Genomic DNA, 57,671 nt, shown 5'->3' with positions numbered 1-57,671 from the left:
TAGGCCCAAACGGGGGTGCTATTAACCAGTGTGCCGTCGCAATCGAAAATAAAAGCAACCTTGGGAGCGGCGGTATGGGACATAAACGAACCTTTCGATGTCAAATGGTAAACAACCTGCTAAAAACGTTTTACCAAACGTCAGGCTAACAATTTTGAAACCCTAATTGGTAAAACTGTCAAGAGTTTTACCACGGCAATTCTGCCAGTGGTATAAACATGTCGCTTACCGATTAAACGCCCCCGCAAATCCGCTTTCGTCCATAAAACTAACGCACAGGTGTTATCGTAGTTTCTGCCGAAAGTTCCACCGAGCACGCGAGGTGGAACGAATCACAGAAACTTCGCCGTCCCTTCGATTCGTGCAGCCTTGGACCTTTCGCATCTAGTCACCAAGGCAACACGCTGCCGCGTCATGATGGGATCAAACGTGAGCGATACAAAGCTAAAGCCAACGGCTAAAAAGCCCGCTACCCGTAAAGCCGCCCCGCACGCACCGGAGCTCTCCAAGGACGATGTCTACCTGTTTGGCATTGGAATGTGGGAGCGCAGCTGGGAAAAGATGGGCGCGCATCCCGACACGCAGCAGCGCACGCGCGGCTGGCGCTTTTGCGTTTGGGCGCCCGACGTAAAGAGTGTCCATGTCATTGGCGAATTTAACGACTGGGATGAGGAAGCCAACCCGCTGGTACCCGTGCATACGAGCGCTATTTGGGAAGGCTTTATTCCTGGTGCCGAGCAGGGCCAGCTCTATAAATATCTCATCGAGACCAACGAGGGCGAGAAGCTCTACAAGGCCGATCCTTATGCCTTTAAGGCCGAGTGCCCTCCGGGTACCGCGAGCGTGCTGTGGACCCTGGATGGCTACAAGTGGAACGATGCCGCGTGGCTCAAGCGCCGCGCCGGCCACAACCATATGTCGCAGCCGCTCAACATCTACGAGGTGCATATTGGCTCGTGGAAGCGCCACGGCGACGCGCCGCAGGGCGAGCCGGACGAGTACGGCAACTACCCTGGTCCCATGGATCCCTTCCCCGCGCAGCGCGGCGAGTTCTACACCTACGACGACTTGTCGGTGGAGCTCGTGGACTACGTGCGCGACATGGGCTACACGCATATCGAGGTCATGCCGCTTATGGAGCATCCCTTCGATGGCTCTTGGGGATACCAGACGACCGGCTACTATGCCGCCACGTCGCGCTATGGCGACCCGCAGCAGCTCATGCACTTTATCGATGCGTGCCACGAGGCGGGCATCGGCGTGATCATGGACTGGGTGCCCGGCGGTTTTTGCGCCGACTCCCACGGTCTTGCCACCTTTAACGGCCACATGCTGTTTGAGCACGAGATTCACCCCAACTGGGGCACGCACAAGTTTGACTTCGCCCGCGGCGAGGTCCGCTCCTTCCTGGTCTCCAACGTGCTGTATTGGCTCGAGAACTTCCACGTTGACGGCATTCGCATGGACGGCGTTTCCAGCATGCTGTACCTCAACTTTGGCATCGACGATCCCGGGCAAAAGAAGTTCAACAAGTACGGTACCGAGGAGGACCTGGACGCCAGCGCGTTTATCCGCCAGGTCAACTGCGCCGTGGAAGCCCACTTTCCTGACGTGATGATGATGGCCGAGGAATCCACCGCGTGGCCGCTCGTGACCTATCCGCCGCAGGACGGCGGCCTGGGCTTCCACTACAAGTGGGACATGGGCTGGATGAACGACACCCTGCACTACATGCAGACCGATTTTCCGTGGCGCCCCGGCAACCACGGCCTGCTCACGTTCTCCATCATGTACGCCTTTACCGAGAACTTCATCTGCCCGCTGAGCCACGACGAGGTCGTGCACGGCAAGTGCTCGCTCATCGGTCGCATGCCGGGCGACTGGTGGCGCCAGTTTGCCGGCCTGCGCACGCTGGCCTTCTACCAGATGACGCACCCCGGTGCCAAGCTCAACTTTATGGGCAACGAGATCGGCCAGTTTATTGAATGGCGCTACTACGAGTCCATTCAGTGGTTCTTGACCGAGGAGTACGAGACTCACCGTCATCATCAGGCGTTTATCAAGGCGCTCAACCACCTGTACACCGCCGAGCCGGCCCTGTACGAACGTGGCTACACCGACGACGGCTTTACCTGGATCGACGCGGACAACTCCAAGCAGTCCATCGTGAGCTTTGTGCGTCAGGGCGAGGACGTCGATGACGACCTGGTGATCCTAATCAACTTTGACCCGGCGAGCTACGAGAGCTTCCGCGTGGGCGTGCCGCGCGAAGGTGACTGGGAGGTCATCTTCGATTCCGACCGTCCCGAGTTTGGTGGCAGTGGCTATGCCGGCGAGGAGCCCTACACCTGCTCGAGCGAGCCCTATCCCTGGAACGGGCAGATGGACTCCATTGAGATTAAGGTGCCCGGCCTGGCAGGCGTGGTGCTTAAGCGCCGCGGTTCCAGCAGCTATAAGCCGCCGGTGGTTGAGGCCCCCAAGAAGGCGACGCGAAAGCGTGCGTCCTCGGTGAAGCCCAAGGCCGCGGCTGCTAAGAAGGCTCCGGCTAAGGTGAAGGCTGCCAAGGCTTCGGCCAAGTCCACCACGGCCAAAAAGGCAGCCACCAAAAAGGCTGCTCCCAAGGCCAAGGCAGCTGCTGTTAAGGCTCCTGCCAAGAAAGCGTAACAAAGGCGTTACCACTGTAATTACCCGCCCCGCGGGGGCGTAGGATACATGTCATAACCGTTCCGGGAGAAACATCCCCGGGGGAAAGGAACGTATGAATAAGATCTTCGACAACAAGCAGGAGTTTACCGAGCTCTATCGCGATGCCGTCATGAGCATCAGCGGCAAGAGTGTCGAGGCCGCTAGCGACCTGGACCGCTTTAACGCCCTGGCCAAGCTCGTGGCCGAGAAGGCCCGCACCGTTGCCACCAAGAGCGACGCCCGCGCCACCGCCGAGGGCAAGAAGCGCGTGTACTACTTCTCGATCGAGTTTTTGATCGGCCGCCTGCTCGACAACTACCTGCTCAACTTTGGCGTACGTGACATGGTCGCCGAGGCGCTCGACGACATGGGCTTTGACCTGTCCGTCATCGAGAACCAGGAGCCCGATCCGGCGCTGGGCAACGGTGGCCTGGGCCGTCTGGCCGCGTGCTTCCTAGATTCCATGGCAGCCGAGGGCATTGCCGGCTACGGCAACGGCATGCGCTACCGCTACGGCCTGTTTAAGCAGGAGATCGTCAACGGCAGCCAGGTCGAGGCCACCGACGAGTGGCTCACCCACGGCTATCCCTGGGAGGTCCGCCGTCAGGATAAGGCCGTGACCATCAAGTTTGGTGGCCACGTTGAGGGCTTTGAGGAGAATGGCCGCACGTTCTACCGCACGGTGGACACGCAGGACATTCTGGCCGTCCCTTATGACATCCCCGTCGTGGGCTATGCCGGCGAGACCGTCAACAAGCTGCGCGTCTGGGCCGCCGAGCCGGTCGAGGAGCACTTCGATCTGGAGGCCTTCAACCGCGGCGACTACGCCCTGGCCGATGCCGAGCGCGCCGAGGCCGAGGCCATCAGCGCCATCCTCTACCCCAACGACGCCGGCGAGCACGGTCGTCTGCTGCGCCTGAAGCAGGAGTACCTGTTTGTTTCGGCCGGCATCTACAGCCTGCTCGACACCTTTGAGAAGGAGCACGGCGCGAACTGGGAGCTGCTGCCGCAGTTTGTGGCCATCCATACCAACGACACGCACCCCGCCATGTGCGGCCCCGAGCTCATGCGCATCCTCATCGACGAGAAGAAGCTCGAGTGGGACGACGCCTGGAACATCGTGACGCAGGTCGTAAGCTACACCAACCACACCATCCTGCCCGAGGCTCTGGAGAAGTGGCCCATCGGCACGTTCTCCAAGCTCCTCCCCCGCGTGTACCAGATCATCGACGAGATCAGCCGTCGTTGGCACGAGTCTTTCGACACCACGCAGGAGGGCTGGCAGGAGCGTCTGCGCCAGACCGCCATCCTGTGGGACGGCGAGATTCGCATGGCCAACCTGTCTGTGATTTGCAGCCATAGCGTCAACGGCGTAGCCAAGATCCACTCCGACATCATCAAGAACATCGTGCTCAAGGACTTCTATGCCCTGACGCCCGAGAAGTTCAACAACAAGACCAACGGTATCTCGCACCGTCGCTTCTTTGCCGAGGCCAACCCCACCTATGCCAAGCTCGTGACCGAGGCCATTGGCGATGGCTGGCTGAAGGACGCCTTTGAGCTGGAAAAGCTCAAAGAGTTCCAAAACGACACCGAGTTCCTCAAGGCCGTGGGTGCCTCCAAGCGCGCCAACAAGGAGCGCCTGGCCGCCTACGTCAAGGCCGAGACCGGTCTGGTCATTGACCCCAACACCGTCTTCGATGTTCAGGTTAAGCGCTTCCACGCCTACAAGCGCCAGCTCATGAACATCATGAAGGTGATGGACATCTACAACCGTCGCATCGCCGATCCCAATTTCCACGTGACGCCGACGACCTTCATCTTTAGCGGCAAGGCGGCATCAAGCTACACCTTCGCTAAGGAGACCATCCGTCTGATCAACTCGGTGGCCGAGGTCATCAACAACGATGCCCGCGTGAACGAGGTCATGAAGGTCTGCTTTATCCCCAACTTCCGTGTGAGCAACGCCCAGCTCATCTACCCCGCCGCCGAGATCTCGGAGCAGATCTCCACGGCCGGCAAGGAGGCCTCGGGCACGTCCAACATGAAGCTCATGATGAACGGCGCCATTACGCTGGGCACCCTCGACGGCGCTAACATTGAGATTGCCGACCTGGCTGGCCGCGAGAACGAGGCCATCTTTGGCCTGACCGCCCCCGAGGTCGAGCAGCTCTGGGCATCCAACAGTTACTTTGCGTGGGATACCCTCAACGGCGACCGCGAGCGTCTGGGCCGTGTGATGGACGAGCTCAAGGACAACACCTTTGCGGGTCTTTCGGGCAACTTCGAGAGCATCTATAACGAGCTCATGAACAACAACGACCCCGACCTGGTCATGGCCGACTTCCGTAGCTACGTGGATGCATGGGAAAAGCTTACCGGCAGCTACGGCGACCAGGAGACCTGGAACCGCAAGGCGCTGCTCAATACCGCCTCGAGCGGCTGGTTCTCGAGCGACCGCACCATTCGCGAGTATCGCGACGAGATCTGGCACGCGTAAAGGCGCGCGAGCTCCCTTATGCCAGCACGGCATTATTCGGTGGGCGCGACCAGGCGCCGTGCCCACCGCTAATGGGTTAGAAACATCGATGACAGAAGGAGAAATCGATGAGTAAGAAAGAATGCATCGCGATGCTCCTCGCAGGAGGACAGGGCAGCCGATTGGGGGCACTCACCCAAAAGATCGCTAAGCCGGCGGTTAGCTTTGGTGGCAAGTTCCGCATTATCGACTTTTCGCTCTCCAACTGCTCCAACTCGGGCATCGACACGGTGGGCGTTCTGACGCAGTATCGCCCCTACCTGCTGCATGCCTACGTGGGCTCCGGCGAGGCGTGGGATCTGGACAGCCGCGACGGCGGCGTGTCGATCCTGCCGCCGTACGAGACGCAGACCGGTGGTGCCTGGTATGCGGGCACGGCCGACGCCATTACGCAGAACCTCGACTACATCAAGGCCAACGACCCCAAGTACGTCCTGATTCTTTCGGGCGATCACCTGTATCGCATGGACTACCGCAAGATGCTCAAGACGCACATTGAGAACAACGCCGACCTCACGGTGAGCGTTATGCCCGTGCCGTGGGAGGAGGCCAGCCGCTTTGGCATCCTGACCACCGACCCCGAGGACGGCCGCATCACCAAGTTCACCGAGAAGCCCGATAAGCCCGATTCGAACCTCGCGTCCATGGGCATCTACATCTTCTCGGCCGACGTGCTGATCGAGGCACTCGAGGAGGACGCTCTGGACCAGCGCTCGAGCCACGACTTTGGCAAGGACATCATCCCCAAGCTGCTCGGCGAGGGCAAGCGCCTGTACAGCTACGAGTTCCACGGCTTTTGGAAGGACGTCGGCACCATCGCCAGCTTCCACGAGACCTCGATGGACCTGCTGGGCAACAACCCCGAGTTCGATCTGTTTGACAAGCACTTCCCCATCATGTCCAACATCACCACGCGTCCGCCGCACTACATTGGCCCGGACGGCCGCCTGGACGACTGCCTGGTCTCCAACGGCTGCAAGATCTACGGCACCGCTCGCCACTCGATTCTTTCGACCGATGTCATCATCGAGGAGCGCGCCGTGGTCGAGGACTCCGTGCTGCTGCCGGGTGCGCACGTTAAGAGCGGCGCGCACATCTGCCGCGCTATTTTGGGCGAGAACTCCACGGTCGAAGAGGGCGTGAAGCTCGGCTCTGTCGATACCACCAAGGATACGGCCGTCGTTGGAAATGACGTCGTTATCGGGAAGGGGGAATGATCCGATGATCAATCGCAAGGCCATCGGTTACATCACCGCTAACTACTCTTCGACCTACGGCAGCGTGCTGCTTAAGGACCGCCCCATCGCGTCCGTCCCGTTTTTGGGCCGCTACCGCCTGATCGACTTTCCGCTGTCCAACATGATGAATGCCGGCATTAAGACCGTCGGCGTCGTCATGCCGGGTAACTACCGTTCGCTGATCGACCACGTGGGCTCGGGCAAGGACTGGGGTCTGGACCGCAAGAAGGGCGGCCTGTTCATGGTGCCCGGCAACGCCTATGGCACCACCAAGGGCGGCATGCGCTTCCTGCTGCGCGACATCATCTCCAACAAGACGCTGTTCCAGCGCTCGGACAAGCCCTATGTTGTGATGATGGGCACCAACATCATCTTTAACATGGACCTCAACACCATCATCGAGGCGCACGAGAACTCCGGCGCCCAGATGACCGTGGTGTATTGCAAGGCCACCCGCAACGTCGACGACGAGACCAAGCTCGAGATTAACGAGAACGGCCGCCTGACGGGCGTAAGCGCCGGCGTCGTGTACGGCGACAACGCCTCCATGGACTGCTGCATCATCAACCGCGAGACGCTGCTCGAGATCATCGATCACTACCAGGCCGCCGACTACCTGGACATGCTCGAGGCACTCCAGGGCGACTTTGGCAACATCGACGTGTGCAGCTACGAGTACAAGGGCGAGGTCGTGGGCGTGTTTAGCGAGAAGTCGCTGTATCGCCGCAGCATGGACCTGCTCGACCAGACCGTGGCCGACCAGCTCTTCGATCCCGAGCGCCCGATCCTGACCAAGGCCCACGACGTGCCGCCTTCGCGCTACGCGACTGGCAGCCACGCCTGCAACTCGATCATCTCGGCCGGCTGCATCATCAAGGGCACGGTGCGCAACTCGATCCTGTCGCGCGGCGTTGTGGTTGAGGAAGGCGCCTCGGTGACCAACTCGATCATCAACCAGAGCTGCGTCATCAAGAGCGGCGCCCGCGTCGAGAACGCCATCCTGGACAAGAACAACGTGGTTCCCACCAACACCGAGCTTCGCGGCACGCCCGAGAACATCCTGGTGCTGGGCAAGGCTCCGTTAACTTCCGACACCACCATCGTACGTTAACGTTGGCACCGCAACATCGCTCGTAACATGTAGAATAGCCGCCCGGTTAGCGCCAGGCGGCTATTCTCGAATTGCAACATGGGAGACAATATGGCTGATTCCAGCAAAAAGATGCAGATCGTGTTTGCCTCGGCCGAGTGCGCGCCGTTTGTGAAGACCGGTGGCCTGGGCGACGTGGCGGGCTCGCTGCCTGCGGCGCTTGTGCGCGCCGGCGCCGAAGTTATCGTGATGGTGCCCAAGTACGCCACCATCAAGGACGAGTACAAGGCGCAGATGGAGCACTTCTCCGACTTTTACGTGAGCCTGGGTTGGCGCAATGAGTACTGCGGACTCGAGAAGCTCGAGCACGACGGCGTCACCTATATGTTCATCGACAACGAGCGCTACTTTGCGCGCGACTATCCGTACGGCTTCTTTGACGACGGCGAGCGTTTTGCGTTCTTCTCTAAGGCCATCACCGAGAGCCTGCAGCACCTGCCGGCCGGCTTTGAGTGCGACATCCTGCACTGCAACGATTGGCAGACGGCGCTGGCGCCCGTGTTTTTGCGCGAGTTCTACCAGGGCCTGCCGCTGTACGACCGAGTCAAGACCGTGTTCTCGATCCACAACGTGGCGTTCCAGGGCCAGTTTAGCGACACCGTGATGGAGGACATCCTGGGTGTGGCGCATATTCCGGCGGCCGCCTCGCAGCTGCGTTGCGACGCCTGCAGCATCAACTACATGCTGGGCGCCCTGCGCTATGCCGATGCCATCACCACGGTAAGCCCCACCTATGCCAACGAGATCCAGACGCCCGAATTTGGCGAGGGCCTGGACGGCGTTCTGCGCGAGCGTTCGTACGCGCTGCAGGGCATTTTGAATGGCATCGACGTTGCGGGCTTTGACCCAGCAACCGACAAGCGCATTGCCGCCAACTACACCGTGGAGGACCGCTCCGGCAAGGCCGTGTGCAAGGCCAAGCTGCAGGAAGAGCTGGGGCTCGAGGTTCGCGACGACCGTCCGCTTATGGTCATGGTCACGCGTCTGACGCGCCAGAAGGGCATGGACCTGGTCATGTACGCGCTCGACCGCATCCTGTCCGGCGGCGTTCAGGTGGCGGTGCTGGGCACCGGCGACCGCGACTACGAGGACGGCCTGCGCTACTTCCAGGACAAGTACCCCGGCACCATGGCCGCGCGCATCGAGTTCGATCCGGCGCTGTCGCAGCGCATGTACGCCGCCGCCGATATGTTCCTGATGCCTTCGAAGTTTGAGCCCTGCGGTCTGTCGCAGATCATCGCCATGCGCTACGGCACCCTGCCCATCGTGCGCGAGACCGGCGGTCTGAAGGACACTGTAATCCCGTATAACGAGTTTACCGGCGAGGGCACGGGATTTTCGTTTAGCAACTTTAACGGCGACGAGATGGGCGACGCCGTGTTCCGCGCGGCGCGTCTGTTCTGGGATAACCGCGAGGCCTGGAACCAGCTGGTCACGCAGGCCATGAGCCAGGACTTTAGCTGGACGCGCTCGGCCGACAAGTATCTGGACCTGTACTTCTTTATGCATCCGGAGATTGAGAGGCCGGCGGCGGTTGTCGACGAGCCTGTGGTTGTGGCTGAGCCCGAGCCCAAGGCCGAGCCGGTTGTTGAGGCGCCCGCTGCTGTTGAGGAGCCCAAGGCTGAGGAGAAGCCGGTTGAGGCAGCTCCCGAGGCTGAGGCTAAGCCGGCTGCGAAGCCTGCCGCCAAGAAGACTACGACGCGCAAGACAACGGCCAAGAAGGCTACGACCACGAAGGCCGCTGCCACCAAAACCGCCGCAGCAAAGACGACTGCTGTCAAGGCAACGACCACGCGTAAGCGCACGACCGCCGCAGCCAAGAAGGCCACCGAGGTCGAGGCTACTCCCGAGGTAAAGGCTGAAGCCGCCGTCGAGGCCAAGCCGGCGGCTAAGGCTCCGGCAAAGACTGCAGCCAAGAAGACGACCGCGACCAAGAGCACGACCACCAAAAGGGCAACGGCAGCCAAGGCCACTGCAAAGAAGGCTGCCCCCAAGGCGGCCGCCAAGGTCGAGGAGACGCCTGCCGAGTCCAAGGCGGAGGCAACCGTCGAGGCCAAGCCCGCCGCTAAGACCACCACGCGAAAGCGCACAACGGCAGCCAAGAAGACCACGGCAAAGGCCGCAACTCCCAAGGCAGAGACTAAGCCCGCTGCTGCCAAAGAGGAGCCCAAGGCCGAGGTAAAGGCCAAGCCGACGCCGAAGGCCGCTGAGGTCAAGGCCGCCCCTAAGGCAGAGGCCAAGCCCGAACCCGCCAAGGAGGCCCCGGTCTCCCCTGCCGCTCCGGCCGAGGAAAAGGCCCCGACCAAGAAGACCTCCGTCCGCAAGGCAACGGCCACCCGCAAGCGCCGCTAGCCCGCAGACGATCTAAAACCTAATCAAAACCCTAAACAAGGGGCGCTCCAACCGGGCGCCCCTTCTCTGTAGATAGTTGGTAAAACGATTTTCTAGGACAACCGTTCGCCGATGGTAAACGGATGTTGTTTATACACCCTGTGTACAACAGATATACTTATATTTTGTGCGTAAAGCCCATGGCCCGCAGGCCGTGATTCTATTGAACTGGACCGTACTATGAGATTGATACACAACAGCCGCCTACCGCAGTTTCGCACTCCGTTTGGCGCTGTGACCACAGGAACTACCGTTGCACTCTCGGTGATTTTGGAGGACGCCGATCCCAACCAGGCAACACTCACCCTACGTACCTGGGTCGATGAAGTCGGCGAGACCCTGATTCCGATGGAACACGAAGGCGATGGCATTTTTACCGGCGAGCTCAAATGCACTGAACCGTGTCTTGTGTGGTACAGCTTTATCTGCAATATCGAGGGCCAGCCCGAGGTTCGCCTGGGCGCACCGCAGGGCCGCACCGGCGGCGAAGGCGTAACCTACGACTACGCCGAGGTGCCGTCCTTCCAGATTACCGTCTATAAGCACCGTGAGAACCGCCCCACCTGGTACGAGCGTGGCATGGTCTACCAGATCTTCCCCGACCGCTACGCCCGTGACGAGCATTGGCGCGAGCGCACAATGGCCCAACTCGAAAAACCGCGCAAGGGCATTCAGCGCCGGATGGTCGAGGACTGGAACGAGCCGCCCGTGTACGAGCGCGCCGAGGACGGCTCCATCAAGACATGGGACTTTTACGGCGGCTCGCTCAAGGGCATCCAGGAAGACCTGCCCCGCATCGCCGAGCTGGGCTTTACGGCCATCTACCTCAACCCCATCTTTGAAGCCGCGAGCAACCACCGCTACGACACGGCCGACTACACCAAGATCGACCCGATCCTGGGCACCGAGCAGGACTTTACCGAGCTGTGCCAGGCAGCCGAGAAGCTGGGCATCTCCATCATCCTGGATGGCGTCTTCAACCACACGGGCGACGACTCGATCTATTTCAACCGCTACGGCAACTACCCCGGCGTGGGTGCCTGGCAGAGCGAGGATTCGCCGTGGCGCGATGCGTTTACCTTCCACGAGGACGGCTCGTACGACTGCTGGTGGGGCGTGGGCAACATGCCAGCCATCAACGAGAAGTCCGAGCTGGTGCGCGAGCGGCTCCTGGGCAAGGACGGCGTGATCCGCAAATGGCTGCGCGCCGGTGCCCATGGTTGGCGCCTGGACGTCGCCGACGAGCTTTCCGACGACTTCCTGGCCGAGATCAAAAAGGCCGTACTCGCCGAGAAGCCCGACGCACTGTTGCTCGGCGAAGTCTGGGAAGACGCCTCCAACAAGATTAGCTACGGCCATTTGCGCCGCTACCTGCAGGGCTCCGAGCTGGACTCTGCCATGGATTACCCCTTCCGCGACATGGTCATCGGCTTTTTGATGGGCTACAAGAACGCCTACGAGGCCGCCGAGGATATCGAGACCCTGCGCGAAAACTACCCGAGCGAGGCATTGTCCTGCGCGCTCAATCTGCTTTCGAGCCACGACCGTCCGCGCATCATCTCGGTGCTCGGCGGCGGCCCCGACGAGTCGCAGCTGCCCGAGTGCGAGCGCAGCAAATGGCGCCTGGACGAGAACTCGATGGGCCTGGCCAAGAGCCGTTTTTGGCTCGCCACGCTCATGCAGATGACCTTCCCAGGCGTGCCTTCGATCTACTACGGCGACGAATACGGCCTGGAGGGCCTGACCGATCCGGGCAACCGCCGCACACTGCCGACCAAGGACCAACTGCACGACTTCGACACGCTGGCTATTGTCAAGAACGCCTCCGCCGTACGCCGTGCATTGCCATTTATGATCGACGGCGAGATCAAGGCCTTTGCGCTCAACGACGAGGTGCTGGCCTACAACCGCACGGGCAAGGATGGCGAGTCCGCGACGATTATCATCAACCGCAGCCTGCGCAATTCGCACCGCGTGACGATTCCGGCGCTCGACGAATGTGCGAGTGACGTGATCAGCGGTCACGAGTGCGAGATCCACAACGGTACGGTCACGCTCGATCTGTATCCGCTGGGCTCGTCGATCATCTATCACCATGCCGAGCAGCGCCTGCAGGAGCCGCTCGATCACGGCGCGGGCGTCGTGTGCCATATCACCTCGGTGCCCACCGACGACGGCAAGCCCGGTACGATTGGCGCGCCAACGCGTCGCTTTATCGACCATCTGGCCGCCATGGGCATGCGCTACTGGCAGGTTCTGCCCGTCAACCCGACGGATTTCTTCCGCTCCCCTTACGCTGGGCCTTCGGCCTTTGCGGGCAATATTGACCTGCTGCCCGAAAGCCAAAAGGAGCTGGCGGCCGACTTTGAGACTTGGAAGGCCCGTGGCGGCGAGGATGCAGACCCGCTGTACACGGCGTTTAAGCATCGCAACGCCGACTGGCTCGAGAAGTACTGCGTCTACATGGCCGTCAAGAAGTACTTTGAAGGCGAATCACGTCACGATTGGCCGGCCGATGTCGCGCGCTACAACGAGCATCTGATTGACGACAAGCGTTTCCACGACGAGGCAGAGCTGCAGGCGTACATGCAGTACCGCTTTGACCTGGCTTGGTGCGAGCTCATGAACTACGCGCACAAGAAGGGCATCGAGGTTATCGGCGACATTCCTATGTATGTTTCGGACGATTCGGCCGATGCGTGGAGCGAGCCCGAGAACTTCTGGCTGTCCGATACCGGCAAGGCGATTGAGGTTTCCGGCGCGCCGCCCGATAATTTTGCGCCCGAGGGTCAGGTGTGGGGCAACCCCACCTTCCGCTGGGATCACATGAAGGAGAACGGCTACCGCTGGTGGATGGACCGTCTGCGTCGCGCGTTCTCGCTCTACGACCGCGTGCGCCTGGACCACTTCCTGGGATTCCACAGCTACTTTAGCATTCCCGCAGGCAAGGCCTGTGCCGACGGCCGCTGGCTGGCAGGTCCGGGCAAGGATCTGTTCCAGACTGCCTATGACGAGCTGGGGCCGCTCAACTTTATCGCCGAGGACCTGGGCTACCTGACGCCCGGCGTTCGCGCCATGGCTTCGACCTGCGGCTTCCCCGGTATGGACGTGCTGGAGTTTAGCGATTACGACGTCCGAAACGGCGTGTATCCCACGCCTGGCAAGATTCTGTACACCTCGACGCACGACACGTCGACGCTCGCCGGTTGGTGCACGCGCTCCTTTGCGGGCGGCGACGAGCCGAGCGGTGTTGAGGTAGCGGCCAAGCTGATGGGAGACGCGCTCGCAAGCAATGCTCCGCTTGTGATGATGCCGCTGCAGGACATCCTGGGGCTAGGCGACGATGCACGCATGAACGTGCCGGGCGTGGCAACGGGCAACTGGACCTGGCAGGCCGATGAGGCCGACGTTGCGGCCGCCGAGGGCAAAACTGCACAGCTCCTGCGCAACACCCATAGATTCTGGGGCGAAGCGTGATAAAACCCCCGATATAGGGTACAGTTACAGCTGTTTGAATTTATGCGGGCAGAGCGATCTGCCCGCTTTGTGCTGAAAAGGAAGTATTATGGCGCGCTACGATTACAAGTGCTCGAGCTGCGGCAACGTGTTTGAGGTTGAGCATCCCATGTCCGAGACCCCCGAGGTCGTGTGCCCGAGCTGCGGCGCTCCGGCATCCAAGACGTTCTCGGCCAGCGGCATCAAGTTTGAGGGCAGCGGTTTCTACAACACCGACCAGCGCAGCGGTGGTTCCAGCACCACCGCCACCAGCGGCTGCTGCGCCAACTGCCCGCATAACCACTAGTGACAAACGGTCCCGCCACCCAGGTTTCCTGATGAGTTGCGGTGAAATAGTTCCTGAATCAGCCCAACCAACGGCCAAACAGGAACTATTTCACCGCAACGTTTCTTTAGATCGGATTTCAGGGTGATGCTGAGTTTGTAACATTTCAAAACTCTGCCGGATTACGGGGCTGAATTGACAACCTCTATCCATTCCGGTAATTTGCAAATTTCAACAAGCCATCTACCTGCGGTTTTATTTAGACCATTTTTGATGTGGTCGGGCATCACCAATCTAGCCCCGTAATCCGCCCTACTTTTGATAACAGCAAGTTTGAGACAGGGCTATCCTTCCATTCTTTACCGCTATTGCGATCTCCACTCGCACGACCTTCTGAGTTGCGGTGAAATAAGGACTATTTGGCGGGTAGATGCCGCTATTCAATCCCTATTTCACCGCAACTTAGTAGTTACTTGTGGATCAGGCGGGCGCAGAAGTGGCCGTCGTAGGAGTCGGCGTTTACGGGGACGCTTTGGAAGAGGCCTCGAGCGTTTTGGCGCAGGGTGACGAGGCTCTTGGCGTGGTCGTACTCGGGAAGCTGCAGAATCTGAGCTTCGGAGAGCGGCACCACGGTAAAGCCGGCGCCCTCGGGAGAGGCCAGGAAAGCATCCACGACCTGCGTGTTCTCTTCATCAAAAACCGAGCAGGTGGCATAGATAAGCTCGCCGCCGGCAGCCACGCGCGCGGCTGCCTCCTTGAGCATCGTCAGCTGCAGGCGGGGCAGCTCAGTCGTAACGTCGTTCTCAGTCAGACGCCACGGTATCTCGGGGTGACGGCGCATGGTGCCGGTGCCAGAGCACGGCGCATCGATAAACACCGTGTCGAACAGAGCGGGCTCGCCAAGCATCGCATCAAACGACGTAAGCACCTCATTGAGCTCGCAGGCGTCGCCCGACACCGTACGAACACCCGAGATACCCGCCTTATGCAGGCGCGCGAGATTCTGATCACACTTGCGATCGTGCAGATCGAGCGCGGTATGCTGACGCTCGTACCCGGCACGCTTGGCCTGGCACATCATCACATAGGTTTTGGTGCCGCGGCCGGCGCCAATCTCCAGGCAACGACCGGGACGTGTCGCGGCAGTAGCGATAAGCTGGGCGTTAAGGTCCGAGGCAACCGCGGCAGCACGCTCAAACACGCCGGACGCAACCGTAACCTGAGCATCGACCGGAGCATGGCAGCCCGGAAAGACAGGCGCAACGAGCTGCGAGATATACGGGTCGGCCTTGGTCGCAAACGCATTCTCGTGCAGAGCAAGCGGCGCAGGAGCCAGATTGCCGGCAAAGTTGAGCGCACCCTCAGGCGTATCGAACGAGGCCATGATACGAGCGCACAGCCAGCGAGGGAGACCCATCAAACGCGAAAGGCGAACCAAACGGCGCTCGGACTCATCCACGTCGGATGCCGTGGCAAAGTCCTCAACGTTGTCCGCAACCTTGTGCAGCACCGCGTTAGCCAGGCCCGCGGCAGACTTAGCACCGCTGCGCACCAGCTCAACACCCTGACTTACGGCAACGCGGCCCGGCGTATGCAGGTAGAGCATCTCGAAGGCCGAGATGCGAAGCGCCATGCGAACGCGCGGCGCAACCTTTTTTGGCTTATCCAAAAACTGATCGAGCAACTCATCCAAAATGCCCTGCGTGGCGGCAACACCGAGCGCCAAACGAGCGGCAAAAGCGGAATCGCGCTGGTCAATGGCCTTGGCGGAAGCACGTGAAGACAACACGTCGCGTGCGTACATACCGCGGCGATCAGCCTCCATCAACACATCGAGCGCAAGCTTGCGCGCGGGAGACAACTTGCTCATGACAGTACACCCCACCTAAGTTCGGCACCCTGCAGGCCGGCAGCCCAGGCAGAAGCAGCCATGGCACGCTTGCCATCGGGCTTAACCTCGAGCAGTTCAACCGCGCCATCGGAAAGGCCCAGGTAAACACGCTTGCTCTTGACGGCAACAGCGCCCTCGCAAAGCGACACATCAGCCGGCGCAGCATCGAGCACGCGAACCGACTTACCGGCAATCACGCAACGGGCAGGCGCGGTATCGGACGAAGCAAGCACATGACGCACGCAATCAAGCGCCGCCATCTTCGGATCCAGACGCATCTCCTGCTTGGAAATCTTGGCAGCATGCGAGACGAGGGACTCATCCTGCTCGGTCCAAACAGCCGAGCCATCGGCAAGCGAGGGAAGCGTATCGGCAAGCAACTTACCGCCAAGCTCACCAAGCTCCATCGTAAGCGCCTCGGCATGCTTACCGGCAACCGACGTAGACGCCTGGGCGCAATATGCGCCCGTATCCACGCCATGCCCAATGCGCATAATGGAAACGCCAGCAACCTCATCACCAGCAAGAATGGCACGCTGAATGGGAGCAGCGCCACGCCAACGAGGCAGCAGCGAAGCATGAACATTCACAATACCAAGTGGTGCCATATGCAGCACCTCATCAGGCAAAATGCAACCGTACGCGGCCACACAGAAAATATCAGCCCGCGCAGCCTGGAGCGCCTCAACAACCTCAGGCGTCATACGATTGGCCTCAACGACCGGCAACCCCAGCTCAAGCGCCTTGGCCTTAACAGGAGACGGCTCCAACTTTTTACCACGCCCACGAACAGCATCGGGACGAGTAACAACAAGCGCAATCTCGTTCCCAGCCTCAACAAGCGAAGTAAGCGAAGGCACTGCAAAATCGGGCGTACCCATAAACACAATACGCATAAAAGTTAGTCTCCTCTCAATGACGAGCCGAGACGGCTACAAAAAAGCGTTCCAGGTCGCAAACGAACCCAGCCGCAAGAACAGTTCAACAGAAACAAATATACCCAAAAACAAAGAAAGAGCCGCATAAAAGCAGCCCTCCCAACAAAGCACCTATCAGCGAAGACGCCCCTCCCTGGCCCGACGGCACCCGGGCGAGAAGAAGCACGGAAACGCAGTCCCCTTCCGCCGCAGGGCTTAGGTTTTGCTCCACGCGCAGTTCCGCACGAGCCGAAGAACACTTAATGTGCTCTTCGTGCGAGCAGGACTGTTTGAGCATGGAGCAAAACCTAAGCCCTGCGGCGGAAGGGGACGGACGACTTACTCCGTCTCGCCCGGTCGAGCGCCGCGGGCCAGGGCGTCCTGGTACTCCTTGACTGCCTTGATCCTCTGCATCGGCTTAAGGCGCTCGAACATGGTATTGCCGTGCAGGTGATCGATCTCGTGCTGCAGGCACACGCAGAACAGATCGCCCGTGGCCTCATAGCGGATCAGGTTGGCATCCAGGTCATACGCCTCGACGACAACGTGATCGGGACGCTCGATCTCGCAGCTAATGCCGGGGATGGACAGGCAGCCCTCGCTAAACGGCACCAGATGGTCGCTCTGCTCAACAATGACGGGGTTAATGAGCACGTAGGGGTCATAGTCGTTCTTGTCGCTGTAGTCGCAGTCGATGGTGACGAGCTGAATGAGCTCGCCGATCTGCGGGGCAGCCAGGCCACAACCGCCGTTCTCGAACATCATCTTCTTCATCTTCTCGGCAAGCGCCTCGATCGCCGGGGTGATCTCCTCGATGACGGCGCACTCCTGGCGCAGACGAGGGTCGGGCGACAGTACGATTCCGTTGGCTTCCATGGCCATCCTTTCGGGTTATTACATCAAATCATAGGCGTCGACGTCAACGCTCACGCTCACGCCGCGCACAGAGCCCACCTCTTTGAGGCAGGCGTCGATATCATCAGAGACATGGTACCCCACGGGCGACTTCGCAAGCAGATGGAAGCGGTAACGGTCCTTGGCTCTCTCGATTACACACGAAGCCGGGCCCAGCACCTGCGGCACGACACTGCCCGCCCGCAAAAAGTCGGGCGCGGCGGCATGCCAGCGGCGCTTAAGAAGCTTTGCAATGCGCCCGATGTAGTCCTGCGCGTCGTCTCGGTTCGCCGACCACACCAAAATGTTGACCAGGCGAACAAACGGCGGGTACAGCGCGTCGCGGCGCTGATCCAGGTCGTAGTCGGTAAAGATCGAACGGTCGTGCTCGGCTACGGCGCGGATGACCGGATCCTCGGGCAAGTATGTCTGGATAATCACCTCGCCGGGTCGATCGCCGCGACCGGCACGGCCCGCCACCTGCTCCAGCAAATCGTAGGCACGCTCACCTGCGCGGAAGTCCGGCAGCTTGAGGGCGAAGTCGGCATTGACCACGCCCACGAGCGTGACCTCGGGAAAGTCGAGGCCCTTGGCGATCATCTGGGTGCCAAGCAGCACCGCACAATCGGCGGCATCGAACTGCTCGAGCAGCTTTTTGTGCGCATCCTTGCCGCGCGTGGAATCGGCATCCATGCGAATAATGGCGACGTCCTCGGGAAGCATCTGGTGCAGAGCGTCCTCGATCTGCTGAGTGCCCATACCCATTTTTGCCAGGTAGCGACTGCCACATTTGGGGCAACGGCTCGTGGGCGCGGGATACGGCTGCACGCGCCAGGACGAACCGCAGGTGTGACACTGCAGCGTGTGCGTGCGCTCGTGGTACGTGAGCGCGGTGGAGCAGTGGTTGCACGTGGGCACGCAGCCGCATTCGCGGCACATCAGAAACGGCGCAAAGCCACGGCGGTTATGCAGCAGCACGGCCTTCTCGCGGCGCTCGACCACGCGTTCCAAGCCCTCCACCAGCGGTTTTGAGAACATGGAACGACTGCCGTGCGAGAACTCGCGGCGCAGGTCGGCAATGCGGACCGTGGGCAGCACGGCATGTCCCGGGCGCTCGGGCATCTCCACACGCGTCCAGGTAACACCGTTGTACGTGCCGCGGCGGCAGCGGTCGAGGGCCTCGGCAGAAGGCGTGGCCGAGCCCAACACAAGCGGGCAGCGATAGCGGCGAGCCATCTCGGCAGCCACCTCGCGAGCATGGTAGCGCGGGCTGGAGCCCTGCTTGTAGCTGGTCTCATGTTCCTCGTCAATGATGATAAGGCCCAAGTCATCAAGCGGGCAAAAGAGCGCCGAGCGGGCGCCGACGACCACGCGGGCCGCACCGCTGGCGACCATATCCCACTGGTCCAGACGCTCGCCGGCCGAAAGGCGCGAATGGAACACGGCGACCGTCTCGCCAAAGCGCGAGCGGAAGCGGCCGACAGTCTGGGCCGTCAGCGAGATCTCGGGCACGAGCACGCAGGCCGAGCGACCGGCCGCGAGCACGCGCTCGATAGCTGAGAGGTAGACCTCGGTTTTGCCGGAGCCCGTAACACCGTCCACGAGCACCACGTCGCCGTGCGCATCCAGGCGAGCGCGTTCAATTTGCGAGAGCGCCTGCTGCTGGCCGTTGGTAAGTGCGACCGGCGCTTTGCCACTCGCGGAGGACAGCGTGGTCTGCTCGCTGCAACCGCGCCAGGCACGGCGCTCCTCCACCACGACAACGCCGCGTTTTTCGAGCGCCTTGATGGTCGCCGACATGCTGTTGTAAAGCAGGTTGAGATCGCGCGTCGTGACCGGTCCGCACTGGAGCGCCTCGATGAGCTGGCGCTGGCGAACGGCGGTCTTGGGCGGTGTATAGTCGAAGCCCTCGGGCGTGAGCATGACCCAACGGTTTTGAATAGGCTTGACGGCGGGGCGCTCAACCGACCATGCGCCGTCATCGCCCTTGACCACGCGCGGGCTACCGCCCGGAGGCAAAAACAGGCGCAGGCACTCGGAAAGCGTCGCGACATACTCGCGGCTCATCCAGCGCGCGATGCAGGCAGCCTCGGCGGTAAAGAGCGGTTTGCTGAGTACAGCCTCGATGGGCTTAATGCGCGCGGAATCGAGGACGGTGTTGCCTTGCGAGTCGCCCAGCTCAGACGCAATGTCGACGATATAGCCCGCGGCCGCACGGTTGCCAAAATGAACTAGGACGGTGGAGCCAATCTGCGCCTCGTTGGCGAGTGACGACGGAATGCCGTAAGCAAACGGCTCGGACAGCGCACGGGTCGGGATGTCGAGGACAACGCTCGCATAGGCGGCGACGGGTTCGGGCGCGGGCTGTGCAGGGGCGACAGCGGATGCCGACACCGCCGGAGTCTCCTCCGGTTCCGACGAACCAAACAGCGACAGTTGCTCGGCCATGGTCTCTGCACCTCCCATCCCATACGTCTACAGAAACAAGAGCCCCGCTCGGGGTGAACGGGGCTCGGATACATGCGTTTACGCAGCTGCTACAGCGCCATCGTGCGGGCGCGGTCGATGCGCGCTAGGCAGTCGTCGCGACCGACGAGCGCCATGGTCTCGCCCAGCGGGGGGCTCACCATGTTGCCGCAGACGGCGACGCGCACAGCCTGGAACACCACGCGCTTCTTGAGGTCCATCTGCTCGGGCAGCGGCTCAAGCGCGGCGTCGATGTTGGCAGCCGTCCACTCGTCCACGCCCTCGAGCGCGGCCTTGGCGGCATCCAGAATGGCACCCATGCCCTCCTTGGCCAGGCCCTTGTTGACGGACTTCTCGTCATACTCGAGCGTCTCGGCCGTGGCAAAGATGGGAGCGGCGACGGTCACGGCGTCGGCCGGCATCTTGGTGCGCGGCTTGACGATGGCAGCAAGCGCATCGATCCAATCCTCGCCGTACTCGACATTACCCTCGATGAGACCCGCCTCGTGCAGCTCGGGGACCATGATCTCGTCGGCAAACTGAGCATCGGACATACCGTTGATGTACTCGGCATTGACCCAGTCGAGCTTCTTGGGGTCGAAGGTCGCCGGGTTCTTGGAGATGCGGTCGAGCGAGAACTTGCTGGCCAGGACATCGCGCGGGATGATCGTGGTCTCGCCGTCGAGCGACCAGCCGAGCAGCGCCAGATAGTTGACGAAGGCGTCGGACAGGTAGCCGGCGTCGCGGTACTCCTCAACCGAGGTGGCACCGTGGCGCTTGGAGAGCTTCTTGCCGTCGGCGCCCAGGATCATGGAGATGTGGGCGAACGTGGGCACCGGCGCGCCGAGGGCCTCGTAGACCATGACCTGGCGCGGGGTGTTGGACAGGTGGTCGTCGCCGCGGATGACATGGGTGATCTTCATCATGGCGTCGTCGACGACGGTCGCGAAGTTGTACGTGGGCGTGCCATCGGAGCGGAAGATGACAAAGTCGTCGAGCTCCTTGGCGTCGAAGGTCACCTCACCGTGGACGGCGTCGTGGATGACGACGTCGCCGCGGTCCTCGGGCACCTTGATGCGCAGGACGTAGGACTCACCGGCCTCGATGCGGCGGCGGGCCTCCTCGGGATCAAGATCGCGGCAACGGCGCTGATAGCCCTGGAAGGGGTCCTTGCGCTCCTGCGCGGCCTTGCGGTCGGCGTCGAGCTGCTCCTTGGTGCAGAAGCAGGGATAGGCCTTGCCCTCGTCCCAAAGCTTCTGGGCGGCCTGCTTGTACAGGTCCAGGCGCTCGGTCTGGGCGTAGGGGCCAAAATCGCCGCCCACCTCGGGACCCTCGTCCCAGTCCAGGCCCAGCCAACGCATGGCGCGCAGGATGATCTGCGTGTTCTCGTCGGTGGAGCGGGTGGGATCGGTGTCGTCGATGCGCAGGATGAACGTGCCGCCGTTTGCACGGGCGAAAGCCCAGTTATAGATAGCGGTGCGGGCGCCGCCGATGTGCAGCTTGCCCGTCGGTGAGGGTGCAAAGCGGACGCGAACGTCTGATGCCATGGAAATCTCCTCGATTGCAGGATGGATGTCTAACCGCACCAGTATAAAGCATCAATGCAACCTCCGCACAAAGGGCACCGACCCAATCATTGGGGACCTACTCATTGGGGACAGACTTAAATGACCATTCTTTGAGCAACCTGTCGGCACTTAGGTAAGGCTGGTCATTTAAGTCTGCCCCCAATGAGTAGGTGCGGAAAGGGTGTGAATGTTTGATTTACGCGCTATGATGTGCGCTTGCATAGAGAGCCCGGCGGAATGGTAACGGTCGCCGGGACACGTTATTGAAAGGACAATCATGTCAGAAGAACTTCGTTCCATCCCACCCCAACACGGGTCCTTTGTTTTTACGTCGGAGTCGGTGACCGAAGGTCATCCCGATAAGATCGCCGACCAGATCAGCGACGCCGTCCTCGACGCAATTCTCGCCAAAGAAATAGAGCTGCAGGAGCAGGGCTACATCGCCCCCAACGGCGTGCCGGCCAACGTGGAGAACGTCCGCTGCGCCTGCGAGACCCTCGTGACCACCGGCACCGTCATCGTCGCCGGCGAGATTCGCACCCAGGCCTACGTCGACGTACAGGAAATCGCCCGCGGCGTTATCCGCCGCATTGGCTACAACCGTGCCAAGTTCGGTTTTGACTGCGACACCTGCGGCGTTATGAGCCTCATCCACGAGCAGTCGCCCGATATCGCCCAGGGCGTCGACGAGTCCTTCGAGACCCAGACCGGCGCTACCACCGACCCGATCGACCTGATCGGTGCCGGCGACCAGGGCATGATGTTCGGTTATGCCTCCAACGAGACCAAGACCCTCATGCCCATGCCACACTACCTGGCAAGCCGCCTGGCCGAGCGCCTGGCAGCCGTGCGCCACGACGGTACCCTCGCCTATCTGCGTCCCGACGGCAAGACCCAGGTCACCGTGCGCTATGAGGAAGGCAAGCCCGTCGAGGTCACGACCATCGTCATCTCCACGCAGCACGCCGCCGAGATCGAGGACATGGGCAAGATCAAGGCCGACCTCATCGAGCACGTCATCACCCCGGTCATGGCCGCCGAGAACATGCCGTGGGACAACGCGGACATCTACGTGAACCCCACCGGTCGCTTTGTCGTGGGCGGCCCCATGGGCGACACGGGCCTCACCGGCCGCAAGATCATCGTCGACACCTACGGCGGCTACGGCCGTCACGGCGGCGGTGCCTTTAGCGGCAAGGACTGCACCAAGGTCGACCGCTCCGCCGCGTATGCCGCGCGCTGGGTCGCCAAGAACGTGGTCGCCGCCGGTCTGGCCGACCGCTGCGAAGTCGAGCTTGCCTACGCCATCGGCGTTTCCAAGCCCCTCTCAATCATGGTCGACACCTTCGGTACCGCGCATGTTGCCGAGGACAAGATCGTCGAGGCCGTAGAGAAGACCTTCGACCTGCGCCCAGGTGCCATCATCCGCGACCTAGACCTGCGTCGCCCCATCTACGAAAAGACGGCAGCCTACGGTCACTTCGGCCGCGAAGACCCCGACTTCACCTGGGAGAAAACCGACCGAGTCAAAGAACTCAAAGCAGCCTGCGGCCTGTAATTAAGAACCGCCAAGGTTTCAACGACATAAGCGCTTAAAAAAGAAGTACCGCTCCCAACCGGTACTTCTTTTTATTTAAACGGTGGTGAAGATGCTTCGATATGAGCCCACGCTGCGTCACCAGCTAATGAATTTTGCAGCACACGCGCCTCTACCATGTATCCTTAGTTCCGAGGGCTTTGGTATTTGGTCGGTCGCGAGTTCCGCACGAGCCGGAGGCCACTTAATGTGGCCTCCGTGCGAGCCAGGACTGTAGAGCAGGCGACCAAATACCAAAGCCCTCGGGACGACGGGATAGATAAGGAGCATCCATGGCAGGCAAGCCGCAAACACTAGCTACGACCTCGGCATTCGAAATCTTGGGCCCCGTCATGGTCGGCCCCAGCTCATCGCACACCGCCGGCGCCCTGCGCTGCGCCCAAGTTGCCGCCAGCCTGTTGGAAGGTCGCATCACCAAGGTCACCTTTGGCCTGTGGAACTCCTTCGCCCACACCTACCGCGGCCACGGCACAGACCGTGCGCTCGTCGCGGGCATACTGGGCCTCGACACCGATGACGAGAACATCAAGCAGGCCTTCGACCTCGCACGCGAGCAGGGCCTCGAATATCACTTTGACATCAAGGGCGACGACGCGTCCATCCACCCCAACACCGTCGACATTGACATGGTCGACGACACGGGCGCCACGGCACAGGTCCGCGGCGAGAGCCTGGGCGGCGGCAAGATGCGCATCAGCCGCATTAACGGCGTCGGCGTCGACATCTCGGGCATGTATTCCACGCTCTTCGTGGCGCACAAGGACGTCCCCGGTGTACTCGCCGCGCTCACCAACCTGCTCGCCTACGCCCATGTAAACATCGCCTTCTGCCGCACCTACCGCACCGAAGTGGGCGGCCAGGCCTACTCCGTCTTTGAGACCGACGGCACGCCCGACGACACCGTCGTCCCCATGCTGCGCAAGCTCGACAATGTCGATTACGCAACGTTTATCGAACTCCCCGGTTCTGCCTCGTCGCTCTCCCCCGGCGTCTCGGCCAAGGAAATCTTCGACGACGGCGAGCAGTTGCTCGATGCGTGTGAGGAACTGGGGCTCAGCATCGGCGCCGTCATGGCCGTTCGCGAGGCGCGTCTGACCGGCGAGGCCCACGCCGTCGCTGCCATGCGCCGCGTGCTCGACGTCATGCGCGAGGAGACCACGGCCCCCATCGCCAATCCGCAGCGTTCGCTCGGCGGGCTTATCGGCGGCGAGGCCAAGCTTGTCGAAGCCACCGGCCGCAACGATTTGAGCGCAAGCCTGATGGGCCCCGTTCAGACCGATGCCGTGACCCGCGCGATGGCCGTGCTCGAACGCTCCGCCACCATGGGCGTGATCGTCGCCGCCCCCACGGCAGGCTCAGCGGGTGTTGTGCCCGGCTGCGTGCTTGCACTCGCCGATCGCCTGCAGCTCGACGACGAGCAGGTCATGGACGCGCTCTACTGCGCAGCCGCCATCGGCCTCAACCTCACCACGAGCGCCTGCGTCGCCGGCGCCGAGGGCGGATGCCAGGCCGAGGTGGGAAGCGCCGCCGCCATGGCAGCCGCCGCGCTGGTGCAGATGCTCGGCGGCACGCCCGAGCAGGCGCTCGACGCCAGTTCCATCGCGCTGAGTAACCTGCTGGGCCTCGTTTGTGACCCCGTCGGTGGCCTCGTGGAGGTGCCCTGCCAAAACCGCAACGCCATCGGCGTAGCAGCGGCCTTTAGCTCGGCACAACTCGCCCTCGCAGGCATTAAGAGCTTGGTGCCGTTTGACCAGATGGCACATGTAATGCTCTCGGTGGGCCACGCGTTGCCAGCCACGCTGCGCGAGACGGCAAAGGGCGGCATCGCGCAGGCTCCGGCCGCACTTTCGGCCTGTGCAAAATGCGGTGTGTGCGGATAGCGACTAAGAACGACTCAAAGGTGGGACATTTGTCCCAGCTCTTTCGAATGCCACCGTTTCCGTACCACAAACAGCAGGGCAATCGCTATAATGCAAGCCCAGTAAAAACACGATGAACCGCAAGGCGAAAATCGAAGGATATGCATACGATGTCGCAAAACGATCGAACTCAACTGATTCCCGATCCGCAGCATCCGAGCAGGCACACCGGCGGCGTTCAGTCACCGCGTCCTATCGCGCCGAGCCACGGTCAGCAGCGTGGTGCGGCAAACGCGCCCCAACGCCCGAACCAACAGCGACAGCAGCGTCAACAACGTCAGCAGCGCCAGGCAAACGGCAATGCGCCCAAGCAGCCCCCCACGCACGCCCGAGGCGATCGCGGCCCCGCGCGCAAGTCCGCCGGCAACAATAAGTCGGGCAAAAAGACGACGCTCTTTGTCGTCTTGGGTCTTATCGTCATTGTCTATATCGTAGGAATCGTAGCGTTTTCGCAGCTAGCCTACCCCAACACCACCATTGCCGGCGTCGACGTCTCGTTCTCCAACGCTTCGTCTGCCGCTACCAAGGTCAATTCGGCATGGAAGCACTATAAGCTCACCGTGACAGGCGATGACTTTAGCTGGACCTATCAGCCCGAGTCCGATGAGCCCATCGTCGATGGCGAAGCTGCCGCAAAAGAGATTATCAGCCACAACGAAGCCTTTGTATGGCCGGTCCGCCTTGTGGAATCCTTAAGCGGCAAGGCCAAAACAACCGCTACCTCCAACGAAGTCGATCTTGATCAAGACGTCGACCTGTCCATGCTCTCCGATACCTTTGACCAAAAGAAGTTTGAGAAGGATCTGGGCGCCGCCATCGACGAGTTTAACGAGGGGCGTTCGGGCACGTTCGAGGCCAATAGCTCCTATGACGAGCAGGCCGGCAAGTTTACCGTCGAGAAGGCGCGCTCCAACGAAAAACTCAACCGCGAGCATGTCATTAAGTATGCCGAGCTCGAGCTTGCCTCGCTGGCCGAGACCGTAGATCTTTCCAAGCTCGGCAACGATGCCTATGAGCCGCTCAATGGAACGCTGACCGATGATCAGATTCAGGCCGCATGCGATGCCGCCAACAACTTCCTGGGCGTCAACGTGACCCTCAAGCTCAACGGCGAGGATGCCGGCAAGGTTGATGGCAGCTCCGTGTTGCAGTGGATCAGCTTTGCCGATCCGGCCAATCCCACGCTCGATACGTCGCAGATCAGCAGCTGGGCAGCCGAGCTCGCCAACGGCTTTAATACCGTGGGCTCCACTCGCTGGTGGACGCGCGCCGATGGCAAGCAGTGCGCCGTCGAAGGCGGCGACTTTGGTTGGTCCATCGACAGCAGCTCGCTCGCCAAGCAGGTCGAGGACGCCATTAACAACAAGCAGACCGGCGAAATCGAGATCAAGTACTCCCAGAAGGCCGACACCTTTACCGCAAAGGGAGAGCCCGACTGGAAGGCGTATATCGACGTCGACCTGTCCGAGCAGCACGCGCGCTACTATGACGAGAACGGTAATATCGTTTGGGAGGCCAACTTTATATCCGGCAAACCGGGCGAAGACGCCACCCCCGAGGGCGTGTGGCAGATCAACAGCAACGACGGCGGCAGCACCCTGATCGGAGCCAAGGACCCCGAGACCGGTAAGCCCAAATACGAAAGCCCGGTGAGCTACTGGATGCCGTTCGAGGGCAATATGATCGGCTTCCACGATGCCACCTGGCAAAACGACAAGAGCTTCGATAACGCCGAGTCGTACAAATGGTGCGGCAGCCACGGCTGCATCAACCTGCGTCTGGCAGACGCCAAGGCACTTCACGACTGCATCAAAGTCGGCCTGTGCGTGGTTGTCCACTCGTAGTGCAACGCGCGCATTCCTACAACGTGGAACCGCAGCGACCAATCTAACAGTTCCGAAAGAAACCGTCCTATGCGCCCGCCCCAACCGGTGGGCGCATATACTTATCGAGGTACTTTCTATAAAGGAGACGCTATGCCGAATGTCCCCACGACCACCCCGGGCCCGGATGATACCGAGCACACGCTCGAAGATGTCACCGAAACGATTCCTCTGATTACAAACGTACATGCCGATAAGCAGAGCGGACGCGCGAACGATGCGACCGAGATTTCCGATGAAGAGGCATATGCCAAGCTCAAGGCAAAACGTGCCGAACGTCGACGCAAAAAGCTCATCCGACGCGGCATTGCGGCCGGCGTCGTGGCCGCCATTGTGCTCATCGCCGTTGTCGTGACCTTAGCCATCAACGCACGGCCCGCAGGCAACAACGGGCCGGTGACCGACATGGTGACCGAGGGCACGTTTACCACAACGGTCGAGGCGAAAGGCCAGCTCAAACCCATTTCGTCCTCAGTGGTCTCCCCTTCTGTCGACGGTACGGTCGATTCGATCAACGTGCAGGCGGGCCAATCCGTCAACGAGGGCGACGTGCTTATGACCATTAAAAACGACGAGCTCGATCGCAACGTTGCCGAGGCGCAGCGTGCAGTTGCTGCCGCTCAAGAAGACCTCGCTAATGCGAAGAAAGCCGCAGCTGCCGCTCAGGCCACCCCAACGACGGACGTCGATGGAGCTTCCGCAGCGGCTGGCGTCTCCGCCGCATCGGCGGACACGAACGCCGTATCGGCCGCGCAGCGCAGCCTCGCATCGGCCCAGGCAAACCTCGATCAGGCGAACGCCAAGGCGGCCAGTCGTACGGTCACGGCCCCGAGCTCGGGCAGTATCGTGGAGCTCAACGCCAAGGTGGGCGCCACGGTAACAGGCGGCATGATCATGGGCGAAAGCGATACGAGCGGCGGCAAGCAGTGCATGCAGATCGCCGACCTATCTAAGATGAAGGTGACCGTGCAGGTGGGCGAAAAGGACATCGCCAAGATCGCCGTTGGGCAGAGTGCCAACGTCACGTATCCCGCGTTTCCCGATATCGTAAGCCAGGGAACGGTCACGGCCATCGCCTCGGTGGCAAACTCCGACGCCGTCAACGGTGGCGGCGGCAGCGTAACCTTTAACGTCGACATTCTCATAGAGGCGCCCGACGCGCGCCTGAAGCCGGGCATGACGGCCGAGGTATCGGTGGTGACCGAGCAGCTCGACGACGTGGTGATGGTGCCGACGATGGCGCTCATGACCGAAGACGGCGAACACTATTACGTCAACGTGGCAACCGATGACGAGGGCAAGCATACCCGTCGCGTGAAGGTGACCGTCGTGACGCAAAACGACAACGAAGCCGTAGTCGGCAAGACACAGGTCAAGCGCGACGACCAGGGCAACGAGATCAACCCCAACGTGCCGGTTACCAAGCTGCGCGATGGCGACACCCTCGTCATGGACACCGGAGCGGACGCAACGGCTGACGGCGGCTACAGCACGGATTCGGGCAGCATGTCTGACGACGAGGGCATGTAATGCGTCCCGTTATCGACATCCGCAACGTGCACCGCATTTTTGAGAGCGAGGCGGGTTGCGCCCACATCCTGCACAACGTGAGCCTGGCGGTAGAACCCGGCGAGTTCGTCGCCATTACCGGCCCTTCGGGCTCGGGCAAGTCAACGCTCATGAACATCCTGGGCTGCCTGGACAAACCGACGGCGGGCGACTATTACCTGCAAGGGCTCAACGTGGCCGAGCTCGATGATGACGAGCTCACCGAAGTCCGCGCCCTGAGCATTGGCTTTGTCTTTCAGAGCTTCAACCTGCTGCCGCGCCTGTCGGTTATCGAAAACGTCATGCTGCCGCTGGCCTACACCAATGTGCCCCGTAGCCAGCGCGAAATGCGCGCCGTTCACGCGCTGCAGGCTGTCACGCTGCCCGTCGACCACTGGGACCACCGCATATCCGAGCTCTCGGGCGGCCAGATGCAGCGCGTCGCAATCGCGCGCGCCCTCGTCAATGACCCGCCCATCATCCTGGCCGATGAGCCGACGGGAAACCTGGACTCCGCTACCGGAGCGCTTGTGATGGAGACCTTCCATAAGCTCCAGAAGCGCGGCAAAACCATCGTGCTTATCACACACGACCCCGGCATCGCCGCCGAGGCCGACCGTGCCGTGACCATCCGCGACGGTCGCATTCACGATGGCGCGTATATTCCACATGCACCGCGGACCCTGCGCAGCGCCGTGGATAGCCTGCCCATGATTTCCGCCTCCGCCAACCCGCCGAAAGGAGAGATGGCATGAGCGCCCGCGATCTCATCCAGGAAGCCCTTCACTCGCTCGAGGCCAACAAGGGGCGCAGCCTGCTCACCATCCTGGGCATTGTCATCGGCATCGCCTCGGTTATCGCCATGACTTCGCTCATCGGCGGCATCCAAAACAGCCTGGTCAACAGCCTGGGCCTCAATGCGGCACGCATGGTGCAAATCTATTCGTCGCAAGAACTCACAGAGTCGGACATCGAGAAGCTTCAAAAACTGGTGCCGCAGATAGAGCAGATCGGCATTGTCGACAGCGCGTATACCGAGTACAAGACCGGCGATAAAAGCTATACCGTCATGGCACAGGGTGTCGATAGCGACATGCTCGACGCCGTGGGGGCCGGAAAGCTCGTTGCGGGGCGTACCTATTCCCAGGCCGAGTCTCAATCAGGCTCGCGCGTGGCGCTCATCAGCCGCGGCGGCGCCGATCAGCTTTACGGCAACGAACAGGATGCGCTGGGGAAAACCATCAAGGTGTCCAACGGCGAGGTGCAGATTGTCGGCGTGATTGACGGCGGCAGCGACTCCATGGGCTCGCTCACGCTGTATATGCCACGCGAAACCATCTCCGGCCTGTTTGGCGACGAGAATCCTTCATTCCCCAGCGTGACGGCGCTCGCCGCCGAGGGCACGGACATGGATGAGCTCTGCAAGACCATCGAGTCCAAGGTGCGCGCGATGAAGGGCATCGAGGAGGAGGATGAGTACAACAGTGTATCGGCGACCTCCATGAAAAGCGCCATCGATGCACTCAACTCCTTTATGGGCGCGTTTTCGCTCATCATGGGTGCTGTCGCCAGCATCTCGCTGCTTGTCGGCGGTATCGGCATTATGAATATGATGCTTACCAACGTAACGGAGCGCATCCGCGAGATCGGCATCCGCCGCGCTCTGGGCGCAAGTCGTCTCGATATCACTGCGCAGTTTTTGGCCGAATCCTCGGCGCTGTGCGTCACCGGCGGACTGCTAGGTGTCCTGATTGGCTATCTGCTGGCCTGGGGCCTCGCGATGTTTGCCTCCGGATCCGGGATTCTTGGCGAGCTCGGAGCCAGCGGGCAAATCATACCGAGCTTTTCAATCGCCACGGTGCTGCTGGCCTTCGCCGTCTCCGTCGGCATCGGCGTAATCTTTGGCTTCTACCCCGCTCGCCGCGCAGCAAAGCTCGACCCCGTCGAGTGTCTACGCTACCAGTAAGCCACCACCAATAAGTTGCGGTGAATTAGGGACTGAATATGCTATCTAACAGCAAAAACAGACACTATTTCACCGCAACTGATTGAAGGGCCCTAGGCGCGGCGAGCGCCTAGCGCGCGAACTCCCGTAAGAGCGCGTCTTCCACTTCCCGAAGCGAAAGGGCCCCGCCTCCCTCGGCGGGACGGGTGATCACGATGCAGCGCGCTCCCACGTCGCGCGCGGCGGCAAGCTTCTCGGCTGTGCCGCCTACGGTTCCCGAGTCCTTGGTCACAAGCCACTGGGCGCCCACCTGCCGAAGCATCGCCTCGTTGAGCTCGCGGGTGAAGGGCCCCTGCATGCCGATGACGTGCGACGGCGAAAACCCCGCGTCGATGCACTTCGTTATAGCACCGGGCAGCGGGAGCACACGCACGAAGAAGCGCTCCGCGAAATCGGCGACGCGCGTGTAGGGAGCAAGCTCCTTGCTCCCCGTCGTGAGAAGCGCGCGACCCGGGTTCTCGGAGAGAAAGCGCGCCGCGCAGGCGATCGACGCGACCGGCACGACGCCTTTGGGCAGCGCTTCGACCGGGCGCGCAAGGCGCAGACATCGTGCACCCACGGCGAGCGAAGCGGCCCGGATGTTGCCGCTTGCGAGCGTAGCGAAGGGGTGCGTGGCGTCGACGACGACGCGCGCGCCGGAAAGATCGCGCTCCATGTCGGCATCGTCGAGCCTGCCCGCATGCACCTCGATGCCCGAAAGCTCGCCCAAAAGCTCTCCTCCGTACTCGGTTGCCGCGTAGGCACGGGCGGGGATGCCCGCCCCGCTCGCCCATTCGCACAGAAGGCGGCCCTCGGTGGTGCCGGCGAAGATGCGCAGCGCCGGCACGGATGCGGGAGCCGTCACTTCGCGCCACCCGTGCGCGTGATCTGGTAGAGCAGCGCGTTCATAATGGCGGCCGCCACGGTCGAGCCGCCCTTGCGACCCCTCGCGACGATGGCCGGCACGCGTCGCGCGAGTAGCTCCTCTTTCGCCTCGACCACGTTCACAAACCCGACCGGCACCCCAACGACGAGCGCGGGCGCGATCTTCCCCGCGTCCATGAGCTCGGCGAGGCGCAGAAGTGCTGTGGGAGCGTTGCCGACGGCCACGATAAGCGGACCCTCGATGCGGCAAGCTTTGTCCATGCTCGCAACGGCGCGAGTCGTGCCCGCGGCGCGCGCCGTTGCGGCGACATCAGGGTCGGCCATGTAGCACACGGCCTTGCAGCCGAGCTTTGCGAGCGCGGGCTTGCTTATGCCTGCGAGCGCCATGTTCGTGTCGGTGAGCACCGTGGCCCCTGCGCGCAGTGCGTCGAGCGCACAGTGCGCGGCGTCATTGGTGAACACGAGGGAATCGGCGTACGAGAAGTCGGCAGTGGTGTGGATGACGCGCTTCACGACGGGCTCTTCGAGCGGCGGGAACGTGCGGCCGCCGAGCTCTTCGGTGATGATCTCGAAACTGCGCCGCTCGATGTCGCCGGGCGCCATCTCCTTGGAATCCATCTAGTACTCCACTCCTTCCCGTGCACGTATCCCCTGCTCGTAGGGGTGTTTCTCGCACCGCATCTCGGTTATGTAGTCGGCCTTCTCCACGATCTTGCGGGAAGGCGCGCGCCCGGTGAGCGCTACTTCGACGCCGCGCGCGGACAAATCGAGCGCGCGGTCCACGAGAGCCTCGTCGACAAGCCCTTTCGAAAGCGCGTCGAGCGCCTCGTCGAGCACGAGCAGCCCCTCCTGAGCGCCCTCGAGCTCGGCGAGCGCGGAAGCGAGGTTCCCATCGTGCAGCTCGCACGTCGCGGCAAGTTCTTCCGACGTCATTGACCAAGTAAACTTGTCCGACACCTTCCCCGCGAACACGGGAACGCCGAAATGCTCGGCGAGCAGGCGCGCCTCCCCGCTTTCGCCGTCTTTCAGGAACTGCACGACGACGACGCGGCAGCCTGCGGCGAGCATGCGAAGGGCGAGGCCCATCGCCGCCGTGGTCTTGCCTTTGCCGTCGCCATGATACACGTGGATCATACGCCCTCCTCGATAATGCGGTAGACATACTCCATGTCGAGCGCCCCGCGCACGACGTCGGCCAGGCGGTCAAACTCGCGCGCACGGTGATCGGCCGCGGACGCCGCGCCCGCAGCACCCACGACGCTCTCGGGCAGGCCGCGCATGCGCGCGAGCGAGCGCGCGAGGGCGAACGCCACCCCCGGTTCGTCGAACAGGCCGTGGAGATAGGTTCCGAACACGTTTCCGCAGGCCGCGCCTTCTGGTTTGCCGCCAATCGTGCCCGCAGGGGCGCAGGAGACGGTCGTTTCGCCGTCGTGAATCTCGTACCCGCGAGCCGTCATGCCGTTCCACACCGAGAACGCGCCTTGAGCGCCCGTAACGCGCAGCTCCGACTGGGCGAGGCGCTTTTCCTCCTTGAACACCGTACTTGCAGGGATGAGCCCGAGCCCGCGCGCGGTGCAAGCGCCTTCCCTGCCGTGAGGGTCGTAAAGATCGTCTCCCAAAAGCTGGTAGCCTCCGCATATGCCGAGCACTGGCGTGCCCGCGTCCGAAAGCGCGCGCACACAGGCTCCGATGCCGCTAGCCGCAAGCCAGCGCGCGTCGTCGAGCGTGGTCTTCGAGCCGGGGAGCACCACCAGGTCGGGTCGGCCGAGATCGGTCGCCGAGGAAACGTAGCGCACGCCCATGCCGGGCACGCGCGAAAGCGGGTCGAAGTCGGTGAAGTTCGACAGATGCGGAAGGCGCACGACGGCGACGTCGATGACGCCGCGCGCCTCGCGGGTAGATAGGCGCGGCGCGAGCGAGTCCTCGTCGTCCAGGTCGAGCGTAAGATACGGCACGACCCCCACGACGGGAACCCCGCACATCTTCTCGAGCGGGGCCAAACCCGGGCGCAGGATTTCCACATCGCCGCGGAACTTGTTCACCACAAGCCCCCGCAAAAGCGCGCGATCCTCGGGCGCAAAAAGCGCGACCGTGCCGTAGAGCTGGGCAAACACCCCGCCTGGGTCGATGTCGCCCGCGAGCAGCACGGGGGAGGACACGGCGCGCGCGAGCCCCATGTTGACGATGTCGTTTTCGGCAAGGTTGATTTCGGCGGGGCTGCCGGCACCCTCGATGACGATGACGTCGTTTTCCTCCGCGAGCGAATCGAACGCCTCCAAAATCTGCGGCATGAGCGCCTTCTTTCGCGCGAAGTAGTCCCTCGCAGCGAAGGCTCCCTGCGCCTTGCCGGCCACGATGAGCTGGCTTCGGTGGTCGCTTTCGGGCTTGAGCAGGATGGGGTTCATGCGCACGTCGGGCGCGATGCCGCACGCCTCGGCCTGCATGATCTGGGCGCGCCCCATCTCGAGCCCGTCGGCCGTGACACCGCTGTTGAGCGCCATGTTCTGACTCTTGAAGGGAGCCACGCGCAGGCCGTCCTGCGAAAGCACACGGCACAGCCCCGCCGCAAGCAGGCTCTTCCCCGCGTTCGACATGGTGCCCTGGATCATGATGGGCTTCGCCCTACCCACGGGTATCGACCTCCTTCGCCGAGCCACGACCATCCGCGCCCGCCATAGCGCCGCTGCAAGAAGCGCCGCCCCGTTCGTCGGGTTCGCCTTCGCCCGATGCGCCTTCCGCCCGAAGCACGCGGCTGAACGCCATCGCAAGCCGGGCATTCTCCTTGCGCGTGCGCACCGCGACGCGGCACCAGAAACGGGACAGTACCGAAAACGAGTCGCATGTGCGGACCAAAACCCCCTGTTTATACAGGCGCTCGGGGATGTCTTTCGCCGGCGTGCGGACTAAAAGGAAGTTCGCATCCGACGGCACGACGGAAAGCCCGAGCGAGGAGAGCTCGTGGGAAAGCCACGCTCGCTCGCCCGCCAATACATCGCGCGTGCGCGAGACGTATTCAACGTCTTTCAGGGCGGCGATGCCCGCGGCCTCGGCGACCGAGGAGACGGGCCACGCCTGCCCCGCCCGGCGAATCCCCTCGATGAGTTGGGCGTTTCCGCTGATCAGATATCCCAACCGCAACCCCGCCATTCCGTAGAGCTTGGTAAACGCGGAGAGCACGGCCACATAGCGCGAACACGCGGCGCGTGCGGCCACGCTCCTTTCGCGGGCGTCGGGCGCAAATCCGAGGAAGCACTCGTCCACGATGAGCAGCGCGCCCACCTGCTCGCAGCGGCGAGCCGCGGCATCGATCACGCTGGGGTCGACGAGGCGCCCCGTCGGGTTGTTCGGATTGCAGAGGTACGCCACGTCTCCCGGCCCCTCGATCGCGCTGGCGAAGGAGGCGGGCACGTCGAAGTCGTCCGTTTCGGAGAGCGGGAACTCCTGCACGCATGCGCCGTAGTACGATGCCGCCTCCGCATATTCAGAGAACGTCGGCGCACACACGACGATGCGTTTCGGGCGCACCGCCGCGGCGAGCCGCCAGATGATGTCGGACGCGCCCGCGCCGCAGACGATAGTATCTTCGGGAATGCCCTGGGCGCGCGCTAGGGCGCGAACGAGGGCGATGCTTTCCCTATCGGGGTAGGCGTCGATTCGAGAAAGCGCCTTGCAAGCTGCGGCGACGGCGCGCGGCGAGGGGCCTGCCGGATTCACGTTCACCGAGAAGTCGATGAGGTCGGAGGCGCCCCCTTCGCAAGCGATGCCGAGCGATTGCGCGCTGCCCCCATGCGTACGGGCGCGAAGGATTCCCCCGGCAGCCCGGGGTGCGGCGTGGTCCACCCTCATGCCATCGCCCCCACGGCGAGCACGACCGCCGCGCGCGCGGCGCCGAAGACGACGAGCGCGCATACGGACGCGGCGAGCATGAGCCTTGTCGCCCAGGCGATGTCGTCCCACTCGATTTCGCGGGACGCGTCGCCTATCGTCGGTTTCTCAACGAGCTTGCCGAAATACACCGCGGGTCCTGCCAGGCGCAGCCCGAGCGCGCCCGCGCACGCCGACTCGGTCTGCGCCGCGTTCGGGCTCGCATGGCGACGCCTGTCACGGCGCCAGATGCGCGCCGCCCCGCGCGCGTCGAGCCCGACGATCGGGCACACGGCGATCATGAGCAGGGCCGATAAGCGCGAGGGAATCCAGTTCACCGCATCGTCGAGGCGCGCCGAGGCGCAGCCGAAGTCGATGTAGCGCGCGTTTTTGTAGCCCACCATGCTGTCGAGCGTGTTCACCGCCTTGTACGCCATACCCAAGGGCGCACCCCCGATCATAAGGTAGAAAAGCGGCGCGATGACGCCGTCGCTCGCGTTCTCCGCCACCGTTTCCACGGCGGCGCGCGCAACGCCCTGCTCGTCGAGAACAGACGTATCGCGTCCCACGATGAGCCCGACGGCTTCGCGCGCCGCGACAAGGCCGCCCTTCGAGAACGCGCGGGCCACGGCCAGGCTCTGGCGGCGCAGCTCGCATGCCGCGAGAATCTGATAGCTCGCCCATGCCTCGGCCACGAAGCGCAAGCCGGGGTGAACCATGCCGCAAAGATGCAGGATTCCCCAGGTCAAAAGCCCACACGCAAGCGGAAGCGCCACGGCGAGCACAAGCCCTGCGGCGCGCGTGCCCGCGGACGTTTGCGGGAATGCGCCCCGCAGGCGGCCTTCGGCCCACGTGATCGCGCGCCCCATGGCGACGACGGGATGGGGGAGCCAGCGCGGGTCGCCGAAGGCAAGGTCGGCCGCGAACCCGGCGGCGACGGCAAGAATCGTCATCACCGGGCATCGCCCCCCGAAGCGGGGCGAACGTCGCGAAGGCAGCGCCCATCCCAGGTGGCGGCCCATGCGCCGCCCGGCTCGGTATGCACGTCGAAATATCCCATTTTCGGGACAGCTAACTCGGAGAGCAGCGCTTTCACGGTACCCGCGTGAACGACGAAGACGGCGCGCCCACTCCCCTGGGCGCGCTCCGATTCGCACGCCTCCCGAAACGCCGCGACGACGCGGCGGGTGAAATCGCCCTTGTCCTCGCCATGCGGGCAGCGCGTCTCGCACCAGGAGTCTACCCAGGCGCGGTAGCGCACATCCTCTTTAAGCTCGGCTGCGCTTCGCCCCTCGAAGTCACCGAAATCCATCTCGCGCAGACCGGGGCACGCCATAAGCTCCGCGTTCGGGAAGAGGATGCGCGCCGTCTGGTCGGTGCGGGCCATGCCGCTCGTGATAACACGAAACACGTCACGATCGCACGCGAGGTCGCGCAAAGCGCGCTCGCCCGCGCTCGACAGGGGCTCGTCGGTGCCCGCCCCGCTGTAGCGATGGTCTTCCGTGCCCGCCGTGGCACCATGGCGCACGAAGACGACTTCCAAAGGCGCGCCCGCGCCCTGCGTCCCTCGAGGCGCATCGGCAAGGTTTCCTTTGATGACCTGGGGAATCCCGCACGTCATGCGCACGACGACGTCGGCGCGCGCAGCGAGCGCGCATCCCAGGCGCCCCGCGCGCTCGCGCCATTGGGCGTCTTCCGCACGCATAGGGACGACCCCCGAGCCGACCAAGGACAGAATCACTACGTCGAAGCCGATCAGCCGCTCGAGCGCCCGGTCAGCGTCGAACGCGCGTACGAGTTCCTCAGCACGGTACGCGACGCGGCCGGCAAAAGCCGCGGGCACACCGCCCTCCGTAAGCTGCGCCGCGTCGACGAAATCGTCCGCCGCGAACCCGAGCTTTTCGCGCACGAAGGTCCTCTTCCCCGAATGCGCGCCACCTACCACGAGCATCATAGGAGCATGCCCCCCGCCACCAGCATGGCAAGCATCGCGAGCTCGGCCCATTGCAGAAACCATCCGGCCAAATCCCCCGTCACCCCGCCGAAGCGGGACAGGGCAACATGGCGGTACCACGCGAGCGCCAAAAGCCCCGCCACCGCCATAAGGGCGCCGACGGCCCGAGCGCACGCGACCATCCCTGCAGCTGAAGCCGCAGCAAAAGCGCAAAGCGGCACGACGATCGCCGCGCGCTTCTTTGCAGGCGAGAGCCCCGCGGCCATGCCGTCCGCCCGCGCGGCAGGCCAGCATTCTACGGCGAGCCCCGAAAGCGCGCGGGAGAACACGAGCGAGCACAGAAGCGCGAGGAACGCCCCCGCCGTAAGCGGCAGCGCGGTGAACAGGGAAAATTGCAAAATAAGGTACACGACAACACCAATGACCCCGAAGGCGCCCGCCCGCGGGTCGTGCATGATCTCGAGCTTTCGCTCGCGCGGGGCCCAACTTGCAAGCGCATCGGAGGTGTCGCAGAGCCCGTCTAGGTGGATGCCTCCCGTCACCGCCACAGGCAACGCCACGAGCACGGCCGCGACAATGGTCGCGGGCACGCCGAGTAGGTTCGCCACGTGCCCCCACGCCGTCATGAGGAAGCCTTCCGCAACGCCCACCAGGGGAAACGCAGCAAGCGCATGGGTTGATCCGAAATCGGTCCAGGCCGATTTCGGGACGGGGATGCGCGAGAACGTTCCGAACGCCGCGCCGATTGCCTCTGCTATCTTCACCTTGTAGGTCCTTCGCCTTTCATCCACACGGGAATCCCGCATACCACTTCGACTGCGCGGTCGGCCAGCGCCGCCACGCCCGCGTTCACGCGCGCGAGCGCGCGACTCCATGCCTCGGTCCCCTCATCGTAGCGCATCCCATCGGCGAACACGTCGACGGAGACCACCACCGTATACGCAGCGGCCTGAGCGAGCCGTTCGATGTCTCCGAGCACCTCGCGCGCCGCAGCGTCGGGATCACGTGGGGACAAGCCGCCTTCCGCGAAGAGCTTGTTCGCAACCAGGTTGCCCACGTCCTCCAAAAGAAGCGTGCAGCCGCGCGGAAGCCCGGACGCTGCGGCGCCCACGTCACGCGTGCACTCGAGAGTGGAAAACCCCTTGCCCTCGCGCAGCGCCCGATGGCGCGCGATGCGGCGGGCGCCCTCTTCCCCGAAGGGCTCCATCGTTGCCAGGTAAACGCGGGGGCCGTCGTGCCCGAGGCACAGGGACTCGGCGTAGGCGCTCTTGCCGCTCGCGGCGGCGCCGATGACGAGCGTTACCGTCATTTCCCGGCCTCGAAATGCTCATAAGCAGCCATGCCAGTCGCCGTGAACGTCTTCCCATCCCGGTACACGCGCAGCGCCGAATCCAGAAGAGGCAGATACGCCATGGCGCCCGCGCCCTCGCCCAAGTGCATGCCTGCGTCGAGGGGTGCCTTTATGCCGAGCTCGCGAAGGAGCTCCTGGCTTGCGGGTTCGCTTGATGCGTGGGTGCCCACGAGGTAGCCCAAGGCGTTGGGGCAAAGGCGCACCGCGCACAAGGCCGCCGTGCAGGATATGACCCCGTCGAGGAGCGCCGGCACCTTCGAGGCCGCGGCCCCCAGGTAGAAGCCGCACATCGCCGCGATGTCGAAGCCGCCCACCTTCGAGAGCACGTCGATCGGGTCGGCGGGATCGGGCGAGTTCGCATCGATAGCGCGCTCGACCACGTCGCGTTTGCGCGCGAGCGAGGCGTCCGAGAGCCCCGCGCCGCGCCCGACGAGGCTCCGCGCGTCCGCCCGGATGAGCACTGCGGCCACCGCCGCCGAGGTGGTCGTGTTGCCGATGCCCATCTCCCCCGCGGCGAGAAGGCGCACGCCGGCGCGGGCAAGTCCGCACGCGACGGCGATTCCGACCTCGATCGCGCGCACGGCCCCATCGCGAGACATAGCGGAGCCGTGCGCGATATTGCCGCTCCCCCGCCGCACGTTCGCGCGCACCATGCGCGCGTCTTCTATGCCCCGGGCCATACCCACGTCGACGGGCACGACCTCGGCACCCGCGAACGCCGCCATGCGGCAGGCGCTCGTGGCCCCCTCGCACATGTTGCGCGCGACGGCACACGTCACGTCTTGTCCGCTTTGCGACACGCCTTCGGCAACGACCCCGTTGTCGGAGAAGAATACCGCGAGCGCACGGGGAAACTCGGCAACCTCGGCGCTCCCCTGAGCTGCGGCGATACACGCGACGGCGTCTTCAAAGTCGCCCAATCCCCCCAAGGGGTGCGCGATGGAGTCCCACGCGGCGTACGCGGCGGCGCGGGCGCACTCGTCTGCGGGCGCGATGCCGGAGAGCGCGGCTTCGAGCACGGCGCCCGGCGCCGACGAGAACGCGCGCTCGACTTCCTCGCGGATGCAGACAAGCGCGGTTTCGGTTACTTCAGCCATGCCGTCTCCTCTCTGCGAACGACGCTGCGGCAGACGCGAACGCGCGCGCAACGTCGGGGTTCGCAGGATAGTACACATGCGGGAAGCCCGCAACCAGGGACGGGGTAGTCGTCATGCACGGCCAGCCTTTGTCGCGCCGGGGCTTTTGCGCCCAAAAGTCGCCGCCCGGGCAGGTGGACTGCCAGTAGTGGAACTCGTGCGCGCGGATGCGTGTGCCGCGCGGCCCGTAGAGCCCGTCGCGTTGGGAAGTGAGCTCCACGTACCCGAAATGTGACAGCCTTCCCCCGTTCTCGCTTGCGCCCACAAGGGCGCCCACAACAGGCCAGCGCCGCCCCTCGCTATCGGAGATTTCGCGCTGCAGGTACAGAAACCCACCGCATTCGGCAACCGTCGGCATGCCGGATTCCACCGCACGCCGCACCGCCTCGCGCATCGGCGCGTTCTCGGAGAGCTGCCGCACATGGAGCTCCGGGTAGCCGCCTCCCAGATAGAGGGCGCTTGTCCCCCGTGGCAACTCGCTATCACACAGGGGGCTGAAAAAGGCCAGCTCGCAACCCAGGTCCTCGAGCGCGCGCAGGTTCTCCTCGTAGTAGAACGAGAACGCCTCGTCACGCGCAACGGCGACGATGGGCCGCGCTCCCGCGATCGGCTCCAACCGGTAAGGTTCCTCGCAGATATCGGGTGCCGTCGCCGCTATTTCGAGCAAGCGGTCGACGTCGACGCTCTTTTCCACCAGCTCGGCCATCTTGTCGATGCGCGCGGAGAGCTGCTCGACCTCGTCGGCGGTCACAAGCCCCAGATGCCGGCTTTCGAGCGAGAACGCCTCGTCGGCGGGAATATTACCCAAAACCGCGACGCCCGTGTGCTTCTCGATCGCAGGCGCCGCGTAGGCGCAGGCAGCGGCGCTCGTCTTGTTCAGCACGACGCCGCGCACGTTCGCACAAGGCAGGAACTCGGCGATGCCGCGAATTACGGCGGCGAGCGATAAAGACGCCCCGCGCCCGTTCACCACTAAAACGACCGGCGTTTCCGTGTCGCGCGCAACCTGGTAGCTGCTCGCGTCGGCCACGCCGGGCGCCATGCCGTCGTAGAAGCCCATGACCCCCTCGAGCACCGCGACATCCGCGCCCGCGGCGCCGCGTGCGAGCAGGGCGCGCAGCGTCGGGGCGTCGGTGAAGAAGCCGTCTAAGTTGCCCGAGCGCGCGCCCACGACGCGACGATGAAAGAGCGGATCAATGTAGTCGGGGCCGCATTTGAAGGCCGCGCATGCAAGGCCGCGGCGCGCGAGCGCGCGCAGGAGCGCGCACGTAACGACCGTCTTGCCGCTCCCGCTCGAGGGCGCAGCGACCATGAAGCGCGGGATGGTCGTGCTCACCGGGCGCCGCCTTCCCCACCTGCACCACGCGCGCTGACGAGGAACACGGGGTTTTGCGCCTTCATAAGATGGTGCGAGCCTACAGCCTCGGCGCGGGCGGCCGACACCTGGCAAGCCTCGAACCCCTTAAAGCGCGAACTCGAGAGGAGCGCGCACGCCTCGGTGAGCGTCTCAACGGTGACGCATGGCACGCACAGGCGAACCTGCGAGTTCTTCTCGAGCGCCACCTCCACGATGGAGGGAAGCTCGCCCGCGCTCCCGCCGACGAACACGGCGTCGGGGACGGGCAGTATCGCGAGCGCTTCGGGGGCGACACCGGGGACCGCATGCACGTTGCCGCACCCGAATGCATCCGCGTTCTCTCGGATGAGCCGCACGCCGGCCGCGTTGCGCTCGACCGCCCATACCGACCCCGCTCGCGCGACGAGCGCCGCCTCGATCGACACGCTCCCCGTGCCGGCGCCGACGTCCCACACGGTGTCGGTCGCGGTAAGGCGCAGCTTCGCGAGCGCGACGGCGCGCACCTCCTGCTTGGTCATGGGAACGTCGCCGCGGATGAAGAGCTCGTCGGGAATGCCCGAGGAAGCGTACGGCCAGCGGGAACTCGCGGCGCGGGATGCGCCCGCAGAGTCCGCCGCGGAAGAAGCCGCCGCGGGCGCAGACACGCCGGCCGGCACCTCGGAGGCTGCGCTAGAGCCCGCAGGCGACCCGGCGCCGCCTGCGAAATCGATAAGCATCACGTTCAAGTCGTCGAACGTCTGACCTGTGATTTCACTTGCGGTCGCGCAGGTGATGCGCTCGTCGGGGTACGACAGGCGCTCGGCCACCGTCACGCACGCGTCCCCGAAGCCCGCCTGCACAAGCTCGCCCGAAAGCCGCGAGGGATCTTCCCCGCCCGACGTGACGAGGAAGAGCTCACCTGCGCGCTCGGCCTCGGCCACGATGTCGCACGCCACGCCGTGAGCGCTCGCGAAGCGCCAATCCTGCCATGGACGCGCGAGGCGCGCGGCGAGATACGACGCTGAGCTTATGCCGGGAATGACGCGCACGTCCACCTGCGCGTCGCCGGAGAGCGCCTCCACCAGGCGGCGCGCGCCGCTGAACAGCCCCACATCGCCCGTCATCACGACCACGGCGCGCTGCCACGACGCCGCATCGGTGAGCGCGGCGACGATGTCCGCCGTCTTCACGAGCTCGCATCTCACCACGTCGGGCGGCACGTCGATGCCGGCAAGCGCGCGATGAGCGCCGATGACCACGTCGGCGATGTCGATCGCGTCGAGCGCCGCGCGCGAGAGCAAGTCGGGGTTTCCGGGCCCCGCCCCGATGATCGTTACCTTTCGCATGGAATCTCCCGATACCCGCGCGGCGTGACCATACGGCCGCCTACGAGCTTCGTGTCCGCGTTGCCGACGAACACGGTGGTGAACATGTCGGCGTCGATCTCCCCCAGCTCGGAGAGCCTGCACATGCCCGACTGCTGCCCCTCGCGCCCGATGTTGCGTACCCAGCCGCAGAGCGTGTCGGGGGCCTTCCATTCAAGCATAATCTTCACCGCGCGCGAGAGCCTGTCGGCGCGCTTTCTGCTGCGCGGGTTGTACAAACAGATGCAGAAGTCGGCGCTCGCGACGGCGGCGAGCCTGCGCTCGATGATCTCCCACGGCGTGAGCAGGTCAGAGAGCGACACGACCGCAAAGTCGTGGGCAAGCGGGGCGCCGAGCACCGCCGACCCGCTCTGAGCCGCGGTGGCCCCGGCGATAACTTCCACGTCTACATCGGGGTAGTCCTCCGCAAGATCCAACACGGGGCTCGCCATGCCGTACACGCCCGCGTCACCGCTGCACACGAGCGCCACGGCTTCTCCGCTCTGCGCGCGCGAAAGCGCCAGGCGGCACCGTTCGACCTCGTGCATCATCGGCGTCGCGAGATGCGCCGCGTCGGGCACGGCGGCGAGCGCGAGCTCCACGTATTTCGTGTACCCCACAACGATGTCGGCCGCCTCGAGCGCGCGCCGAGCCGCAATCGTCATGCCGTCGGGGCCGCCTGGGCCGATCCCCACCACGAAGAGCTTTCCCATCACCGCTCCTTAAACGAAAGTTTGATAGTTACCTTGGAAAACGCGACGGTCACGCCGCCGTGAGCGAGCTTCGGGAAGATAAGCTTGCCCCCGTCCGCGAGCGCCGCGCGCTCGCACACGTTGTCGACTCCCACCGTCGCGCGCACGAAATCAGATGGCGAAACGCTGCCTTCGACCTGCGACAACTCCTCTGCGGAATACGTCGCAAGCGGGATATTGCGCGCGCGGCAGAAGGCGAGCAGACCCTCCTCGTGCGCCTTCACGTCGATCGTCGCCGCCTCGCGCACGGCCGAAGGCGAGATGCCCGCCTGCCCGCACGCGAGAAGAAACGCCTCCCCGATCGCTTCGGCGCACGCACCGCGACGGCACCCTATGCCCGCAACGATGCAGGGCACGACAAGGCGAAGCGGCTCGGGCGCAGGCGCCTGCGCCCGCACGCCCGCCGGCTTCCCCGTCTCACCGGCGGGCACGACCTCGCCCGTTGTCTCCGCCGCGCGAACGGACGCACCTGCATTCGCGCCAGCAAACGGCGACACGACGATATCGGCACGAGCGCGGTCGGACGCAATGTCAACCCCCTCAGGCGGCTGTCCCGAAATCGGTATGTCGGAATAGAGCGCCACGCGCCCGCCCGAAAGCAGCCGCGCCGACACTCGCTTGATGGCCTCGGGATTCGAAACGGCGAGCCCCGCACAGCGCGCCCACGTATCCACCGCCCACACGCCGCGGACGTCGGTCGCCGTAGTGATGACGGGGATGGCCCCTGCCGCGCGTGCCACAGTTTGCGCAAGCTCGTTCGCACCGCCCAAATGCCCCGACAAAAGCGGGACGGCAAAGCGCCCCGCCTCGTCGATCACCACAACCGCGGAATCGGTTGCCTTCGAGGCGACATGCGGCGCGATCGCCCGCACGGCGATGCCCGCCGCGCCCACGAACAGAAGCGCGTCCGACGCTTCCCACGCGAGCGCCGTCCATGCGCGCAGGTCGGCCTTCCCCTCGCCGAACCCGCGCGAAACGGAAACGTCCCAGCCAGGGTCATCTTCACCTGTCTGCGCGCAATCGGAAAGCGCGCGTGCGGTGCGCTCCGCCAACGCATACCCCCTCTCAGTGAACGCTATGCAGGAAACCCTCATCTAGCGCACCACCATCGTCGAGAAGTAGCTGCCCCGATCGGGCACATCATCGAGCGAGCGGTACACATGCTCGCCCGGAAGCCCACAGTCCTCTACGAGCTCGGCACCGTCGAAGGCGCCCTCCTCGCGAAGGATGCGCTTCGTGTCCGCAAGCGAGCGGCGCGCCATCATGACCACTTTCGTCCCCGGCCAGCCGATTGCGCGGCGCACGCCGTACAGCACGCCTTTACTCATACGTCGCCCCCAATTCCCCGATGACTGCATCGGCGCCCGACGTGCGGAAAAGCTCGCGGCGCTCGGCGTCGAACACGACCGCGGCGATGTCGCATGCGCCCGCCGCGCGGCGGCGCAACCTGTCCTCGATTGCCGCAGCGAGCGAGGCGCGCGCAGCGTCCCCCACGCCGGCGGCCTCGATTACCTCGAGCGCCGCCGTGGTCGTGACCGACGACATGATCTCACGCACGGTCTTCGCGCCCGCGCCGGCCAAGGCCGCGTGGGCGGCCAGAATCTCCGCGCGGCAGTCAGCGGTACGCGAATGGGTGTCCATGATGCCGCCAGCGACCTTCACCAGCTTGCCGATGTGTCCCACAAGAAGGACATTGGTGAATCCCTCGCGAACGCAGCAATCAATCGCATCGCCCACGAAGTTGGAGATGAAGACCACCGGCGCACCGTTTAGGTGGAAATGCCCCGAGATGAACTGCCCGCCGTAGTTGCCGGGCGTGAGCACGACTCCACGCCGCCCCATAGCCGCATACTGCCGGATCTCGAGCTCGATGCTGTCGCGCAAGGCAGCGAGGCTGCGCGGTTCGACGATGCCCGTCGTGCCCAGGATAGAGATGCCGTCCTTTATCCCCAGGTGCGGGTTGAAGGTCTTTTCGGCAAGGGCAACGCCCTCGGGTACCGAAATCGTCACAGCAATATCTCCAGAAAAGCCGTGCACGGCGCACACCTCGCGCACCGCCGAAGTGATCATCGCGCGCGGCGTCGCGTTGATGGCGGCCGCCCCCACCGGCTGCTCGAGCCCGGGCAACGTCACGCGCCCCACGCCCACGCCGCCATCGACGGAAACTTCCGATTCGCGCGTGGGCACGCCCTTGCTGCCCGCAGCGCCCGTGCCCGACACCGCATGTTCCACGCGCGCGTACACGAGCACGCCGTCGGTCACATCGGCATCGTCGCCTGCGTCCTTTCGAACGGCGCACTGGGCGCACCTCTCGCCGATGCATGCGTCGACCACGTTCGCCTCGACGGGCAGCCCGCCGGGGGTGACGATCGACACGAGGCCGACGGGCTTTCGTGACAAAAGCATCTCGCAGGCCGCCTTCGCCGCGAGCGCGGCGCAGCTCCCCGTGGTGTAGCCGCAGCGCAGGCGGGTCGTCCCGGTATATATGTAGTGCTCGAAGGCCACGCTAGCTGCTCGCCTTCCGATACCCCGTGGCAAACGAAGGGTCGTAAAGCTTGCTGCGCTCGTACGACTCTGCTTGCGCGCCGTTGTGCGAAAACCCGCCGCGAGCTCCGAGCACGCGGCCCACCACCACGAGCGCCGTGCGGTCGATGCCCTCTCGCGCGCCCGCATCGGCGAGCGTGCCCACTGTGCATCGCACCACGCGCTGCTCAGGCCAGGTCGCCTTGTACACGAGCGCGGCCGGCTCGTCGGAGCTGCGGCCCGCGGCCAAAAGCTCGGCGGAAAGCTCGGCGAGCATACCCGAGCTCAGGAAGATGACCATAGTCGAGCCACTTTCCGCCATGGTGCGCATGCCCTCGCCCGCGGGCATGGGGGTACGTCCGGAAAGCCGCGTGATCACGACCGACTGGCTGATTCCCGGCAGCGTGTATTCCTGGCGAAGCGCCGCCGCGGCACCGCAAAAGCTCGACACGCCGGGCACCACCTCGTAGTCCACGCCGCGCGCGTCGAGTGCGTCCATCTGCTCCTGGATGGCGCCGTACAGGCACGGGTCGCCCGTGTGCAGGCGCACCACTTCCTCGCCCCGCGCATCCGCCGCGCACATCACGTCGAGCACTTCCTCCAAGGTCATGTGCGCGCTGTCGTAGACGATGCAGGATTCCTTGCACTCAGCGAGCAGCTCGGGGTTCACAAGGCTTCCCGTCCAAACGACCACGTCGGCCGCGCGCAGAAGGCGCGCCCCGCGCAGCGTGATAAGGTCGGCGGCGCCCGAGCCTGCGCCAACGATATGAATCATCCGAGCCTTCCCTTCCCGTTTCTCATCGCAACCGTTTACGCCGCCCTTCGCGCAGCGGGCAAAACACGGCGTCTGCGGCGGCAATCGGCGCAAATACGCAGGCAGGAGGCGCAATGCCGCCCGCCCTGGCTTTGACACGTTCACAAGTGCCCACTATCATAGTAAAAGTTTCGGCAACGAGCATATGACAATCGGATAAAAGGAAATGACCGGCGCGGCGCCCGCACAGCCTGCGCTGGCTTGCGGAGGGAACCAGGTGGGAATCCTGGGCAAGGGACATTACTGTATAGGACGCGCGGGCGAACCGCCTCGCGCCCCAAGCCAGACTGCTTCGCCTTTTCCTCACGGCATCGCCGTGGCGTTAGCTCCTTGTGAACCCCGAGGGGTGCGCTTTTCTTTCGCTTGTGCCGACAAGCAACTGTCGCCGGGGGACCGGCAAACCGAGGAAAGGAAAAACCATGTCCGACCAGATGTCACGCCGCGGCTTCATGGGCGCCGCAGCAACCGGAGCCTTCGCGCTCGCCGGAGTCGCGCTCGCGGGCTGCTCCAACACCTCCGCGAGTTCCGAGAAATCGAGTGAAAAGGAGAAGGCCGTGAAGCCGGTCATCCTCGTCACGAGCTTCGGCACGAGCTACAACGACTCGCGCCACATCACCATCGGCGCCATCGAAGACGCTATCCGCGAGAAGTACTGGCAGGACTACGACATCCGCCGCGCCTTCACCGCGCAGATCATCATCGACAAGCTGAAGAAGCGCGACGGCATCACGATCGACAACATGACCGAGGCGCTCGACCGCTGCGTGGAAGACGGCGTGAAGGAAATCGTCGTGCAGCCGACGCATCTCATGGGTGGCCTGGAATACACCGACGTGAAAGACGAGCTCGACAAGTACGCCGACAAGTTCGACAAAATCTCGCTCGGCGACCCGCTGCTCACCTCCGACGACGACTACAAGAAGGTGGCCGCAGCCATTAAGGAGAACATGGCGTCCTTCGACGACGGCATGACGGCGCTGTGCCTCATGGGCCACGGCACCGAAGCCGATTCCAACGCCGACTATGCCAAGATGCAGGAAGTGTTTAAGAACGAGGGCTTGACGCAGTTCTTCGTCGGCACCGTCGAGGCTGAACCGACCTGCGAGGATGTTATCGCCGCCGCGAGCGCCGCAGGCTACAAGAAGGCCGTGCTCGCGCCGTTCATGGTGGTCGCGGGCGACCACGCGAACAACGACATGGCAGACGAGACCGACCCCGACAGCTGGGCTGCAAAGTTCGTGGCCGCTGGCTTCGAAGTGACGTGCCTGCTCCAGGGTCTGGGACAGAACGCCGCGGTCGACGACATCTACGTCTCGCACGTGGACGACGCCATCGCCAAGCTGTAAACTCGCCGCGCACGGGGGCGCCGGTCGCGTCCCCGTGCAACGGGCATGCGCCTTCCCCGACCGACGGCGCATGCCCGTTGCATTCGCATCCCGCCCGCCCACCGCACGGCGCGGGCGGTCGAAGCGATTGAAAGGAACCCCCTCCATGTTGAAGAAAACCCTCGCCTTCGCCCTGTCGGCGGCGCTTTTCGCGTTCTCGCTCGCCGGCTGCGGCGGAAATTCAATCGACAGCGCAAAGGCAAGCGATGCCGATTCCCAGGAAAAGACCGAACAGGCGGCCGATGCGCCCGAGGGCGCAAGCGCTGCCCCCATCACCGCCGACAAGGTGGCCGACGGCACCTATCCGATCACCGTAGATTCCAGCTCGAACATGTTCAGGATTGTGGACGCCCAGCTCATCGTGGAAAACGGCTCCATGCACTGCGTGATGACACTTTCCGGCACGGGCTACGGCAAGCTCTTCATGGGCACGAGTGACGAGGCTGCCGCCGCGAGCGAGGCCGACTTCATCCCCTATGTGGAAAACGCGGAAGGCAAGTACACCTACGACGTGCCCGTTGAAGCGCTCGACGAGGACACCGCCTGCGCCGCGTGGAGTATTAGAAAAGAGCAGTGGTACGACCGCACGCTCGTGTTCGAATCCGCCGGCGTCGATCTGCGCGCCGACGCACTGAAGTAACGCCATGCGGTCGATTCTTCCCAAGGGGGAAAACAGAAAGCGCCACAGAATCGCGGCGCGCGCGATCGCCTGCGTTCTCGTCGCCCTGCTCGCGCTTCCCTTCGCGGGGTGCAGTGCGAGCCCGAACGCGACCGGTGCCACGACGGGCTCTCAGGAATACACTGTGAGCGTCTCGCTTTCCGGCGGGTCAGGGCGCGCAAGCATCGCCTCACCAACCACAATTGTGAAGGATGGCGACACCTACACCGCGACCATCACCTGGTCGAGTTCGAACTACGACAAGATGACCGTCGACGGCGTGGACTACGCGCCCATAAACGACGGCGGCAACTCCACGTTCGAGATACCCGTCACGCTCGACGAGGACATCGCCGTGTCGGCCGAGACCGTCGCCATGTCGACGCCGCACACCATCGACTACACGATCCACTTCGACTCATCCACCATGAAGGAGAAATCGGGCGACGAAGCAAGCGGCGGCTCCCCTGCGGGAACGGCTTCAAGCGCCGCGGCCGACTTCCACAACGCCGATTTGGGCTGCGGCTGGAAGCCGACGGGGACGCTTCAGCTTGAATACGCCGAACACTTCACTGTCGACGAGTTCGAAGGCGGCCTGCGGCTTATCTGCATTTCGAACGGGGAGCGCTTCCTCGTGGTGCCGCAAGATGCGAAGGTACCTGATGGGTTGAGCTCCGACATCGCGGTCATAAGGCGCCCCGCCGACAAGGTGTACCTCGTGTCGTCGGCGACGATGTGCCTGGTCGACGCGCTCGATGCGAACGACAATATCATCATGTCGGGCACGAAGGCCGACGATTGCTCGGTCGCGGGCTTCAAAAGCGCACTCGAAAGTGGGGCGATCGCCTACGGCGGCAAGTACAGCGCGCCCGACTACGAGCGAATATCGGCCTCGGGCTGTACGCTCGCCATCGAGAACACCATGATCAACCACACGCCCGATGTGAAGGAAAAGCTGCAGAAGCTCGGGCTCGTCGTGCTCACCGAACAGTCGTCGAGCGAGCCCGAAGCACTCGGGCGCGTCGAGTGGATTAAGCTTTTCGGCGTCCTGTTCGACAAGGAGGACGAGGCCGCACACCTGTTCAACGAGCAGAAGGCCCGCGTCGAGCAAACGTCGGGGCTCGCGTCGTCAGGTAAAACCGTGGCGTATTTCTACATTAACTCGAACGGGGCCGCCGTCACGCGGCGGGCGGGCGACTACGTGGCGCAGATGATCGAGCTTGCAGGCGGCAGCTACGCGCTCGATGACGCGCAGACGGCGTCGACGTCAGGTTCGTCAGTAACGCTCGAAATGGAGCGCTTCTACGCGACGGCGAAGGATGCCGACATCATCGTCTACAACGGCGCCATCGACAAATCGGTTGCCACCTTGAACGACTTTGTAGGCAAAAACGCGCTATTGTCGCAGTTCAAAGCCGTGAAGAATGGCAACGTCTGGGTCACAAGCGCCGACATGTACCAGCAGATGACTTCTACCGCCGACATTATCGACGAGCTGCACGGGGCGTTCACCGGCGATGACGCGAGCGACTTCCATTATCTGAGGAAGCTTGGCTAGCGTCATGAGAAGCCGGCTTTCCATGACATACGACGAATCGGGGCGCGCCGCGCGGTGTCGCGTCGTGACGGCGCTGCTCGCTGTTGCCCTCATCGTGCTCGTCGGGGCCAACCTGTGCATCGGGAGCGTGCTCGTGCCCGCAGACCACATCCCCGGCATCCTTTCGGGCGGCGCGGCCAATTCCATGGAAAGCCAAGTCATCTGGGAGATTCGCCTACCGCGTGTGCTTTCAGCCGTGCTTCTCGGCGGGGCGCTTTCCCTCTCCGGGTTCCTGCTGCAGACGTTTTTCAACAACCCCATCGCCGACCCGTTCATCTTGGGCGTCTCCTCGGGCGCAAAGTTCGTCGTCGCGCTTACGATGATCGTACTTCTGGGCGCGAACCAGGCCATGTCCTCGCCGGCCATGGTGGTCGCAGCGTTTCTGGGCTCGCTTATCACCATCGGCTTCGTGCTCCTCATCGCACGGCGCATAAGTTCCATGGCCATGCTCATCGTGGCGGGCGTCATGGTGGGATACATCTGCTCGGCGGCGACGAACTTCCTCATCGCCTTCGCCGACGACCAGTCCATCGTGAACCTGCACAACTGGTCTTTGGGTAGCTTCTCGGGTTCGAGCTGGGGCGACGTCGCGGTCATCACGGTCGTGGTGATCGCCGTGAGCGCATGTGTATTCGCGATATCGAAGCCCCTTTCCGCCTTCCAGCTAGGAGAAGCCTACGCGAAAAGCGTCGGCGTGAACGTCGCACGCTTCCGCGTGGTGCTCGTCCTTCTAGCGAGCATGCTCTCCGCCTGCGTGACCGCGTTCGCTGGCCCGGTGTCGTTCGTAGGCATCGCGGTTCCGCATCTCGTGAAGTCGGCGCTGAAGTCGTCGAAGCCCATCCGCGTGATTCCTGCGTGCTTCTTGGGAGGCGCCATCTTCTGCGCGGGCTGCGATTTGATCGCGCGCACGCTGTTCTCTCCCGTCGAGCTTTCCATCAGCGCCGTCACCGCCATCTTCGGCGCGCCGGTGGTTATCGCACTCATGTTGAAGAAGCGGGTGAGGTAGATGGGGAAATTCGTGCCGCAGCCCAAAACGCTCGGAGGGGACATTCCATGCTTAGACAGTCCAAAGCTCGCACGAAAGCGCCAGAAGGCACTTTCGGCTCGTGCGGAACTGCGCGCGGAACGCCTCCTCCGAGCGGAGTCGAACCTCGAAACCCCGGTCGAAACGCAGGCTGACGGAGCGCCGCTTTTCCGCATAAGCGACCTGACGGCGGGCTACGACAAGAAGATCGTAGTCGAAGGCGTCGATCTGGAGGTTCGCGCGGGCGACGTCGTGGCGCTCATCGGGCCGAACGGCTCGGGCAAGTCGACCATCTTGAAAACCATCACACGCCATCTTGCACCGCTTGCCGGCGCGGTCGAGCTCGACGGGCGGGAGATTTCCCGATGGAAGACGGCGGAGTTCGCAAGGAACCTTGCCGTTATGCTGACGGATCGCCCCCGGACCGAGCTCCTCACCTGCCGCGATATCGTAGAGGCGGGAAGGCATCCCTACACCGGGCGAATGGGCACACTCTCGCCCGACGACCATAGTCGGGTCGATGAGGCCATGAAAACCGCACATGTGGAAGAGCTCGCCGAGCGCGACTTCATGCAGATAAGCGATGGGCAACGCCAGCGCGTCATGCTCGCACGCGCCATCGCGCAGGATCCGCGTGTGCTCGTGCTCGACGAGCCCACGTCGTATCTCGATATCCGCTACCAGATCGACCTGCTGCGAATACTTCGCCACCTTGCGAAATCGCGGAATGTGGCTGTCATCATGTCCATCCACGAACTCGAGCTCGCGCAGAAAAGCGCCGACAAGGTGATTTGCGTGAAGGACGGCCGGGTCTTTCGCGCCGGCGCACCCGAGGACATATTCACGCGCGAGACAATTGGCGAGCTCTACGGCCTTCAGCATGGCACCTTCAACGAGCGCTTCGGCAGCGTGGAAATTGGGCGCCCACACGGTGATGCGCACACGTTCGTCATCGCCGGCGCAGGTACGGGGTCGGCTGTGTTTCGCCAGCTCATCCGGCAGGGCAAGGCGTTCTACGCGGGCGTTCTGCACGAAGGGGACATCGACTGCGAGCTCGCGCGCGACCTGGCGACGGAATGCGTGGCCGAGCGCGCCTTCGAGCCGATCGGGGATAAAACCATAGCCCGCGCCAAAGAGCTCCTCGTCCACTGTGCGCGCCTTATTGTGTGCCCCGCCGCCTTCGGCACCATAAACGCCCGCAACGCAGAGCTCGTCGAGTTCGCACGCTCGCATGGTATCGAGGTCGTGCGAGCGTGCGAAGGCGCATCGGAGGATTCCAATGTGGAGTGGGTATGATGAATTGGACACCTAATTAAGAGCGAAAGGTGTTCAAGATGGCCCAAAGAAGAAAGCGATACGACAGGCAGTTCAAGGTCTCGGCGGCAAAGGTGGTCCTGTCCGGGGAAATGACGGTCAAAGGCCTATCGGAGGAACTCGGCATAAAGGATTCGACGCTGAGAAGATGGGCCCGCGAATACGAGGAGATGGGAGACGGCGCGTTCCCCGGAAACGGCTCCCCGAAGATCAACAAGGACTACGAGATCGTGAAGCTCAAGAAGAAGGTCGAGGAGCTCGAGCGCGAGAACGAGATACTAAAAAATTTCCGGGCCTTCTTGAGTCAAGACCATGCGTGAGGTTCGAGTTCCTCAAAGAGCATAGGGGCGAGATCGGCCCCATCAAGAAGGCATGCGGGCTGATGAAAGTCTCGAAATCCGGTTTCTACGAGTATCTCGGCCGGAAGAAGTCCGACGCCCAGATAGAGCGGGAGGCGATCGAAGGTTTCGTCGTCGAGGCCTTCGAGCGGCACAAGGGCCGTTACGGCTACCGGCGCATCAACCGCGAACTGCGAAAAAGCGGCATCGTCGTGAGCGAGAAGCGCGTGCTCCGCATCATGCAGAAGCTCGGACTTGCCGGAAAGGGCGCGACCCGAAAACACCGCATCCAGAAGAAGGTCGAGCCGGGAGACCCTCGGTTGAACCTGGTAGAGCGCGCTTTCACCGTGGGCGAGCGCAACAGGCTTTGGGTGGGCGACATCACCTACATACCCACAAGAGAAGGGTGGCTCTATCTCGCAGCCGTGATAGACGCCTTCTCCCGCAAGGTCGTGGGCTGGTCGATGTCCGAGCGCATCACCGAGAAGGTCGCGATCGACGCGATGGAGCAGGCGGTCGGCAGGGAGGGTCCGCCAGATGACGGCAGCCTCGTCTTCCATGACGATCGGGGCGCGCAGTACACCTCCCGTTCCTTCCGGCGGTGTCTGGACTCGCATGGCATAGTCCAGTCGGTATCAAGGCCCGGCACGCCGCTGGACAACGCGGTGGCCGAGTCGTTCTTCAAGACGCTGAAAAGGGAATTGGTGAAAGAGAGGAGCTATGGGACGAGGGACGAGGCCAAGCAGGACATCTTCAAGTACATAGAGCTCTATTACAATAGGGTGCGCATGCATTCCACCCTGGGCTACATGTCTCCAGTGGAATACGAGCGGCAATACGCTTGAGGATCCTTAAAAGAAAGTCCAGTTTATCCTTCCCACTCCATGGATACGCCTAGGCGCGGCCCAAGAAATCGTCCGCATCCCCATCTGACACTATTTCACCGCAACTTAGAAGGTGTCGGCGTATAACGCTACACCCCAAATTAAATTGATTCGTTGAATAGACACATTCCAAATCTTTAGACTTCGTTTAATCTACAAGTGGGTATTATCACACACAAAGCACACGTGAAAGGATATACCCATGTCGCTTACACAGTCAGCAGAGCGTGCAGCGCTTAACAAGCTCATCGATTATCTCGACGACAACCCGCAAGAAAACATCGACAAAATCATGGACCTCGTGAACAAGCTGGTCCCCAATCGCGTATTTCCTGTACAGCGAGAGGCATTCACCAATGTCATCAAGAGCCGCGGCAATTGGTATGACCTGATCATGCGTGTGTTCAGCCTTAATCCCCAGATGCGAACCAAACTGCTTAAGACCCTCATAGTCGACGCCAACCTGCTTGCTGGCCAGAGCAGGAAAAGAACCGCGAAAAGTACCAGTGCAACGTTCCGTGGGCCATCCTGCTCGATCCCACGAGCGCCTGCAACCTGCATTGCACGGGCTGCTGGGCCGCCGAGTACGGCTACAAGCAGAATCTCTCGTTCGAAGACATCGACTCTATCGTTACGCAGGGCAAAGCTCTGGGTACCCACATCTACATCTACACTGGTGGCGAGCCATTGGTGCGCAAGCGGGACCTCATCCGGATTTGCGAGAAGCACCAGGACTGCGCATTCCTGTGCTTTACCAACTCCACGCTGATCGACGAGGCCTTCTGCGACGACATGATTCGCGTAGGTAATTTTGTCCCTGCCATCAGCGCCGAGGGCAATGAGCACACCACCGACGCCCGTCGCGGCGAGGGTACCTACGCAAAGATCGAGCACGCAATGAAACTCCTGCGCGAGCGCGACTTGCCATTTGGTATCTCCACCTGTTGGACCAGCGCCAATGCCGATACGGTTGCTACCGAGGAGAACATGGACTGGATGATCGGCGAGGGAGCACTCTTCTGCTGGTACTTCCACTTTATGCCGGTTGGCCGCAATGCAACCCCCGAGCTCATGCCCACGCCCGAGCAGCGCGAGCACATGTATCACTTTATCCGCGAAATGCGTGAGAAGAAGCCGCTGTTTACGCTCGACTTCCAAAACGACGGCGAGTTTGTAGGCGGATGTATCGCCGGCGGCCGCCGCTACCTGCACATCAACGCCGCCGGAGACGTGGAGCCGTGCGTGTTCATCCACTACTCAAACGCCAACATCCACGATGTGAGCTTACTCGACGCGCTGCGCTCTCCCCTCTTTATGAAGTACTACGAAAACATGTCGTTCAACGACAACTACCTCAAACCATGCCCCATGCTCGAAAATCCCGACGTGCTGCCCAAAATGGTCGCCGAGAGTGGCGCAATGAGCACCGATCTTATCGAGAAGGAGTCACCCGAGCAGCTGCGCGAAAAGACCCAGGCTGCCGCCGAGGCATGGTCACCTGTCGCCGACCGCATCTGGAACGACTCCGACGATCCGCTATACGCCAAGCGTCACGAGGATAAGTCACAGGGTATGGCCGATAGCGACATGCACAAGTTCGAAAAACAGGGCCGCATACTCAAAAACGGCGATTAATGCTGCCCTACACGACAAACGCTCAGAAATGAAGCGGAGCAGTCTCGAGGCTCATCTTCGAGGCTGCTCCGCCTTACCATCAAAACAGTTTTACTAAGTTGCGGTGAAATAGGGACCAGAACGGCCTTCCAATAACCAAAACAATCCCTATTCCACCGCAACTTCTATAAGTTGTTGAATTATCGATGCTATTCGAAGCGAGATTCCAGACTCGACAGACCGTTGAGAGTCAGGTCGTTGGCGACCTCAGAGACGCGCTCGATAGGAACCGAGCCGTCAGACAGCGCCCACGTGCGATAGATACCGATAATACCCGACAGCAAAAACGCCAGATAGTAGTCGAACATCTCGTCCTTGAGACCTTGGGGCAGCAGATCGCGTTCGGCAATCTCGTGCTCGAGCGGCGCACGAAGACGAGCCATAAAATCATCGAGCGGAATGTTCTCGATCAGCTGACGATTGAGCACCAAGTTGTTGCACAGTGCCTCGTTAACGGTTTTAAAGAAGGTCGCCGCCGCGCCAAGAGCGCGCTCGTTGGTGTCGCCGTCCATTGAAGCAAGCGTTTTCTCGACCGAGTCGACAATCATCTCCACCACATCGACGGCAATGGCATCGAGCAGGCCGTCAACCGTACCAAAGTGGACGTAAAAGGTCTTGCGGTCGACATTGGCCTCGCGCGCGATGGCACTCACCGTAATGTCTGCCAGCGGCTTTTCCATGAGCAGGCGCTCGAAAGCGGAAAGGATGGCATTACGGCTGCGAACGATGCGGCGGTCAAGACGCGGTTTGCTGGTTGCCATGGGCGTGTCCCTTCGATATGCGAGCATTCATCAACAGATGAGAGATAATCTACGTAAGAGGATTATCCCCCATACAGCACAAATATGACCCGCATCATGAAGAACGCACGACTGCCCTACTGCGACTTAGGGTGCTTCTTCTTATTGAGTGCCGACGGAGATACGCGAATACCATCGCCTGTCTGGCGCACATAGGCTCTATGAGCCGGCTTAGCGGTCCCAGAAGCCTTCTGAGCGTGCTTATTGGGATCAACGGTAAAAGCATTCGTGGGGTGCGGCTTAGTGGGCACAGAGGGCGTCTGAGGCGCACGGCCGAGCTTGCGCATCACGCGATCCCAGCGTGCATGGATGCTCTCGTTATGGGCGCTCTTAAGCCCCAGCAGGGGCGCAGCCAAAATGGTCGGCGCAATAAACGTAATGAGGCGCCACAGCAGATAGCCGGCGGTCGAAGCCGACCCAAAGAAATGACCCAAGAACAATGCAAAGCCGCCCTCGGCGCCACCAGTTCCACCGGGCAGGGGGACCGCAGAGCTCAGCAGCTGGACAAAGGCGCTCGCGGCCATGACCGAGAAAAAGTCGACCTCGTGGTGGCCAAAGGCAAGCATCAGGAAATACGGCACGAGGTAGAAAAACGCGAGTTGCAGCATGGTGATGACCACCGTGAGCAGCATGGACGAAAAGTGGCCAGCCGAAAGCTTGAACTTCTCGGAGAACGAGTAGATTTCGCCGTCGACAAACGTACGCCAGCCCTCGATCTTGGTGGCCGAAACGCCCATTCGCTCGAGCCAATTGATGATGCAGTGCGCGACGCGCGTGACGGTCTTGGGCATGAGCGCGACGGCAAAGATGCCAAGCAGAATGCAGCAGTGGCCGCCAAAGCTAAAGACGCACAGCAGCGTCATGTCGCCATAGCGCTCGGCGAAAAACGGCATGCGGGCAAGCAGCAGAATGGCGCCCCAGGCAACGAGGCCAAACTGATACACGATAAAGCGCGTGAACTGCGTGGCGCCGGCCTCGCCCACGTTTTGGCCTGCCTTGGTCAGGCGGTAGATCTGGGCGGGAGTCGAGCCCATCATCATGGGCGTCAGGTTACCAAAGAAGATGCCACTCGCCTCGACCGAGATCAGGTCGCGGATGCCGACGGGCGAATATGGGTCGAGCCAGACGGCGATCGCATAGGCCACAATGCCAAAGAACAGATACATGAACATACAAAGACACGCGACAACGAGCCATGGCGCCTGGACGCTCGACATTGCGGCCCAGAACTGCCCCATCTGCCCGGTTACCACCAGACAGACGATATAACCCACCAGCACGACGCCGATAAAGATGGCGCCGCGGCGTGCGCTCTTATTGTCATCTCCGCCCGAGGCCTCAACCTCGACCTGGGGCTTAGACGTATGCTGAGAGGACTCCGTCATGAGACTCCTTCTAACAGTCAAAATATCTTGGATATTGTACCCGCAAGGACCATAGACAGAACGCAAAGCTCTGGTTCAAACGGGAATTGCAGACGGTTGTTTGAAAATCAGAACCACCCTTAAAAAGGGTGGTTTGCTCTTAGGGTATAACCCACGGGCCCCGGGCTCGCGTCTAAAGGCGC

At 62.8% G+C, this 57,671-nt stretch carries 45 protein-coding genes and 1 pseudogene (1 of these 46 running past the window's edge); 21 read left to right on the top strand and 25 right to left on the bottom strand.

Features of this window, described 5'->3' with window-relative positions; all coding sequences use genetic code 11:
• Positions 1 to 83 carry the beginning of an HAD family hydrolase gene (locus tag FGQ67_RS06770; RefSeq protein WP_138340831.1) on the bottom strand. It extends 607 nt beyond the left edge of the window, so 83 of the gene's 690 nt are visible here — the first part of the coding sequence; its start codon is at positions 81 to 83; the stop codon falls past the left edge of the window.
• Positions 84 to 414: 331 nt separating this feature from the next.
• On the opposite strand from FGQ67_RS06770, the gene glgB reads away from it, so the two are divergent.
• The 7 genes from glgB to FGQ67_RS06735 all read left to right on the top strand — a co-directional run bounded on the left by glgB (position 415) and on the right by FGQ67_RS06735 (position 13,805).
• Positions 415 to 2,664, top strand: a complete 2,250-nt coding sequence (glgB, locus tag FGQ67_RS06765) for a 1,4-alpha-glucan branching protein GlgB (RefSeq protein WP_138340848.1) — start codon at positions 415 to 417, stop codon at positions 2,662 to 2,664.
• A 94-nt stretch (positions 2,665 to 2,758) separates the two neighbouring features.
• Entirely contained in the window at positions 2,759 to 5,185 is a 2,427-nt protein-coding gene (locus FGQ67_RS06760; protein ID WP_138340829.1) for a glycogen/starch/alpha-glucan phosphorylase, read from the top strand.
• A gap of 107 nt (positions 5,186 to 5,292) precedes the next feature.
• Positions 5,293 to 6,441, top strand: coding sequence for a glucose-1-phosphate adenylyltransferase (locus tag FGQ67_RS06755; protein WP_006233920.1), 1,149 nt, complete (start codon positions 5,293 to 5,295; stop codon positions 6,439 to 6,441).
• Between the two features lie 4 nt (positions 6,442 to 6,445).
• The gene (glgD, locus tag FGQ67_RS06750; protein ID WP_138340827.1) at positions 6,446 to 7,573 is read left to right on the top strand and encodes a glucose-1-phosphate adenylyltransferase subunit GlgD; all 1,128 of its coding nucleotides are present in this window, start codon (positions 6,446 to 6,448) and stop codon (positions 7,571 to 7,573) included.
• Between the two features lie 90 nt (positions 7,574 to 7,663).
• Positions 7,664 to 9,964 (top strand): glycogen synthase GlgA, encoded by a 2,301-nt coding sequence (glgA, locus tag FGQ67_RS06745; protein ID WP_171025234.1) that lies wholly within the window; start codon positions 7,664 to 7,666, stop codon positions 9,962 to 9,964.
• 219 nt (positions 9,965 to 10,183) lie between these two features.
• Positions 10,184 to 13,480: a 4-alpha-glucanotransferase gene (locus FGQ67_RS06740; RefSeq protein ID WP_138340825.1), complete on the top strand. Its 3,297-nt coding sequence runs from the start codon at positions 10,184 to 10,186 to the stop codon at positions 13,478 to 13,480.
• A gap of 88 nt (positions 13,481 to 13,568) precedes the next feature.
• Complete coding sequence (locus FGQ67_RS06735; protein ID WP_138340823.1) at positions 13,569 to 13,805, top strand: FmdB family zinc ribbon protein; 237 nt, start codon at positions 13,569 to 13,571, stop codon at positions 13,803 to 13,805.
• A gap of 448 nt (positions 13,806 to 14,253) precedes the next feature.
• Here FGQ67_RS06735 and FGQ67_RS06730 read toward each other — a convergent pair whose 3' ends face one another.
• The 5 genes from FGQ67_RS06730 to gltX all read right to left on the bottom strand — a co-directional run bounded on the left by FGQ67_RS06730 (position 14,254) and on the right by gltX (position 21,499).
• Positions 14,254 to 15,654, bottom strand: coding sequence for an RsmB/NOP family class I SAM-dependent RNA methyltransferase (locus FGQ67_RS06730; RefSeq protein WP_138340821.1), 1,401 nt, complete (start codon positions 15,652 to 15,654; stop codon positions 14,254 to 14,256).
• Positions 15,651 to 16,571 carry a methionyl-tRNA formyltransferase gene (gene fmt / locus FGQ67_RS06725; protein ID WP_138340819.1) on the bottom strand — a complete coding sequence of 307 codons (921 nt, stop codon included), beginning with the start codon at positions 16,569 to 16,571 and terminating at the stop codon, positions 15,651 to 15,653. The genes FGQ67_RS06730 and fmt overlap by 4 nt, the downstream gene beginning before the upstream one ends.
• Before the next feature lie 360 nt (positions 16,572 to 16,931).
• Positions 16,932 to 17,468, bottom strand: a complete 537-nt coding sequence (gene def, locus FGQ67_RS06720) for a peptide deformylase (protein ID WP_089571827.1) — start codon at positions 17,466 to 17,468, stop codon at positions 16,932 to 16,934.
• An 18-nt stretch (positions 17,469 to 17,486) separates the two neighbouring features.
• Positions 17,487 to 19,934, bottom strand: a complete 2,448-nt coding sequence (gene priA / locus FGQ67_RS06715) for a replication restart helicase PriA (protein ID WP_249934411.1) — start codon at positions 19,932 to 19,934, stop codon at positions 17,487 to 17,489.
• An 89-nt stretch (positions 19,935 to 20,023) separates the two neighbouring features.
• Entirely contained in the window at positions 20,024 to 21,499 is a 1,476-nt protein-coding gene (gltX, locus tag FGQ67_RS06710) for a glutamate--tRNA ligase (RefSeq protein WP_117776492.1), read from the bottom strand.
• 298 nt (positions 21,500 to 21,797) lie between these two features.
• Here gltX and metK point away from each other — a divergent pair, with 298 nt between their 5' ends.
• From metK to FGQ67_RS06680, 6 genes are all read left to right on the top strand, one after another.
• Complete coding sequence (gene metK / locus FGQ67_RS06705; protein ID WP_138340815.1) at positions 21,798 to 23,078, top strand: methionine adenosyltransferase; 1,281 nt, start codon at positions 21,798 to 21,800, stop codon at positions 23,076 to 23,078.
• A gap of 311 nt (positions 23,079 to 23,389) precedes the next feature.
• Positions 23,390 to 24,997 (top strand): L-serine ammonia-lyase, iron-sulfur-dependent, subunit alpha, encoded by a 1,608-nt coding sequence (gene sdaAA / locus FGQ67_RS06700; RefSeq protein WP_138340812.1) that lies wholly within the window; start codon positions 23,390 to 23,392, stop codon positions 24,995 to 24,997.
• Positions 24,998 to 25,146: 149 nt separating this feature from the next.
• Positions 25,147 to 26,880, top strand: coding sequence for a L,D-transpeptidase (locus FGQ67_RS06695; protein ID WP_171025233.1), 1,734 nt, complete (start codon positions 25,147 to 25,149; stop codon positions 26,878 to 26,880).
• Positions 26,881 to 27,012: 132 nt separating this feature from the next.
• Entirely contained in the window at positions 27,013 to 28,449 is a 1,437-nt protein-coding gene (locus tag FGQ67_RS06690) for an efflux RND transporter periplasmic adaptor subunit (protein ID WP_171025232.1), read from the top strand.
• Complete coding sequence (locus FGQ67_RS06685; protein ID WP_138340805.1) at positions 28,449 to 29,222, top strand: ABC transporter ATP-binding protein; 774 nt, start codon at positions 28,449 to 28,451, stop codon at positions 29,220 to 29,222. Before FGQ67_RS06690 ends, FGQ67_RS06685 begins: the two co-directional genes overlap by 1 nt.
• Complete coding sequence (locus FGQ67_RS06680) at positions 29,219 to 30,433, top strand: ABC transporter permease (protein WP_138340803.1); 1,215 nt, start codon at positions 29,219 to 29,221, stop codon at positions 30,431 to 30,433. The genes FGQ67_RS06685 and FGQ67_RS06680 overlap by 4 nt, the downstream gene beginning before the upstream one ends.
• 109 nt (positions 30,434 to 30,542) lie before the next feature.
• Here FGQ67_RS06680 and cobK read toward each other — a convergent pair whose 3' ends face one another.
• The 17 genes from cobK to cobM are packed head-to-tail and all read right to left on the bottom strand — an operon-like array spanning position 30,543 to position 46,391.
• Complete coding sequence (gene cobK / locus FGQ67_RS06675; protein WP_138340801.1) at positions 30,543 to 31,316, bottom strand: precorrin-6A reductase; 774 nt, start codon at positions 31,314 to 31,316, stop codon at positions 30,543 to 30,545.
• Positions 31,313 to 31,954, bottom strand: a complete 642-nt coding sequence (locus FGQ67_RS06670) for a precorrin-8X methylmutase (RefSeq protein WP_138340799.1) — start codon at positions 31,952 to 31,954, stop codon at positions 31,313 to 31,315. The genes cobK and FGQ67_RS06670 overlap by 4 nt, the downstream gene beginning before the upstream one ends.
• Positions 31,955 to 32,470 (bottom strand): cob(I)yrinic acid a,c-diamide adenosyltransferase, encoded by a 516-nt coding sequence (locus FGQ67_RS06665; RefSeq protein WP_138340797.1) that lies wholly within the window; start codon positions 32,468 to 32,470, stop codon positions 31,955 to 31,957.
• Positions 32,467 to 33,966, bottom strand: coding sequence for a cobyric acid synthase (locus FGQ67_RS06660; RefSeq protein WP_249934410.1), 1,500 nt, complete (start codon positions 33,964 to 33,966; stop codon positions 32,467 to 32,469). The genes FGQ67_RS06665 and FGQ67_RS06660 overlap by 4 nt, the downstream gene beginning before the upstream one ends.
• Complete coding sequence (locus tag FGQ67_RS06655; protein ID WP_171025231.1) at positions 33,959 to 35,182, bottom strand: pyridoxal phosphate-dependent aminotransferase; 1,224 nt, start codon at positions 35,180 to 35,182, stop codon at positions 33,959 to 33,961. The genes FGQ67_RS06660 and FGQ67_RS06655 overlap by 8 nt, the downstream gene beginning before the upstream one ends.
• On the bottom strand, positions 35,179 to 36,153 hold the full coding sequence (cbiB, locus tag FGQ67_RS06650) for an adenosylcobinamide-phosphate synthase CbiB (protein ID WP_138340791.1): 975 nt from the start codon (positions 36,151 to 36,153) through the stop codon (positions 35,179 to 35,181). The genes FGQ67_RS06655 and cbiB overlap by 4 nt, the downstream gene beginning before the upstream one ends.
• Positions 36,153 to 37,109, bottom strand: coding sequence for a histidine phosphatase family protein (locus FGQ67_RS06645; protein ID WP_249934409.1), 957 nt, complete (start codon positions 37,107 to 37,109; stop codon positions 36,153 to 36,155). The genes cbiB and FGQ67_RS06645 overlap by 1 nt, the downstream gene beginning before the upstream one ends.
• A gap of 41 nt (positions 37,110 to 37,150) precedes the next feature.
• Complete coding sequence (gene cobS / locus FGQ67_RS06640; protein WP_171025230.1) at positions 37,151 to 37,918, bottom strand: adenosylcobinamide-GDP ribazoletransferase; 768 nt, start codon at positions 37,916 to 37,918, stop codon at positions 37,151 to 37,153.
• On the bottom strand, positions 37,915 to 38,463 hold the full coding sequence (locus tag FGQ67_RS06635) for a bifunctional adenosylcobinamide kinase/adenosylcobinamide-phosphate guanylyltransferase (RefSeq protein WP_138340785.1): 549 nt from the start codon (positions 38,461 to 38,463) through the stop codon (positions 37,915 to 37,917). The genes cobS and FGQ67_RS06635 overlap by 4 nt, the downstream gene beginning before the upstream one ends.
• On the bottom strand, positions 38,460 to 39,602 hold the full coding sequence (gene cobT, locus FGQ67_RS06630; RefSeq protein ID WP_138340844.1) for a nicotinate-nucleotide--dimethylbenzimidazole phosphoribosyltransferase: 1,143 nt from the start codon (positions 39,600 to 39,602) through the stop codon (positions 38,460 to 38,462). The genes FGQ67_RS06635 and cobT overlap by 4 nt, the downstream gene beginning before the upstream one ends.
• Complete coding sequence (locus FGQ67_RS06625; RefSeq protein ID WP_249934408.1) at positions 39,595 to 40,977, bottom strand: cobyrinic acid a,c-diamide synthase CobB; 1,383 nt, start codon at positions 40,975 to 40,977, stop codon at positions 39,595 to 39,597. Before FGQ67_RS06625 ends, cobT begins: the two co-directional genes overlap by 8 nt.
• Positions 40,974 to 42,323 (bottom strand): precorrin-6y C5,15-methyltransferase (decarboxylating) subunit CbiE, encoded by a 1,350-nt coding sequence (gene cbiE / locus FGQ67_RS06620; RefSeq protein ID WP_138340783.1) that lies wholly within the window; start codon positions 42,321 to 42,323, stop codon positions 40,974 to 40,976. The genes FGQ67_RS06625 and cbiE overlap by 4 nt, the downstream gene beginning before the upstream one ends.
• Entirely contained in the window at positions 42,311 to 43,036 is a 726-nt protein-coding gene (cobJ, locus tag FGQ67_RS06615; protein WP_238057340.1) for a precorrin-3B C(17)-methyltransferase, read from the bottom strand. Before cobJ ends, cbiE begins: the two co-directional genes overlap by 13 nt.
• A gap of 17 nt (positions 43,037 to 43,053) precedes the next feature.
• Complete coding sequence (locus FGQ67_RS06610; RefSeq protein ID WP_138340779.1) at positions 43,054 to 44,187, bottom strand: cobalt-precorrin 5A hydrolase; 1,134 nt, start codon at positions 44,185 to 44,187, stop codon at positions 43,054 to 43,056.
• A complete protein-coding gene (locus FGQ67_RS06605) occupies positions 44,188 to 44,421 on the bottom strand; it encodes an SAM-dependent methyltransferase (protein WP_212746020.1) in 234 nt (77 codons plus the stop codon).
• Complete coding sequence (gene cbiD / locus FGQ67_RS06600; protein WP_271735668.1) at positions 44,414 to 45,598, bottom strand: cobalt-precorrin-5B (C(1))-methyltransferase CbiD; 1,185 nt, start codon at positions 45,596 to 45,598, stop codon at positions 44,414 to 44,416. The genes FGQ67_RS06605 and cbiD overlap by 8 nt, the downstream gene beginning before the upstream one ends.
• 1 nt (position 45,599) lies before the next feature.
• Entirely contained in the window at positions 45,600 to 46,391 is a 792-nt protein-coding gene (gene cobM, locus FGQ67_RS06595; RefSeq protein WP_138340777.1) for a precorrin-4 C(11)-methyltransferase, read from the bottom strand.
• A gap of 458 nt (positions 46,392 to 46,849) precedes the next feature.
• On the opposite strand from cobM, the gene FGQ67_RS06590 reads away from it, so the two are divergent.
• The 8 genes and pseudogenes from FGQ67_RS06590 (at position 46,850) to FGQ67_RS06555 (ending at position 55,265) form a co-directional block, all read left to right on the top strand.
• A complete protein-coding gene (locus FGQ67_RS06590; RefSeq protein WP_138340775.1) occupies positions 46,850 to 47,776 on the top strand; it encodes a sirohydrochlorin cobaltochelatase in 927 nt (308 codons plus the stop codon).
• Positions 47,777 to 47,921: 145 nt separating this feature from the next.
• A complete protein-coding gene (locus FGQ67_RS06585) occupies positions 47,922 to 48,455 on the top strand; it encodes a hypothetical protein (RefSeq protein ID WP_138340773.1) in 534 nt (177 codons plus the stop codon).
• 4 nt (positions 48,456 to 48,459) lie between these two features.
• Positions 48,460 to 50,031: an ABC transporter substrate-binding protein gene (locus FGQ67_RS06580; RefSeq protein ID WP_138340771.1), complete on the top strand. Its 1,572-nt coding sequence runs from the start codon at positions 48,460 to 48,462 to the stop codon at positions 50,029 to 50,031.
• A gap of 22 nt (positions 50,032 to 50,053) precedes the next feature.
• Complete coding sequence (locus FGQ67_RS06575) at positions 50,054 to 51,076, top strand: FecCD family ABC transporter permease (protein WP_138340769.1); 1,023 nt, start codon at positions 50,054 to 50,056, stop codon at positions 51,074 to 51,076.
• Positions 51,077 to 52,390, top strand: coding sequence for an ABC transporter ATP-binding protein (locus tag FGQ67_RS06570; RefSeq protein WP_138340766.1), 1,314 nt, complete (start codon positions 51,077 to 51,079; stop codon positions 52,388 to 52,390).
• A gap of 38 nt (positions 52,391 to 52,428) precedes the next feature.
• Positions 52,429 to 52,668, top strand: a pseudogene (locus tag FGQ67_RS10275) (transposase); the annotation flags it as partial.
• Complete coding sequence (locus tag FGQ67_RS06560) at positions 52,557 to 53,591, top strand: IS3 family transposase (RefSeq protein ID WP_138340750.1); 1,035 nt, start codon at positions 52,557 to 52,559, stop codon at positions 53,589 to 53,591. The pseudogene FGQ67_RS10275 and the gene FGQ67_RS06560, both read left to right, overlap by 112 nt.
• A 564-nt stretch (positions 53,592 to 54,155) precedes the next feature.
• Positions 54,156 to 55,265, top strand: a complete 1,110-nt coding sequence (locus tag FGQ67_RS06555) for a radical SAM/SPASM domain-containing protein (RefSeq protein WP_334202479.1) — start codon at positions 54,156 to 54,158, stop codon at positions 55,263 to 55,265.
• Between the two features lie 188 nt (positions 55,266 to 55,453).
• On the opposite strand, the gene FGQ67_RS06550 is transcribed toward FGQ67_RS06555, so the two are convergent.
• Together FGQ67_RS06550 and FGQ67_RS06545 are read right to left on the bottom strand one after the other, a co-directional pair.
• Positions 55,454 to 56,065 (bottom strand): TetR/AcrR family transcriptional regulator, encoded by a 612-nt coding sequence (locus tag FGQ67_RS06550; RefSeq protein ID WP_117746330.1) that lies wholly within the window; start codon positions 56,063 to 56,065, stop codon positions 55,454 to 55,456.
• Between the two features lie 116 nt (positions 56,066 to 56,181).
• The gene (locus tag FGQ67_RS06545) at positions 56,182 to 57,489 is read right to left on the bottom strand and encodes a lysylphosphatidylglycerol synthase transmembrane domain-containing protein (RefSeq protein WP_138340746.1); all 1,308 of its coding nucleotides are present in this window, start codon (positions 57,487 to 57,489) and stop codon (positions 56,182 to 56,184) included.
• Positions 57,490 to 57,671 lie beyond the last annotated feature (182 nt).

Origin of the sequence: Collinsella aerofaciens (genome assembly GCF_005845035.1) — a bacterium.
Taxonomy (GTDB): domain Bacteria; phylum Actinomycetota; class Coriobacteriia; order Coriobacteriales; family Coriobacteriaceae; genus Collinsella; species Collinsella aerofaciens_I.
The sequence above is the reverse complement of the archived record's forward strand: the minus strand, read 5'-3'. Positions and strand labels throughout refer to the sequence as shown.

Excerpts from the sequence above, each read along its gene's own strand:
- FGQ67_RS06635 (WP_138340785.1), bottom strand. The coding sequence starts at position 38,463 with ATGACGGTAACGCTCGTCATCGGCGCCGCCGCGAGCGGCAAGAGCGCC.
- FGQ67_RS06740 (WP_138340825.1), top strand. The coding sequence starts at position 10,184 with ATGAGATTGATACACAACAGCCGCCTACCGCAGTTTCGCACTCCGTTT.
- FGQ67_RS06665 (WP_138340797.1), bottom strand. The coding sequence starts at position 32,470 with ATGATCCACGTGTATCATGGCGACGGCAAAGGCAAGACCACGGCGGCG.
- FGQ67_RS06690 (WP_171025232.1), top strand. The coding sequence starts at position 27,013 with ATGCCGAATGTCCCCACGACCACCCCGGGCCCGGATGATACCGAGCAC.
- cbiB (WP_138340791.1), bottom strand. The coding sequence starts at position 36,153 with ATGACGATTCTTGCCGTCGCCGCCGGGTTCGCGGCCGACCTTGCCTTC.
- glgD (WP_138340827.1), top strand. The coding sequence starts at position 6,446 with ATGATCAATCGCAAGGCCATCGGTTACATCACCGCTAACTACTCTTCG.
- FGQ67_RS06575 (WP_138340769.1), top strand. The coding sequence starts at position 50,054 with ATGACATACGACGAATCGGGGCGCGCCGCGCGGTGTCGCGTCGTGACG.
- FGQ67_RS06685 (WP_138340805.1), top strand. The coding sequence starts at position 28,449 with ATGCGTCCCGTTATCGACATCCGCAACGTGCACCGCATTTTTGAGAGC.
- FGQ67_RS06670 (WP_138340799.1), bottom strand. The coding sequence starts at position 31,954 with ATGGATTCCAAGGAGATGGCGCCCGGCGACATCGAGCGGCGCAGTTTC.
- fmt (WP_138340819.1), bottom strand. The coding sequence starts at position 16,571 with ATGCGTATTGTGTTTATGGGTACGCCCGATTTTGCAGTGCCTTCGCTT.
- cobT (WP_138340844.1), bottom strand. The coding sequence starts at position 39,602 with ATGGCTGAAGTAACCGAAACCGCGCTTGTCTGCATCCGCGAGGAAGTC.
- FGQ67_RS06755 (WP_006233920.1), top strand. The coding sequence starts at position 5,293 with ATGAGTAAGAAAGAATGCATCGCGATGCTCCTCGCAGGAGGACAGGGC.
- glgA (WP_171025234.1), top strand. The coding sequence starts at position 7,664 with ATGGCTGATTCCAGCAAAAAGATGCAGATCGTGTTTGCCTCGGCCGAG.
- FGQ67_RS06695 (WP_171025233.1), top strand. The coding sequence starts at position 25,147 with ATGTCGCAAAACGATCGAACTCAACTGATTCCCGATCCGCAGCATCCG.
- FGQ67_RS06680 (WP_138340803.1), top strand. The coding sequence starts at position 29,219 with ATGAGCGCCCGCGATCTCATCCAGGAAGCCCTTCACTCGCTCGAGGCC.
- FGQ67_RS06735 (WP_138340823.1), top strand. The coding sequence starts at position 13,569 with ATGGCGCGCTACGATTACAAGTGCTCGAGCTGCGGCAACGTGTTTGAG.
- def (WP_089571827.1), bottom strand. The coding sequence starts at position 17,468 with ATGGAAGCCAACGGAATCGTACTGTCGCCCGACCCTCGTCTGCGCCAG.
- gltX (WP_117776492.1), bottom strand. The coding sequence starts at position 21,499 with ATGGCATCAGACGTTCGCGTCCGCTTTGCACCCTCACCGACGGGCAAG.
- FGQ67_RS06655 (WP_171025231.1), bottom strand. The coding sequence starts at position 35,182 with ATGAGGGTGGACCACGCCGCACCCCGGGCTGCCGGGGGAATCCTTCGC.
- FGQ67_RS06605 (WP_212746020.1), bottom strand. The coding sequence starts at position 44,421 with ATGAGTAAAGGCGTGCTGTACGGCGTGCGCCGCGCAATCGGCTGGCCG.
- FGQ67_RS06550 (WP_117746330.1), bottom strand. The coding sequence starts at position 56,065 with ATGGCAACCAGCAAACCGCGTCTTGACCGCCGCATCGTTCGCAGCCGT.
- FGQ67_RS06760 (WP_138340829.1), top strand. The coding sequence starts at position 2,759 with ATGAATAAGATCTTCGACAACAAGCAGGAGTTTACCGAGCTCTATCGC.
- FGQ67_RS06610 (WP_138340779.1), bottom strand. The coding sequence starts at position 44,187 with ATGAGGGTTTCCTGCATAGCGTTCACTGAGAGGGGGTATGCGTTGGCG.
- FGQ67_RS06580 (WP_138340771.1), top strand. The coding sequence starts at position 48,460 with ATGCGGTCGATTCTTCCCAAGGGGGAAAACAGAAAGCGCCACAGAATC.
- metK (WP_138340815.1), top strand. The coding sequence starts at position 21,798 with ATGTCAGAAGAACTTCGTTCCATCCCACCCCAACACGGGTCCTTTGTT.
- FGQ67_RS06560 (WP_138340750.1), top strand. The coding sequence starts at position 52,557 with ATGGGCCCGCGAATACGAGGAGATGGGAGACGGCGCGTTCCCCGGAAA.
- FGQ67_RS06585 (WP_138340773.1), top strand. The coding sequence starts at position 47,922 with ATGTTGAAGAAAACCCTCGCCTTCGCCCTGTCGGCGGCGCTTTTCGCG.
- FGQ67_RS06545 (WP_138340746.1), bottom strand. The coding sequence starts at position 57,489 with ATGACGGAGTCCTCTCAGCATACGTCTAAGCCCCAGGTCGAGGTTGAG.
- FGQ67_RS06730 (WP_138340821.1), bottom strand. The coding sequence starts at position 15,654 with ATGAGCAAGTTGTCTCCCGCGCGCAAGCTTGCGCTCGATGTGTTGATG.
- FGQ67_RS06570 (WP_138340766.1), top strand. The coding sequence starts at position 51,077 with ATGGGGAAATTCGTGCCGCAGCCCAAAACGCTCGGAGGGGACATTCCA.
- cobM (WP_138340777.1), bottom strand. The coding sequence starts at position 46,391 with ATGATTCATATCGTTGGCGCAGGCTCGGGCGCCGCCGACCTTATCACG.
- priA (WP_249934411.1), bottom strand. The coding sequence starts at position 19,934 with ATGGCCGAGCAACTGTCGCTGTTTGGTTCGTCGGAACCGGAGGAGACT.
- glgB (WP_138340848.1), top strand. The coding sequence starts at position 415 with ATGATGGGATCAAACGTGAGCGATACAAAGCTAAAGCCAACGGCTAAA.
- cbiE (WP_138340783.1), bottom strand. The coding sequence starts at position 42,323 with ATGCGAAAGGTAACGATCATCGGGGCGGGGCCCGGAAACCCCGACTTG.
- FGQ67_RS06590 (WP_138340775.1), top strand. The coding sequence starts at position 46,850 with ATGTCCGACCAGATGTCACGCCGCGGCTTCATGGGCGCCGCAGCAACC.
- sdaAA (WP_138340812.1), top strand. The coding sequence starts at position 23,390 with ATGGCAGGCAAGCCGCAAACACTAGCTACGACCTCGGCATTCGAAATC.